The sequence below is a fragment of the Fibrobacter sp. UWB1 genome, assembly GCF_002210325.1.
Classification (GTDB): Bacteria; Fibrobacterota; Fibrobacteria; order Fibrobacterales; family Fibrobacteraceae; genus Fibrobacter.
In genome coordinates this window covers 1-56,027 of record NZ_MWQL01000019.1, presented here as the reverse complement: position 1 = coordinate 56,027, position 56,027 = coordinate 1, and the positions used below count along the sequence as shown (strand labels likewise).

General features: G+C 49.1%; 57 protein-coding genes (1 of these 57 running past the window's edge). 35 read left to right on the top strand and 22 right to left on the bottom strand.

Features of this window, described 5'->3' with window-relative positions; translation table 11 throughout:
- The 3 genes from B7988_RS12785 to B7988_RS12775 form a co-directional block, all read left to right on the top strand.
- Nucleotides 1-760, top strand: partial view of a hypothetical protein gene (locus B7988_RS12785; protein ID WP_088658221.1) — the 3' portion only. Its footprint begins 134 nt before the window's first position; the window shows 760 of its 894 coding nt (coding positions 135-894); its start codon lies off the left edge, out of view; its stop codon occupies nt 758-760.
- A gap of 123 nt (nt 761-883) precedes the next feature.
- Complete coding sequence (gene mdh, locus B7988_RS12780) at nt 884-1,825, top strand: malate dehydrogenase (RefSeq protein WP_088658220.1); 942 nt, start codon at nt 884-886, stop codon at nt 1,823-1,825.
- Nucleotides 1,826-2,062: 237 nt separating this feature from the next.
- Nucleotides 2,063-4,081, top strand: coding sequence for a family 43 glycosylhydrolase (locus tag B7988_RS12775; RefSeq protein ID WP_088658219.1), 2,019 nt, complete (start codon nt 2,063-2,065; stop codon nt 4,079-4,081).
- A gap of 189 nt (nt 4,082-4,270) precedes the next feature.
- Here B7988_RS12775 and B7988_RS12770 read toward each other — a convergent pair whose 3' ends face one another.
- Complete coding sequence (locus B7988_RS12770; protein ID WP_088658218.1) at nt 4,271-4,561, bottom strand: hypothetical protein; 291 nt, start codon at nt 4,559-4,561, stop codon at nt 4,271-4,273.
- A 133-nt stretch (nt 4,562-4,694) separates the two neighbouring features.
- A complete protein-coding gene (locus tag B7988_RS12765; RefSeq protein ID WP_072807698.1) occupies nt 4,695-4,922 on the bottom strand; it encodes a hypothetical protein in 228 nt (75 codons plus the stop codon).
- 280 nt (nt 4,923-5,202) lie between these two features.
- On the opposite strand from B7988_RS12765, the gene B7988_RS12760 reads away from it, so the two are divergent.
- The 4 genes from B7988_RS12760 to B7988_RS12745 are packed head-to-tail and all read left to right on the top strand — an operon-like array spanning nt 5,203 to nt 8,796.
- Nucleotides 5,203-7,107, top strand: a complete 1,905-nt coding sequence (locus B7988_RS12760) for a family 43 glycosylhydrolase (RefSeq protein WP_249268997.1) — start codon at nt 5,203-5,205, stop codon at nt 7,105-7,107.
- 17 nt (nt 7,108-7,124) lie between these two features.
- The gene (thiS, locus tag B7988_RS12755) at nt 7,125-7,319 is read left to right on the top strand and encodes a sulfur carrier protein ThiS (protein ID WP_088658217.1); all 195 of its coding nucleotides are present in this window, start codon (nt 7,125-7,127) and stop codon (nt 7,317-7,319) included.
- Nucleotides 7,319-7,981 (top strand): thiamine biosynthesis protein ThiF, encoded by a 663-nt coding sequence (thiF, locus tag B7988_RS12750; protein ID WP_249268996.1) that lies wholly within the window; start codon nt 7,319-7,321, stop codon nt 7,979-7,981. Before thiS ends, thiF begins: the two co-directional genes overlap by 1 nt.
- A 38-nt stretch (nt 7,982-8,019) precedes the next feature.
- Nucleotides 8,020-8,796 carry a thiazole synthase gene (locus B7988_RS12745; protein WP_088658216.1) on the top strand — a complete coding sequence of 259 codons (777 nt, stop codon included), beginning with the start codon at nt 8,020-8,022 and terminating at the stop codon, nt 8,794-8,796.
- Nucleotides 8,797-9,002: 206 nt separating this feature from the next.
- Here B7988_RS12745 and B7988_RS12740 read toward each other — a convergent pair whose 3' ends face one another.
- A complete protein-coding gene (locus B7988_RS12740) occupies nt 9,003-11,264 on the bottom strand; it encodes a DUF748 domain-containing protein (RefSeq protein WP_088658215.1) in 2,262 nt (753 codons plus the stop codon).
- Nucleotides 11,265-11,345: 81 nt separating this feature from the next.
- Between B7988_RS12740 and B7988_RS12735 the strand changes: the two genes are divergently transcribed.
- Genes B7988_RS12735 through B7988_RS12725 form a run of 3 tightly spaced genes read left to right on the top strand, consistent with a single transcriptional unit; the run spans nt 11,346 to nt 13,462 of the window.
- The gene (locus B7988_RS12735) at nt 11,346-12,251 is read left to right on the top strand and encodes a sugar phosphate nucleotidyltransferase (RefSeq protein WP_249268995.1); all 906 of its coding nucleotides are present in this window, start codon (nt 11,346-11,348) and stop codon (nt 12,249-12,251) included.
- A 38-nt stretch (nt 12,252-12,289) separates the two neighbouring features.
- Nucleotides 12,290-13,084: an RNA methyltransferase gene (locus B7988_RS12730; RefSeq protein ID WP_073317089.1), complete on the top strand. Its 795-nt coding sequence runs from the start codon at nt 12,290-12,292 to the stop codon at nt 13,082-13,084.
- Nucleotides 13,085-13,462, top strand: coding sequence for a hypothetical protein (locus B7988_RS12725; protein WP_088658214.1), 378 nt, complete (start codon nt 13,085-13,087; stop codon nt 13,460-13,462). It begins immediately after the preceding gene.
- Between the two features lie 5 nt (nt 13,463-13,467).
- Here the strand turns inward: B7988_RS12725 and B7988_RS12720 are convergent, their stop codons facing one another.
- The gene (locus B7988_RS12720) at nt 13,468-13,914 is read right to left on the bottom strand and encodes a zinc ribbon domain-containing protein (protein ID WP_088658213.1); all 447 of its coding nucleotides are present in this window, start codon (nt 13,912-13,914) and stop codon (nt 13,468-13,470) included.
- Between the two features lie 166 nt (nt 13,915-14,080).
- Between B7988_RS12720 and B7988_RS12715 the strand changes: the two genes are divergently transcribed.
- On the top strand, nt 14,081-14,515 hold the full coding sequence (locus tag B7988_RS12715; RefSeq protein ID WP_088658212.1) for a dUTP diphosphatase: 435 nt from the start codon (nt 14,081-14,083) through the stop codon (nt 14,513-14,515).
- Nucleotides 14,516-14,694: 179 nt separating this feature from the next.
- Here the strand turns inward: B7988_RS12715 and B7988_RS12710 are convergent, their stop codons facing one another.
- Nucleotides 14,695-15,015: a type II toxin-antitoxin system RelE/ParE family toxin gene (locus B7988_RS12710; RefSeq protein WP_073317077.1), complete on the bottom strand. Its 321-nt coding sequence runs from the start codon at nt 15,013-15,015 to the stop codon at nt 14,695-14,697.
- Nucleotides 15,015-15,251, bottom strand: coding sequence for a hypothetical protein (locus tag B7988_RS12705; protein WP_073318800.1), 237 nt, complete (start codon nt 15,249-15,251; stop codon nt 15,015-15,017). Before B7988_RS12705 ends, B7988_RS12710 begins: the two co-directional genes overlap by 1 nt.
- Nucleotides 15,252-15,480: 229 nt before the next feature.
- Between B7988_RS12705 and B7988_RS12700 the strand changes: the two genes are divergently transcribed.
- Together B7988_RS12700 and B7988_RS12695 are read left to right on the top strand one after the other, a co-directional pair.
- Complete coding sequence (locus tag B7988_RS12700) at nt 15,481-16,158, top strand: FISUMP domain-containing protein (RefSeq protein ID WP_083564316.1); 678 nt, start codon at nt 15,481-15,483, stop codon at nt 16,156-16,158.
- Between the two features lie 321 nt (nt 16,159-16,479).
- Complete coding sequence (locus B7988_RS12695; protein ID WP_088658211.1) at nt 16,480-17,463, top strand: diaminopimelate dehydrogenase; 984 nt, start codon at nt 16,480-16,482, stop codon at nt 17,461-17,463.
- Between the two features lie 189 nt (nt 17,464-17,652).
- Here B7988_RS12695 and B7988_RS12690 read toward each other — a convergent pair whose 3' ends face one another.
- The 5 genes from B7988_RS12690 to B7988_RS12670 all read right to left on the bottom strand — a co-directional run bounded on the left by B7988_RS12690 (nt 17,653) and on the right by B7988_RS12670 (nt 23,305).
- A complete protein-coding gene (locus tag B7988_RS12690; RefSeq protein ID WP_088658210.1) occupies nt 17,653-18,357 on the bottom strand; it encodes an N-formylglutamate amidohydrolase in 705 nt (234 codons plus the stop codon).
- Nucleotides 18,357-19,679 (bottom strand): tyrosine-protein phosphatase, encoded by a 1,323-nt coding sequence (locus tag B7988_RS12685; protein ID WP_088658209.1) that lies wholly within the window; start codon nt 19,677-19,679, stop codon nt 18,357-18,359. Before B7988_RS12685 ends, B7988_RS12690 begins: the two co-directional genes overlap by 1 nt.
- A 19-nt stretch (nt 19,680-19,698) precedes the next feature.
- Nucleotides 19,699-20,922, bottom strand: a complete 1,224-nt coding sequence (locus tag B7988_RS12680; protein ID WP_088658208.1) for a glutamate-cysteine ligase family protein — start codon at nt 20,920-20,922, stop codon at nt 19,699-19,701.
- A 166-nt stretch (nt 20,923-21,088) separates the two neighbouring features.
- Nucleotides 21,089-22,594 carry a RimK family protein gene (locus tag B7988_RS12675; protein ID WP_088658207.1) on the bottom strand — a complete coding sequence of 502 codons (1,506 nt, stop codon included), beginning with the start codon at nt 22,592-22,594 and terminating at the stop codon, nt 21,089-21,091.
- A gap of 12 nt (nt 22,595-22,606) precedes the next feature.
- Nucleotides 22,607-23,305: a peptidase-C39 like family protein gene (locus tag B7988_RS12670; protein ID WP_073317057.1), complete on the bottom strand. Its 699-nt coding sequence runs from the start codon at nt 23,303-23,305 to the stop codon at nt 22,607-22,609.
- Between the two features lie 220 nt (nt 23,306-23,525).
- On the opposite strand from B7988_RS12670, the gene B7988_RS12665 reads away from it, so the two are divergent.
- Nucleotides 23,526-25,469 (top strand): hypothetical protein, encoded by a 1,944-nt coding sequence (locus B7988_RS12665; RefSeq protein ID WP_088658206.1) that lies wholly within the window; start codon nt 23,526-23,528, stop codon nt 25,467-25,469.
- Nucleotides 25,470-25,557: 88 nt separating this feature from the next.
- Here the strand turns inward: B7988_RS12665 and dnaA are convergent, their stop codons facing one another.
- Nucleotides 25,558-26,883 carry a chromosomal replication initiator protein DnaA gene (gene dnaA, locus B7988_RS12660; protein ID WP_073317051.1) on the bottom strand — a complete coding sequence of 442 codons (1,326 nt, stop codon included), beginning with the start codon at nt 26,881-26,883 and terminating at the stop codon, nt 25,558-25,560.
- A gap of 540 nt (nt 26,884-27,423) precedes the next feature.
- Here dnaA and B7988_RS15095 point away from each other — a divergent pair.
- The 4 genes from B7988_RS15095 to B7988_RS12640 are packed head-to-tail and all read left to right on the top strand — an operon-like array spanning nt 27,424 to nt 30,813.
- A complete protein-coding gene (locus B7988_RS15095) occupies nt 27,424-27,753 on the top strand; it encodes a hypothetical protein (RefSeq protein ID WP_170930659.1) in 330 nt (109 codons plus the stop codon).
- Between the two features lie 39 nt (nt 27,754-27,792).
- Nucleotides 27,793-28,899, top strand: coding sequence for a squalene/phytoene synthase family protein (locus tag B7988_RS12650; protein ID WP_088658204.1), 1,107 nt, complete (start codon nt 27,793-27,795; stop codon nt 28,897-28,899).
- Nucleotides 28,900-28,905: 6 nt separating this feature from the next.
- Nucleotides 28,906-29,481, top strand: coding sequence for a signal peptidase II (lspA, locus tag B7988_RS12645; RefSeq protein WP_088658203.1), 576 nt, complete (start codon nt 28,906-28,908; stop codon nt 29,479-29,481).
- 48 nt (nt 29,482-29,529) lie between these two features.
- Nucleotides 29,530-30,813 (top strand): RluA family pseudouridine synthase, encoded by a 1,284-nt coding sequence (locus tag B7988_RS12640; RefSeq protein ID WP_088658202.1) that lies wholly within the window; start codon nt 29,530-29,532, stop codon nt 30,811-30,813.
- A gap of 96 nt (nt 30,814-30,909) precedes the next feature.
- On the opposite strand, the gene alr is transcribed toward B7988_RS12640, so the two are convergent.
- Complete coding sequence (alr, locus tag B7988_RS12635; RefSeq protein WP_073054102.1) at nt 30,910-32,133, bottom strand: alanine racemase; 1,224 nt, start codon at nt 32,131-32,133, stop codon at nt 30,910-30,912.
- Between the two features lie 519 nt (nt 32,134-32,652).
- Here alr and B7988_RS12630 point away from each other — a divergent pair.
- The 3 genes from B7988_RS12630 to B7988_RS12620 all read left to right on the top strand — a co-directional run bounded on the left by B7988_RS12630 (nt 32,653) and on the right by B7988_RS12620 (nt 37,165).
- Complete coding sequence (locus B7988_RS12630; RefSeq protein WP_088658201.1) at nt 32,653-33,591, top strand: AgmX/PglI C-terminal domain-containing protein; 939 nt, start codon at nt 32,653-32,655, stop codon at nt 33,589-33,591.
- Between the two features lie 102 nt (nt 33,592-33,693).
- Nucleotides 33,694-34,812: an aminopeptidase gene (locus B7988_RS12625; protein WP_088658200.1), complete on the top strand. Its 1,119-nt coding sequence runs from the start codon at nt 33,694-33,696 to the stop codon at nt 34,810-34,812.
- A 22-nt stretch (nt 34,813-34,834) separates the two neighbouring features.
- Entirely contained in the window at nt 34,835-37,165 is a 2,331-nt protein-coding gene (locus tag B7988_RS12620; RefSeq protein WP_088658199.1) for a GLUG motif-containing protein, read from the top strand.
- Between the two features lie 108 nt (nt 37,166-37,273).
- On the opposite strand, the gene B7988_RS12615 is transcribed toward B7988_RS12620, so the two are convergent.
- From B7988_RS12615 to ssb, 3 genes are read right to left on the bottom strand one after another with little or no spacing between them, the layout of a single operon-like run.
- Nucleotides 37,274-38,296 (bottom strand): aspartate-semialdehyde dehydrogenase, encoded by a 1,023-nt coding sequence (locus B7988_RS12615; RefSeq protein WP_073322656.1) that lies wholly within the window; start codon nt 38,294-38,296, stop codon nt 37,274-37,276.
- 9 nt (nt 38,297-38,305) lie between these two features.
- On the bottom strand, nt 38,306-39,262 hold the full coding sequence (locus B7988_RS12610) for a hypothetical protein (protein ID WP_088658198.1): 957 nt from the start codon (nt 39,260-39,262) through the stop codon (nt 38,306-38,308).
- 3 nt (nt 39,263-39,265) lie between these two features.
- On the bottom strand, nt 39,266-39,727 hold the full coding sequence (gene ssb / locus B7988_RS12605; RefSeq protein ID WP_073054116.1) for a single-stranded DNA-binding protein: 462 nt from the start codon (nt 39,725-39,727) through the stop codon (nt 39,266-39,268).
- 193 nt (nt 39,728-39,920) lie between these two features.
- Here ssb and B7988_RS12600 point away from each other — a divergent pair, with 193 nt between their 5' ends.
- Together B7988_RS12600 and B7988_RS12595 are read left to right on the top strand one after the other, a co-directional pair.
- A complete protein-coding gene (locus B7988_RS12600; protein ID WP_088658197.1) occupies nt 39,921-41,018 on the top strand; it encodes a DUF1343 domain-containing protein in 1,098 nt (365 codons plus the stop codon).
- A gap of 20 nt (nt 41,019-41,038) precedes the next feature.
- On the top strand, nt 41,039-41,638 hold the full coding sequence (locus tag B7988_RS12595) for a superoxide dismutase (RefSeq protein WP_088658196.1): 600 nt from the start codon (nt 41,039-41,041) through the stop codon (nt 41,636-41,638).
- A gap of 78 nt (nt 41,639-41,716) precedes the next feature.
- Here B7988_RS12595 and B7988_RS12590 read toward each other — a convergent pair whose 3' ends face one another.
- The gene (locus B7988_RS12590; RefSeq protein ID WP_088658195.1) at nt 41,717-42,559 is read right to left on the bottom strand and encodes a hypothetical protein; all 843 of its coding nucleotides are present in this window, start codon (nt 42,557-42,559) and stop codon (nt 41,717-41,719) included.
- A gap of 152 nt (nt 42,560-42,711) precedes the next feature.
- Between B7988_RS12590 and B7988_RS12585 the strand changes: the two genes are divergently transcribed.
- On the top strand, nt 42,712-43,344 hold the full coding sequence (locus B7988_RS12585; protein WP_088658194.1) for a PH domain-containing protein: 633 nt from the start codon (nt 42,712-42,714) through the stop codon (nt 43,342-43,344).
- A gap of 6 nt (nt 43,345-43,350) precedes the next feature.
- Here the strand turns inward: B7988_RS12585 and B7988_RS14955 are convergent, their stop codons facing one another.
- Nucleotides 43,351-43,893: a hypothetical protein gene (locus tag B7988_RS14955; protein ID WP_139261129.1), complete on the bottom strand. Its 543-nt coding sequence runs from the start codon at nt 43,891-43,893 to the stop codon at nt 43,351-43,353.
- Between B7988_RS14955 and B7988_RS14950 the strand changes: the two genes are divergently transcribed.
- Entirely contained in the window at nt 43,884-44,291 is a 408-nt protein-coding gene (locus tag B7988_RS14950) for a hypothetical protein (RefSeq protein ID WP_139261130.1), read from the top strand. The genes B7988_RS14955 and B7988_RS14950 overlap by 10 nt on opposite strands.
- 319 nt (nt 44,292-44,610) lie before the next feature.
- On the opposite strand, the gene B7988_RS12575 is transcribed toward B7988_RS14950, so the two are convergent.
- The gene (locus B7988_RS12575) at nt 44,611-45,240 is read right to left on the bottom strand and encodes a hypothetical protein (RefSeq protein WP_141225672.1); all 630 of its coding nucleotides are present in this window, start codon (nt 45,238-45,240) and stop codon (nt 44,611-44,613) included.
- 265 nt (nt 45,241-45,505) lie between these two features.
- Between B7988_RS12575 and dinD the strand changes: the two genes are divergently transcribed.
- Nucleotides 45,506-46,327, top strand: coding sequence for a DNA damage-inducible protein D (gene dinD, locus B7988_RS12570; RefSeq protein ID WP_088658192.1), 822 nt, complete (start codon nt 45,506-45,508; stop codon nt 46,325-46,327).
- Between the two features lie 208 nt (nt 46,328-46,535).
- Nucleotides 46,536-46,808 carry a hypothetical protein gene (locus B7988_RS15325; RefSeq protein WP_073322678.1) on the top strand — a complete coding sequence of 91 codons (273 nt, stop codon included), beginning with the start codon at nt 46,536-46,538 and terminating at the stop codon, nt 46,806-46,808.
- Nucleotides 46,809-46,817: 9 nt separating this feature from the next.
- On the opposite strand, the gene B7988_RS12560 is transcribed toward B7988_RS15325, so the two are convergent.
- Nucleotides 46,818-47,258, bottom strand: a complete 441-nt coding sequence (locus B7988_RS12560) for a L,D-transpeptidase family protein (protein WP_088658191.1) — start codon at nt 47,256-47,258, stop codon at nt 46,818-46,820.
- A 351-nt stretch (nt 47,259-47,609) separates the two neighbouring features.
- Here B7988_RS12560 and B7988_RS12555 point away from each other — a divergent pair, with 351 nt between their 5' ends.
- Genes B7988_RS12555 through B7988_RS12545 form a run of 3 tightly spaced genes read left to right on the top strand, consistent with a single transcriptional unit; the run spans nt 47,610 to nt 48,465 of the window.
- Complete coding sequence (locus B7988_RS12555) at nt 47,610-47,801, top strand: hypothetical protein (protein ID WP_088658190.1); 192 nt, start codon at nt 47,610-47,612, stop codon at nt 47,799-47,801.
- Nucleotides 47,802-47,840: 39 nt separating this feature from the next.
- Nucleotides 47,841-48,107: a hypothetical protein gene (locus tag B7988_RS12550; RefSeq protein WP_088658189.1), complete on the top strand. Its 267-nt coding sequence runs from the start codon at nt 47,841-47,843 to the stop codon at nt 48,105-48,107.
- On the top strand, nt 48,076-48,465 hold the full coding sequence (locus B7988_RS12545) for a helix-turn-helix transcriptional regulator (protein WP_249268994.1): 390 nt from the start codon (nt 48,076-48,078) through the stop codon (nt 48,463-48,465). Before B7988_RS12550 ends, B7988_RS12545 begins: the two co-directional genes overlap by 32 nt.
- A gap of 131 nt (nt 48,466-48,596) precedes the next feature.
- On the opposite strand, the gene B7988_RS12540 is transcribed toward B7988_RS12545, so the two are convergent.
- Nucleotides 48,597-48,968, bottom strand: coding sequence for a mobile mystery protein B (locus B7988_RS12540; protein ID WP_088658188.1), 372 nt, complete (start codon nt 48,966-48,968; stop codon nt 48,597-48,599).
- 82 nt (nt 48,969-49,050) lie between these two features.
- The gene (locus B7988_RS12535) at nt 49,051-49,494 is read right to left on the bottom strand and encodes a mobile mystery protein A (protein ID WP_088658187.1); all 444 of its coding nucleotides are present in this window, start codon (nt 49,492-49,494) and stop codon (nt 49,051-49,053) included.
- Nucleotides 49,495-49,978: 484 nt separating this feature from the next.
- On the opposite strand from B7988_RS12535, the gene B7988_RS12530 reads away from it, so the two are divergent.
- From B7988_RS12530 to B7988_RS12515, 5 genes are all read left to right on the top strand, one after another.
- On the top strand, nt 49,979-51,004 hold the full coding sequence (locus B7988_RS12530) for a DNA adenine methylase (RefSeq protein ID WP_088658186.1): 1,026 nt from the start codon (nt 49,979-49,981) through the stop codon (nt 51,002-51,004).
- 70 nt (nt 51,005-51,074) lie between these two features.
- Entirely contained in the window at nt 51,075-53,147 is a 2,073-nt protein-coding gene (locus B7988_RS12525) for an N-6 DNA methylase (protein ID WP_170930658.1), read from the top strand.
- A 4-nt stretch (nt 53,148-53,151) separates the two neighbouring features.
- Nucleotides 53,152-53,688 (top strand): hypothetical protein, encoded by a 537-nt coding sequence (locus B7988_RS14945; RefSeq protein WP_141225671.1) that lies wholly within the window; start codon nt 53,152-53,154, stop codon nt 53,686-53,688.
- A complete protein-coding gene (locus B7988_RS12520) occupies nt 53,678-54,769 on the top strand; it encodes an AAA family ATPase (RefSeq protein WP_170930657.1) in 1,092 nt (363 codons plus the stop codon). Before B7988_RS14945 ends, B7988_RS12520 begins: the two co-directional genes overlap by 11 nt.
- Nucleotides 54,766-55,995 (top strand): hypothetical protein, encoded by a 1,230-nt coding sequence (locus tag B7988_RS12515; protein WP_088658183.1) that lies wholly within the window; start codon nt 54,766-54,768, stop codon nt 55,993-55,995. Before B7988_RS12520 ends, B7988_RS12515 begins: the two co-directional genes overlap by 4 nt.
- The last annotated feature ends 32 nt before the right edge of the window (nt 55,996-56,027 follow it).

Here is a 56,027-nt window from a genome sequence, read left to right as displayed (position 1 = left end):
CGATTGCCTGTGGGGTGGTGGCCGCGTCGGATTTGGCGATGCAGACCCCGAGTCCGTTGCTGCGCTCACCAAGGAATATGGCATCTCGGCGCGCTTGACCTTCAGCAATTCCTTGCTCAAGGAAGAACATCTTGCCGACAAAAAATGCAACGCCTTGTGCGCCCTGTTCGAGAAAAATGGGGCAGCCCCGAGCGGCGTTATTGTTCATTCGGATTTGTTGCTCGATTACATCAAGGTGATGTATCCGGGATTCTATTTCGTGTCGTCCACGACAAAGGTGCTGACAGATTTCGCCCAATTCGAGGGTGAACTGAAGCGCGACGAATTTAGTTACGTGGTGCCGGATTTCAGGCTCAACAAACAATTCGCCAAGCTGAACGCCCTGTCAGCTGCGCAAAAGCAAAAAGTCGAATTCCTGTGCAATGAATGCTGCTGGTTCGGCTGCCCCGACCGGAAAAATTGCTACGAGAACGTGAGCCAAAAGAACCTCGGCGAAACACAAGAAGACCATGTTTGCACCTCGCCGAACGCAGGGCGCGCCTACCGCTTCTCTGACGCCATGAAAAATCCCGGCTTTATCGGAATCGACGACATCCAAAACGTGTACGCCCCGCAAGGGTTCCGCCACTTTAAAATCGAAGGCCGCAGCCTCGGCAGCGCCGTCATCCTGGAATTTCTGCTCTATTACATGACCAAAACCGAATACCAGCTCAAGGTCCGCGAAGAAATCTACCTCGACAGCTCGCTGGACTTGTTTTGAGACGGCCATAGCTTATTTTTTCCGTTTTTCGGCTTTTTGGGGCGCTTTTTCATTGTCTGAAACACGAAAAAGTGCTATATTTGATGCGTAAAAATCTAATTACCTTAAAAGGAAGGTTAAATCATGGCTAGAAAGAAGATTGCACTTGTTGGTGCTGGTCAAATCGGTGGTACAATGGCTCTCGTGCTCGCCCAGAAGAATCTTGGCGACGTGGTCCTTATCGATATTCCGCAGACTCAGGGCATGCCGAAGGGCAAGGCTCTCGATATCATGGAAGGCCGTTCCGTCATCAACTCCTCTGTGGATCTTCAGGGCTCTACCGACTACTCCGCCATCAAGGGCGCAGACGTCGTGATCGTGACCGCCGGTTTCCCGCGTATGCCGGGCATGAGCCGTGACGACCTCCTCGACAAGAACTGCGGCGTCATCAAGACGGTTGCCGAAGCCATCAAGGAAAACGCTCCGGATGCATTCGTCATCGTGATTACCAACCCGCTGGACGCTATGGTTTACAACATGCAGAAGCAGTCCGGTCTCCCGGCCAACAAGGTCATCGGTATGGCTGGTGTGCTTGATTCTGCCCGTCTCGCTTGCTTCGTTGCCGACGAACTGGGCGTGTCTGTCGAAGACGTGAAGGCCCTCGTGATGGGTGGCCACGGCGACACCATGGTTTCCATCATGGAATGCGTGTCCGTTGGCGGTATCCCGGTTTCTCAGCTCATGAGCAAGGAAAAGTTTGCTGAACTTGCAAAGCGTACCGCTGGTGCAGGTGGCGAAATCGTGAACCTCCTCGGTCGCGGTTCTGCTTTCTACAGCCCGGCTACCTCTGCTATCCACATGGCTGAAGCTTACCTCCTCGACAAGAAGAGCGTGTTCTCCTGCGCTGCCAAGCTGAACGGCGAATACGGCGTTAAGGGCCTCTACTGCGGTGTGCCGGTTGTCGTCGGTGCAAACGGTGTCGAAAAGATTCTTGAAGTCAAGATGAGCGCCGAAGAAAAGGCTGCCTTCGCAAAGTCTGTTGAGGCTTGCAAGAAGAACGCCGAATGGGTCGACGCTCACACGTAATCTTCAGTAGCGCTCGCGCCCAATTGTATTGGAATTGAAGAGCCTGCCCTGAAGTTGTTTCAGGGTGGGCTTTTTTGTAGTCGCGCGAAGTGTGGACTTTTTATTTTGAAATTTTGATAAAACCTACATAATTCTGTTTTTACTTGCTGAAAGTGTGGACTTTTTAATAAAAAATCTATTGACTTTTGAAGGATTTAAAGATATATTTAGATTAGACGTGTCGTCAGGGAGTTTATAATGGTTATGGGCCTGGGAAAATCTTTTGGTTTCGTGGCGCTATTGGGAGCGTCGCTTGGTGTTGCAACGTCCTCCGCTGCCGACTGGTATGCGAAGGATAATTTGCAACCCGGTCACGACCCGAGCATGGTACGGTTCGAGGACGGCTACGCCCTCATGAGCACCAACAACAATCTGCAACTGTGGACATCGGAAGATGCCTACACCTGGCGCGACCACAAGTCGACCGTGAGCGCCATTCCGCAGTGGGCCTATACCTATGCGCCCAAGACCGAAGGCATCTGGGCTCCGGACCTTTTTTACATGAATGGCGAATACCGCGTATACTATTGCGTGTCGGAATTCGGCGTGCGCAATTCGGCTATCGGTTACCAGTCGACGACTTCGATTATGCCGGGGAGCACGGGCTATGGCTGGAAGGACCATGGCCATGTTTTCCATACGAAGCAGGGGACAGATTCGTATAACGCCATCGACGCCGACGTGGTCAAGGATACCGAGGGCAATTACTGGATGGCTTTCGGCTCGTTCGGGCTCGGCATTCAGCTGATCAAGCTGGACGCGACTACGGGCTACCAGTCGAGCGACGACAAGACGGTCTACAACATTGCCCGCCGTACGAGCAAGGAAAGCGGCGGTGCTGAAGAAGGCCCGAGCCTCATCGAGCATAACGGGCAATACTTCTTGTTTACGGCTTGGGATAAGTGCTGCCAACAGGGCGCAAACATCGAACAGACCACCTACAAGACGGCTTACGGCCGTGCCGACAAGGTGACGGGCCCGTACAAGGACCGTGCCGGTTATACCATGGCGAACGGCGGCGGCACGATTCTTTTGGAACGCTACGGGCGCTATGTGGGCCCGGGCGGTGGCGAGGCTTTCCAGGACTTGAACCGTGTGCGCTTTGTGCATCACTACTATGATTTGAATGGCGACAAGTACAACCATATTCATATTCGTGATGTCGTGTTTACCGAGGATAACTGGGCTGAGATGGGACAGCCCTTCCTCGGGCGTTATTTGAGTGCCGAAGTTGAACATGGTGCGCTCACGCGTGCGGTGTCGGGCGACCTCGCGATTACGCGGAGCAATACGGCCTCGAATGGGGAATACCTTGCCTACGTAAATACCGCGGGCTCTAAGATTCGCCTGCCGATGAACATCATGCAGGCAGGTAACTACCTGCTGCGTTACCGCTACGCGAACGGTGGCGATGCGGCCGCGACGCACAAGGTGACGGTGAATGGCAAGTCGCAGACGGTGACGCTTCCGCCGACGGGTTCCTGGGGCACTTTCCCCGAAAATTCTGTGGTGATGGTGCCCGCGAAACTCAAGCGCGGTGGCAACTTCATCGAAATTGAGCCTTCGCCTAACGGTAATTTCGCGGAACTCGACCGCATCGACTTCTTGCGCGTTATCCGCGATACGATTCCGGCGAACGGCTTTGACAACGGCATCCGCGTGCGTCTCACGAAGGACGACGAGTTCGCCATCAAGGACGGCGGTTACGCGATTTTCGAGAACGTGGTGCTGGATTCGCTCAAGGATATCGGCAATGTTTTCCTTCAGGTGAAAAATGCTTCGTCGGGTAAGATCGTGATTCGCGACGGCAAGAAAGACGGGACTGCGGTCTTCACATGTGACCTGTCAAATAGATCTCTCATGGATGGCGGCTGGTCTGCGGCGAAATGCTCGGGCGATATGGGCCTGCGCGGCATCAAGGACCTGTACCTGACGGCATCGGGAATTTCCGGCGAGGCGATTCTCGGGAATCTCATCTTTGAGCCGATGCAGGTTGTCTGCAACCAAGCACCGTGTGGCGACCCGGTTTCCAGCTCCAGCGACCCTTCGACCAGCTCAGGAACCGCTGAACCGCAGTCTAGTTCCAGCAGCGGAACGACCGCGATTGTCCCGCGTGCTGTCCGCCACGACAATGCGATGGTGCCCGCCCGCAAGGCCTACCGCGACCTCAAGGGCCGTAGTTTTGACAAGCAGATTCGCTACAGAGTGATGTTCTAGGGGGTGATTTTAAAAAAAACGACTTATCGTTTTTCTTATGTTCGGGTGTTTCATAATTCACCCGAAACAATTTTCGGTTGAAGGCGGGGTAATGAAGATTCCATCTTATATGGCTTGGTACATTTAGTGCAATCTTGCTTTCGGAGGTTTTACCTCGGCTCATAAAGAGCCCCTATAAGATAACAAATCTCATTTCTTCTTGGAAATTAGTGAATCAAAGTCTTCCTCCTCTTTAGGCTTCTCTTTACCAGAAAGAATTTCATCAAATGTTTGTTCCCGTTTCTTTTTCTCTATTAAATTCATGGGAATTATCGTGATTTCAGGAGATATTGCAATAGCAGAACAAAACATCCAAAATAAAAAAGCCATTCCCCAGCGACAATGCGTAAATCTTTCTCCGTAAACGTAAGGAACCAACAACGCAAAAATAATCGCACACAACAAAGCTATCAAAAGTCTTATTATGATTTTTTTCTTCATTTATTTCCATTCCTCTATATCTTTCAAAATTTCATTTGCAAAAGCTTCGGCCACCTCACGAGAATCGAACGAGTTGTAAGTTTTACCTCGGCTCATAAAGAGCCCCTATAAGACTGTAAAAGCGATGTTTCTTTTAGCCACCCAGCAAATTTTTCCAATAAGGATTTTCCTTGTCAAACAAGGCTTTTTCCTCCTTGGTAAAATTCTTGGGATAGTCACCAAAAAGAAACAAGATTTTTTTCTTGTCAAAGGAAACTGCTTGAAGACCAGTGCAACCAATGTAGCGAACACGCCATATTTTATCACTTTCGTTGTTCTTATAGAACTCAATCTTTCTTGTTTCTTTGTCAACCGTGATCATGATTAACCTCGCTCTCTAATATACCATTTTACCCAAGGAATTGCAGTTTTACCTTCGCTCATAAAGAGCCCCTATAAGACCTACTTTCTGAATATACCTTTATTTATGCGGGTTCGCAAGCGGTTTGACGCTGAAAAAATCAGAAAAATTGGATAGATTCTTGACTTTTGGGCCATTTTTTTATTGTGAAAAAATCAATGGTATTGGATTGTTGGGTGGTTGACGAATGGCTTAAGGGTGTATAAATTTAGGGTATGGTGTGTGGGTAAAGCGAGGAAAAATGAAATTCGGGATTGGCGAGGTTGCTGTCGTAACGACTGCGGCAATACTTACTTTGGCTTATTCGGCTTTTGCGGCCGATTGGTACGCGAAGGAGACGCGCTGGGCGGGGCATGACCCGGACATTATCCGTTACGAGGACGGCTATGCACTTGCCACGACGGACAACCACATGCTCATGCAGTTTTCCGAGGATGCGCTGAACTGGAAGAATGGCGAGCCCGCCATGCCGGAATTTTCGAAGTGGCTTTACAAGTATGCGCCGAACATGATTGACATTTGGGCGCCGGACATTCATTACATTGGCGGGGAATACCGCATGTACTATTGCGGCTCCGAGATGGGCATCCGCTCGTCGGGCATGGGGTTCATGTCGAGCAAGGAAATTGACCCGACAAAACCCGGCTACGGCTGGACGGACATGGGCGAGGTGATTCACACGGTCAAGAGCGATGCCTACAACGCGATTGACGCGGCGGTGCTCAAGGACAACGATGGCAAGGTCTGGATGGCGTTCGGTTCGTGGGGCACGGGCATCCACATTCTTGAACTGAACGAGACGACGGGCAAGGTGAAATCTGGCGCGAAGATGATCAACATCGCGAACCGCGGCGGCTCGGGAATCGAGGGCGCAAGTCTCATCGAGCACGATGGTTACTACTACCTGTTTACGGCGTGGGACAACTGCTGCAAGAAGGGTGCCGACCTCGAAAACAATTCCTACAAGACGACGGTCGGGCGTTCCAACCGCATCGACGGCGGGTACGTGGACCGCAGCGGCAAGGCTCTCCTGAATGGCGGCGGCACGATTCTTTTGAGCCGTTACGGGCGCTACTACGGGCCTGCGGGCGGCGAGGCGTTCCAGGATGTGAACCGCCAGCGTTTCGTGAACCATTACTACGACAAGAACGACGGCGGAAATTCTTACATACAAGTTCGCGATATCGTCTATACGGACGACGGCTGGCCGGAACTGGGGCAACCGTTCCTCGGGCGTTACTTGAGCGCCGAGGCGGAACATGGCGCCTTGACGCATGTGGATATTTCGAGTAGCTCCGACGCATCGAACGGGGAATTTTGCGCCTACATCAACTACGAAGACAGCAAGATTCGCCTGCCGATGATTATCCCGCAGGCGGGCGACTACCTGATTCGCTACCGCTACGACAACAACTGGACCGAAGACGGCGCGAACGGCAGTTCACACTTCGTGAGCATCAACGGCAAGAACCAGGAAGTGCAACTGCCGCTGACGGGCGCGTGGAGCGCATTCCCCGAGAAGTCGGTGGTGTACATTCCCACGAAACTCAAGCGCGGTTCGAACTTCATCGAGATTACGAAGGGCAAGCACTATGCGGAATTGGACAGGCTCGACTTCTTGCGCATTATCCGCGATTCGATTCCTGCGAACGGCTTTGACAACGGCATCCGCGTGCGCCTTACGGACAAGGACGAGTTTGCCATCAAGGACGGCGGCTACGCGATTTTCGAGAACGTGATTACGGATTCCATCGTGGGGCCGGGCGTGCTTGTGCAGGTAAAGAACGGAGCCGGCGGTACACTGAATATCCGCAAGGATAGCAAGAAGGGCGACGTGATTTCGAAATGCGAACTACCCTCGGCGGGTGATGCCACCAAGTGGATTGACGTGCGCTGCAGCAACCTGCCGGAACTCAAGGGAGTGCAGGACTTCTACCTGACGGCGGAAGGCCTCGGCGGCGAAACTCTCCTCGGCAACATCAAGTTTGACGAAGGCGTGAAGGATTCGACGGATGCAATCCGCCGGATCGATGGTCGCGACGGTCGGGCCCTCCGCGCGGGTGACGTGCGCAACCACAATAAAAAATACCGCGACCTTAAGGGCCGGCGGTATGAAAAGCAAATCCCGTACAGGGTGATGTTCTAATTTCCTATATTTATACTATGCTTACGATTAATGGACAGAGTGTCGATGCTGCGGGCAAGACCGTTGCCGAATATCTTGCGGAAGCGGGGTACAATACCGTGCGCATCGCGGTCGAACGGAACGAAGAAATTGTGCCTAAGGCGAAGTATGGCGAGACCGTACTTGCCGACGGCGACGTCGTCGAGGTCGTGAATTTTGTAGGCGGCGGGTGATGCAAGCCGATTTTTCGCAGATGCGCGATTCCCGCGAGCCGACTCGCGAAGAAATGCTTGCCGCGCTTGAAAAGCGGCAGGGTGCAGAGGCTGTGCGAAAGTTGCAGGCGGCAACGGTTGCTGTTTGCGGTTTGGGCGGCCTCGGTTCGAATATCGCGATTTCCTTGGCGCGGGCCGGAGTCGGCAAGCTGATTCTGGTTGATTTCGATTGCGTCGATGTGACGAACTTGCATCGTCAGCAGTACAAGGCGAACCAGGTGGGTATGCCGAAGCCCGAGGCGTTGCTTGCTAACTTGAAAGAGATTGCGCCGTATACGGAATATGAAACGCATTTCGAAAAGGTGACTGCCGAAAATGCGGAGGCGTTGCTTGGCAAGGCCGATGTGGTTTGCGAGGCGTTCGACAATGCTGAGGCGAAGGCGATGCTCGTGAACACGGTGCTTGAAAACATGCCTGAAAAGTTCTTGGTCGCGGGTTCCGGCATGGCGGGCTTTGATAGCGGTAATGCGATTACGACACGTAAGGTGACTAAGCGCTTTTATGTTTGCGGTGACGGCAAAAGTGACGTGAATGACGGAATCGGCCTGGTTGCCCCGCGTGTAATGCTTTGCGCCGCCCACCAGGCCCTGACTGTGATTCGCTTGATTCTTGGGCTGGAATAATTCTATATTTACCCCCGAAAAAACATAAAGAAGGCTTTATGGCAGACAAGAAAGATACTCTCGTTATCGGTGGTCACGAATTCAATTCCCGCTTTATTCTAGGTTCCGGAAAGTATTCCCTCAAGCTGATTGAGGCTGCTGTGCGCGATGCAGGCGCAGAGATTGTCACTCTCGCCGTGCGCCGTGCAAACACCAAGGATCACGAAAATATTCTGGATTACATTCCGAAGGGTGTAACGTTGTTGCCGAATACGTCCGGCGCACGCAACGCCCAAGAGGCGGTGCGCATCGCGCGACTTTCCCGCGAACTCGGCTGCGGTGATTTCGTCAAGATCGAAATCATGCGCGACACGAAGTACCTTTTGCCCGACAACTACGAAACCATCAAGGCGACGGAGACCTTGGCGAAAGAAGGTTTCGTCGTGATGCCGTATATGTACCCGGATTTGAACGTGGCGCGCGACCTCGCTAACGCGGGTGCCGCAGCCGTGATGCCGCTCGCCGCTCCGATTGGGTCTAACAAGGGACTTTCGACTCGCGAATTCATCCAGATTCTCATCGATGAAATCGATTTGCCGATTATCGTAGATGCAGGTATCGGTAAGCCCTCTGAAGCGTGCGCTGCCATGGAAATGGGCGCTGCCGCGATTATGGCGAATACCGCACTTGCAACCGCTGGCGATTTGCCGCTCATGGCGCAGAGCTTTAAGCAGGCAATTGAAGCGGGCCGCAAGGCGTACCTCGCTGGCCTTGGCCGCGTGCTGACCCGCGGCGCTTCTGCCTCTGATCCGCTTACCGGATTTCTCCGCGACTAAATTTGGGTTTTAGGGGCCTCGCCCCTAGGCGAAGGGGTAACGAAAAAAAAGACGAGCTTTTCGCTCGTCCTTTTTTGCAGTGAGGGGAAGACCTGCCCCTTTTACAGTTCTAAAGTAATCAGCTCAGGATGACTAATGTGAAATGTGTAATGACTGATGTGGGATAATTCATTTCACATTCCACATCTCACATCTCTAATTAGATTCTACTGAACGTCTATTTGCACCTTATACATGGCCTTCTTCTGCGTGAGTGCGCCGCGCGGGGCCGTAGTCACGGTGACGTTTTTCTTGGTCACGCCGGGTTGCTGCTGCAAGGTCTTGAGAAGTTCCTGGTTGCGGGCTTCGGCCATGGCGAGGATTTCTTTTTCCATGGTCTTGCGGTCCAGTTCCTTGGCATGTTCTGCGGCATAGGCGGCGTAGGCGCTGTCCTTGTCTTCGATGGCGACAATGGCCTTTTCGTCGAGTTCGTTGAGCGTCGTCTTGTTCTGTGTGGCCTTGTAGAAGTCGGTCTTGAGCTTGTGCGTCTTGTAGGCTTCGACGGTCTTTTTCATGTTGAAGTTCTGCACGAAGTTCATCTTGAGTTTCTTGTCCTTGGCGAGTGCTTCGACCATCTTCTGGGCCTTGGCGAACTGTTCGCTGGTGAACGAGCTTGCAAGCGGATCGATGTAGATTTCGTCGTTCTTGCCGAGGTCAATGCCCACAACGCCTGCGCCCGCGGCGGCCACGTTACCCACCACCTTGAGCGGGGAGAGAGCCACCTTGATAAGCAAGTTCATCACGGTCTGCCACACGATTTTCAGGTAAGAGAATTCCGGATCCTTCACGTTGCCCTTTACGGGAACGTCGAACTGGATCTTGTCATCTTTATCCTTGAGAATATAGAGACCGACCTTCATGGGAACGGTGTATTCCGGGTCGGTGGTTCCGTCCTTGTCGGCGACGTCGATGTTGTAGATGTCGATGGTGTTCTTACTTTCGATGTTCCAGCCGCTCATCTTGTTTTCGCTGGCGAACGCCATGGTGCCCGAACTGATGGGGTAGCCGGTGTAGTGGTGGCTATACGGCGAGAAGTGCTTGAGGGCGAGGTTTTTGACGCTTATGTAAGCATCCATGGTGCTGATGTCGGAAAGTGCGCCTTTGTATTTGACCGTGAGCGCACCGCCTTCGGGGAAGGCTGCAGAAACGTTGATGGTGCAGGGGGTGTTGAAGTTGATGTTCGAACCGTTGACAGTGATGTTGCTGACTTTATAGTTGAAGGTCTGCTTGGGCGTGTGGTCCGATGCAGAAACGTTGGTGTTGACCACTTGCAGCTTGTTGATCACGGCCTTGAGTGGCTTGGACTTTTCGGCGGTCTTGGGAGCATCCTTTGCCGTCGTGTCGACCGGGGCTGCCTTTGCGGGCTTGTTCAGCGGTTCAAGCAAAATGTCGATGTTGGTCTTGCCGTTCTTTAAGAGGTCGAGGTGTGCATAAGCTCCGTCTACAATCACGGAATCCACGCGGAAATCCATTTCGTTTACGTTTGCCTTGGCAATGCCTACGCCGACGTGTGCAACGCCAATGGCCTTGCCGCTTGTTTCGGTGAGCTTGATGTCGTCGACAGAGACGGTTCCGCTCACGTTCGAAGACAAGACGTCATTCACGTTACCCGCAACGTTCAGGTCCACGCCGAGCGTGCCTTCGAAATCCTTGTAATTGATGAAGTCCTTGAGGTAGGGCTTTGCGACGGCAAGTGCAAGCTTGTTGAGTGTGACGTTCACGCCGAAGTCCTGCGTCTTCATGTTGAACTGGACTTTGATTCCCAGGTCGCCGCCGTTTGCGAACTTGAGGTTCACGCCGATGTCGGTGTTCTTGTTGCTGAAGTAGACGGCGGGAATGGCAACAGAGAAGTCCTGGATGTGAATCTTGGAGCCCACCTTGAGGTCTTCGTAAATGATGTTGCCTTTTTCAAGAGTGATGTTTTCGATGGCGACGCTGAATCCGCCCAAGGCTTCGGTCGGGTCGAGGTTCATTGCCTGAGCGGAGTCCGCTGCGGTGGTGTCAACCTTGGGTTTTTCCTTTGCGGCGGTGGTGTCGGCTGTCGAGTCGGCGGCAAACTTGTTGAGGATGTCGCTGAAGTTGAACAGGTCGCCTCTCTGCGCTACGCGGGTGTAGAGGCCTTTCAGGTAGATTTCGCTCACGCTGATTTCTTTTGCGATGAGTCGCGTGGGGTTCACGTTGATGCGGAACTTTTCGAATGCCACGAAGGGAGTGGTGCCGTCGGGCTCAAAGATGGCGAAGTCGTCGACGGTGACGGTAAACGTAAACGGGCTGAATTCCACGTTTTCGATTTTCATCTTTCGGCCGATGAGTTCTTCGGAGTGTTCGACTACGTAGTTCTTGGCTACGCCGGTGGCGATTTTGAGGGCGGCGATGACAATGACGATCAGAGCCGCGAGAACGATAAGGGCAATGTAACGTTTCTTCATGGTGCCCTAAAAATAGAATTCTTGTTTTGCAGATGTGTGTTAAATTTTTTTAGATAGCCTTTTTCTATCTTTGTACATATAATGGAAAATTCCCTTGTGAATAACGATTCCCTGAATGTTTTGATTCTGGCGGCAGGCCTTGGAACCCGCTTGCGTCCGCTCACGAACGACGTGCCGAAGCCCCTTGTTCCCGTGGTTGATGCCTCGATTCTCGACTTGCAGGCCCGTAAGGCGCGTGCTATCGGAAACGTTCGTTTGCACGCAAATGCCCATTACCTGGCCGAACAGGTCGTTTCGGCGGGTGGAACTTTAGGTTTCGAAAAAGTCTGGGTGGAGCTGCCTGACATTTTGGGGACGGCGGGGCCGCTCAAGCGTATTTATAATGAGGGCTATCGCGGGGGCCTCCTGATTATGAATGGCGACGCCTATTGCGATTTTGATTTGAAGGCTTTTGTTGAAAATGCGCAGGCGTTGGCCGCTCAGCCGAATGGGCCGCAGGTGGCATTGCTCGCGGTGGATTTTCCGAAGGTGAATACCTTCCGCGTCGGTGCAGACGGACGCTTGGCCGGCGTGGTCGGCCGTTTCGGCGCTACAGAAGGTGCGCCCGCGACGTTCTCTGGCGTTTCTTGGTATAGCGACGAGGCTCTTTCTCGAATTCGCGATGGTGAATTCGATATCCGCGAATTCTGGAAGCAAGAAATTGCGGCGGGGCGCGCTCCGTTTATTGATATGTCGCAGTTGCATGCGACTTGGATTGACATGGGCTCGCCCGAAGGCCTCATGGCTGCGGTGGAGGCTCGCCTCAAGGAGCTTGGCCGCGACGTGAACGAAGCTGTCGTTGAACCGGGCGTCGAACTGCCCGCAGGTGTGAAAATCCGTCATTCCGTCATTTATGTCGGCGCGGAAATCGCCGAAGGCGAAACAATCGAAAACGAAATCCGCGGTAAGGGTTTCAAGTGGAATGTCCCTCCAACCCCTGTTTACTAACTACTAACCACTGTCTACTGTCTACTTCCTACTATCCTATGCGTAAATTCAGAGTTGTACTTGTTGAACCGGAACATCCGCACAATGTGGGCTTCGTGGCCCGCGCCATGCACTGCTACGCCCTCGACGAACTGTATATCGTCTACCCGAAGCGCGACAAGGTGATTGAAAATTCCTACCACACGGCGCCCAATAGCCACGAGGTTTTGGACAAGGCGACCATCGTGCATAAGTTCGAAGATGCTATCGGTGATTGCGCCTGTGCCGTTGCGTTTAGCCGCCGCATTTACGGTTCTGCCATCAAGCACACGATGATGCCTGGACTTTCGGAACTCCTGCCCGAAAATGGAACGATTGCGTTGGTGTTCGGCCGCGAATCTTGCGGACTCGAAACCGAAGAAGTGAACGCTTGCACCTACCAGTGCGAAATCCCGGTGCCGGGACTTATGAGTTTGAACTTGGCGCAGGCCGTTACGGTGGGACTCTATGAACTTTGCCGCAGCGGAGCGCTTGCGAACGGCGAAGGTCGTGCAAAGCGCGGAAGCAAGGGTGCCTGCGAAACGGCGCCGGCGACCATCGACCAAATTGATAGCTTCAAGAAGTTCTTGGACCGCTATCTGACAGGCCAGTATCACGACCAGTCCTGGCGTGACAACTTCCTCAATACGCTCTTGCAGCGCCTGCACCCGACGCGCAATGAACTTTCCGCTTTGTTTGGCCTCATCCGCAATCTTGCGAAAAAGCCTGCCCGTCTGGAACAGGCCGCCGACAAGGCCGCGGCACAGAAAGCCGCTAAGGCTGCCGAAACGGCCGAGTCTACTGAATCGAAATAAATGGAAGTCGAATACAACATCGCTGGGCGAATTATGGCCAAGGACGGCACGCGAGTCATTTCGCTTGCGGAAATCCTTGCGTCGCCTGTGGCGATAAATGAAGCCGCGGGCGCTGCGACGAATGCCGCCGACCTCACGGAAGAAACTCTTACCGAAGACATTCTTGCCGCTTACTGCAAGTCTGTTTCCGCGCAGAAAGCCTGCAAAGTCTATCTGTGGAAAGACCGTGAAGAATACGGCAACGCCAACGTGTTCAACGGCGGCTCCGATTACGAGGTCGTGAACGAAATCTGCTTCCTGTGCATCTTCGATTGTGGAAACGAAGTGGCCCGTGAAACCACGGACCACTGGAACGAAAAAATTGACGCCGTTATTTGAGGCGTTTAGCCTGCCCAATGCTTTAATTGCGAGAGGTGCGAATCGAAAAACTTGCGCCTTTCCGCATCTGGCGTATTTTCCGGATTAGGCATGTGCGAAAGCAAAAAGTCCAGCAGCGTATTCTTGCTTGTGTAGGTGAACTTGCCGTCGGCATAGCACCACTTGCAGTAATCCTCGTTGAAGTTGCCGTCGAGTTCGCGGCTAATCATCGCATCGTCACCGAGGGGCATGCCGCAGCACTGGCAAAAAAGTTGTCGCGGGGCACCGAGCAGCGTATTGATGGAAACGTTGAATTCGCGAGAAAGCACCTTGAGCATTTCGGTGTTCGGCTGTGTTTCGCCAGTTTCCCAGCGGCTTACGGCCTGCCTGGTCACGTGAATGCGTTCGGCCATCTGGTCTTGCGTGAGATTGTGCTTTTCGCGGATGTTCTTCAAAATTTCTTGGGTCGTCATGGAATCTCCTTTGTTCGATTACGGAGTCAAATATACCTATGGTATCGTGCAAAAACAAGAAACAGGCTGTTGCTTTGTGTAAAAACTACTTTAGACAATCCTGTTTGTTTCGCCTGGTGGCTTATGCTTGAAATAGACTGTTTTGAAAACTATTTATATTTGGCTTATGGCATCACAGACGATTAAAATTCAATATCTCGACGATTCTATCACGCGCCTCACGTATGTGGGCGGCAAGTCCGACTGGATTGACCTCGCGGCGGCGGAGACCGTGACGCTCAAGGCGGGGGAGTTCCGCTTGATTCACCTGGGGGTCGCGATGAAGTTGCCCGAGGGTTACGAGGCGCATATCGCCCCGCGCAGTTCCACGTTCAAGAATTTCGGTATTCTGCAGGCGAATTCGGTGGGCGTGGTCGATTCCAGCTACTGCGGTGCAAACGACTGGTGGAAAATGCCGGTGTACGCCACTCGCGACGTGACCATCGAGAAGGGGAGCCGCATCGCGCAGTTCCGCATCATGGAGCAGCAACCGACGCTTACCTTCGAGGAAGGCCCGCTCGACGGCACCGACCGCGGCGGCTTTGGCAGCACGGGAGTATAAAAGGATTGCGTCTAAACCTTGTATTTCTTTCGGACATCGGCAGACATTGTCCAGCCATTCTGTCAAAAATACAATAAAGATATACAACTTTTTGTCAAAAATACAATATAATTATGCCTAATTTTGTCAAAAAATAAGGGTCTTGATGAATTCGGGGGCGAGATCCTGCCCTACGCCCCTTAGCGGTTTGACAGAACCTGTGGCAGATTTCGTTTGCCGTAGATTACATGCACGACAGAAACGCACAAATTGTTTTCATCTACAGTATAAAAGATTGAATAGTTGCGAATTGTAAAATACCGCACCCCTTCTGAAAGCCAAGGTTCGTTTGGAAACTGATGATAACGGCTAGGCATAAGCGATAAGCCCTTCATAGCCTGATGAAGTGCGTCTATCACATTTTCAGCGGATTTTTTCGATTTCAGTTCAACCGAAATATAGGAGTATATTTCGGCTAAATCGGATTTTGCCTGTTCTGTGAGAAAAACGGAGTATTCCATTATGCGAAGCGCTGCTTGAGTTCTGCGAAAGCGTCGTCTATGGGCGTGAGGCGACCGTTTCGCACGTCATCTAGTCCCTTTTGCATCTTAGCATTGAATACCTCGTCCGACTCTTCGAGTGCGGACATGCGTTCCTGCTCATATTGGTAAAGCAGAAACTGGATATACTTCGAAACATCCTCGAGATAGGATTCCGGCAACTGGCGAATTTCTTTTTCTAGGACGTCGTATGACATAATAACTCCATTGACAAATATACACTTTTCTTTGCAGAAAAGCAAGCAATGGGTTTTGCAGTGTAGGACATAGCCGGGGCTTTGGGCCACGGAATGGTTGTTTTGGGGCGGGGTTTAGGTTATATTTAGGGGTGTGGTTGTGTCCACAAATATTCGCTGCATAAAGGATTAGGATTGACCTTGCGGTGGCGGAGACCGCGGCTTGTCCGGCTTAACGGGAATTTGATAAATGAAAATAAATAATTTCATACCTTTGTTACTTGCAGGCTTGGGATTAATGACCGCTTGCACAGACTCATCCTCCAGTTTCGATGCATCTGAAGTATGTCCAGAAAGCGGGCGTGGAACATTCCAAGATGTTCGAGATGGTCAAGTGTATAAATACATCACCATTGGCGGTAGAGTGTGGATGGACCAAAACCTGAATTACCCAGCGGAAACTAGCACTTGCTATGATGAACTGCAAAGCAATTGTGATATTTATGGAAGGTTGTATTCCGTACAATACATGAACACCAAACAAAAAAACTATGGGACGTTTAATCCAGATATCATTGATTCCATTTGCCCCAATGGATGGCGCGTTCCCACCTTGGCTGAATGGAATGAAATCGTGGACAGGGTGGATGGAATAAGCCATTTCAAGAACAATGAATGTATGGACGTATCACTTTATAGTGGGTATGCAACTTTTTACAACAACCTATCTACAGGCGATCCAGACCCACTTTTTTATGAGGATTTGGGAGAAGGCTTTCGAATGTGGGTGACAAGCACATACACTGAACATGGAAGGATGAAAATTTTTTCACCAGATTTTGAGGATAGAGTTAACGGCCTTTTAGTAGACAAGCCCAAAGGTTATTATTCTCTTCGTTGTATAAAAAAAGAAGATTGGGAGTTGTAACGCTGGGGGTTTTAGGGGGCGGAGCCCCACCTTGGTGGCCATGCGCACTAAGCAACAAGTTGCTAAGTGCTGTCCGCCCTTAGGCGAGGGGGTAGGTGGCAACGCAGTGCCGCCGAGGGGGACAACTGAAAAAGGCGAGTGTCGTAGTCTTGCTTGCAAGACTATGATTGAGCCGAACAGTTGGGACTTGAACGAAGTGAAAGTCCAACCTTCCCCCCTTTACTCCCTATAAATTTTACATGAAATTCACTGCCTACTGCCTACTGCCTATGCCTACTTTCCTATATTTTCTACGCAAAAATTTTTAACAAGGATATTGTTATGGCAAAGATTGCTATTCTCGGTTACGGTAACCTAGGTCGCGGTGTGGAATGCGCCGTGAAGCAGGCTCCGGATATGGAACTCGTCGCCGTTTTCACGCGTCGTGACCCCGCTACGGTCAAGATCCAGACGGCGGGCGTTCCGGTGCTGAACGTCTCTGAAATGGAAGCCTGGAAGGGCAAGGTGGACCTGCTCATCATCTGTGGCGGCTCCGCTACCGACCTGCCGGTGCTCACCCCGAAGTACGCCGCCATGTTCAACGTGATCGATTCCTTTGACACCCACGCCAAGATTCCGCAGCACTTCGCCGCCGTTGACGCTGCCGCGAAGGCCGCCGGCAACATCGCGATGATTTCTGTGGGTTGGGACCCGGGCATGTTCAGCTTGAACCGTGTTTATGCCCAGTCCATTCTTCCGGAAGGCAAGGACTACACGTTCTGGGGCAAGGGCGTTTCCCAGGGCCACAGCGACGCTGTCCGCCGCATCAAGGGCGTGAAGAACGCGAAGCAGTACACCTGCCCGGTGGAAGCGGCTCTCGAAGCCGTGCGTAGTGGTTCCATGCCGGAACTCACCACGCGCCAGAAGCACACGCGCCTGGTGTACGTGGTTGCCGAAGAAGGTGCCGACAAGGCCTACATCGAAAACGCCATCAAGACGATGCCGAACTACTTCGACGAATACGACACGACCGTCAACTTCATCAGCGAAGAAGAATTCAACAAGAACCACAGCGGCCTCGCTCACGGCGGTTTCGTGATTCGTACTGGCAAGACCGGCATGAACTTGGAACACACCCACGTGATTGAATACAGCCTCAAGCTCGATTCCAACCCGGAATTCACGACGAGCGTTCTCGTGGCATACGCCCGCGCGGCTCTCCGCATGAAGGCTAACGGAGTGACCGGTTGCAAGACCGTTCTCGACGTGCCGCCTGCATACCTCAGCACTCTCAGCGACGAAGATTTGCGCGCTCATTGCTTGTAGTAGGTATGAGCACGGCTCCCCGAAGGGAGCCTTTGAGGTGTGAGCACGTCTGCCTTTGGCAGACTTTGAGTGAAAGAGTTCTAGGATTAATCCTAGAGCTCTTTTGTTTGGAGAACTCAAAGTGAAACGAGCTCAAAGGCGCTTTGCGCCGACCTCATAGCTCGTGCCTCGAACCTCGCGTCTCGAGCCTTACCGCTGAAAAAATCTCTGATTTATCTCAATCTCGATTCCCACGTACTGCGGGCCGAATTTCTTGCGGAGCGTGGTGGTGAGCCCGTCGGAAGAGCCTTTGTACGGGTAATTGAAGCGAACTTTCATGGCGGGGTAGAGCCGCTTGATTTCGGCCTTGATGACGTTCGCGTAGGCGCGTTCCTGCGGGCGTGCGGGATCGTAGAGAATTCCGATGTCTGTGTTGCGGACTTTACCGTTTAGCACGGGCGTAAAGCTGTGGATGCCGAGGTGGATGATTTCTGGCTCGGATTTTGCTGCGCGCGTTTTAGAGGCGGTTCGCTTCGGCGAACTCACTTCGACGTTGCTCAGTGCTGGCAGCGAACTTGCCACGAACTTTTCAATAGCTGCGCGGTATTCCTGCCAGTAGGCGGTGGCTTGGGCTTTTGCTTTCTCGGCGGCGGACTTGTCGCTAGCTTCGAACGCTTCGTAGTATTCGCTAAAAGCGCTCTTGTTGGTGATGGTGCGGTTCAGGTCCACGAACAGTCGCGAGAACTTTCCTTCGCAAAAGAATTCCGGCTTCGCAAATTTCACGAGCTTGCGGAATACGGCGAGTGCCCCGATGTCATAGGCGCGGTGGGTCTTTAGAACCTCGGCAGGAACGGCCTTCTTGAAGACGGCGGGTAATTTGTTGCTCGCGTGCTCGCATGTAAGCATGAGTTTCATTATTTCAATCGTTCCTTCAACGCGGAAATTTCCTCTGGGGTCATTCCGAGTTTTTCCAGGTATTTTTCTGTGGCCGAAGCCCAGTCTATCGGCTCGGTATCGGGGACGTCTATTCCCTCGGCGTGGTACACGGCCTTCAGATTCCTGAGGACGACCGCCTTGAAAAAATCAATCTGTTGTTCGTTCAAGGCAACCTGTTTGCCATTGACCACGGTGAAGTAGTTGCTGAAAGTTTTGGCGTAATCATCTTGGATTTCTTCGGTGGTAGCGCCCATTAAGGCTTCCAAGACGGCAATCATAAAACCGGTGCGGTCCATGCCATAGGTGCAGTGCACCAGATACGGGCCTTCGTGCTCAATCATGTAACGGAACCCTATTACGAGACCTACTTTGAAAATCTCTGAAAAGAATTCCGGGGGAACTCCTAAAAAGATGATGTTTTGTGTCGAATAATAGGTGGTTTCGTAACCCTTGTTGGAGTAAGCACTGCTCTCTGAATCGGCTAGGTTGATGAAGGTGGTTACGCCTGCGGCTTGAGCTAGAGAATCGACGTAGTAATTGCGGCCGAGGTAAAGGTAGATGGGACTAGAAGAACGGTAAAGTTTATGTTCCCCCATGCCTGTGGTGTGAACTTCTCTAAAGTTTGCGAATTCTTCGACTGAAAGGTCTGGGTAGCTTTCGGTGTAGGTGTCCATGTATTGGGTGTTGCGCATGATGTCGAGACCCAATAGGTAGCCGTCTTTTTCTTTCATAGATACAGAAACTTCTATGGGGGCGTTTTCAACGGTTATTCCGAGGACACTTGCCAACTTGGCGTTATGAGCTGTCAAGACAAGTTGGTCGGAACCCTTGATTGCGGCGACAAGGAATCCTGCGATGGGCACGTCGCTGGAGCTTTCCGCTACCGGCATTTCAAGAGTGTCGTAGCCGTTGATTGCGACTGTTACAATGTCGCCAATTTCAAACCGAGTCAAGAAAGAATCCGCCGGGTAGTTTAGATACATTTTGCCGGATGTGATTCCGTCTTCTTCAAGTATAAAATGAAGTTCGTTGGAATCTTCTAAGGCTGCATCGTGAGTGGTTGTATCGGTATTTACCGTGTCTACAGTGACCGTCGTGTCAGACGCTGTGTCGGAAATGGCGATTTCTTGGACGCTTGTGTCTGGCTCAGTGGGTTCTTCCAGAACTGTTGCGATTTCTTCTGTTGTGGTTTGAGGCTTTTCAGTCTCATTTGCAACAAAAGTTGAAACGGAATTGCTACAGGCTAGAAAAGCCTGCGTGCAAACCAGGAGTCCTACAAGAATCGGCCAATTTTTTCTCATTAGGAATAAATATATTCTTTTAAATTCCGTAGAGTCTATTTTCGGCCAAGCATTTTGCCAATTTCCCGTATTCGTATACAAAGTCGTCGCGGTCGGGGTCTGCGCCGACGGCTTTCACGAGGGCGCTTGCGAGCGTGCCGCGCTTGAACATTTCGGCAAGCAGAGTCTGCGAATGCGAACTGATTTTAGATTTTACGCTGTCTGTGATTTTTTGAATAAGCTCATCGGCAGTGATTTCACTTGCGTCAATCTTCCAAATATTCAAGAAATCGCGGTCGGCAATCACAGTCTTTTCGGCGGATTTTGTCGTTGCGAGTAGAATCTTGGCGAGTGCATTGGTATCGAGGGCGCGAATTTCGGCTTCGCTTGCGAATGCGCCTTCCGCAAGGCCCTTGAGTACGGCGACTTCCCATTCAGCAATGGCGATGTCGGCATCGGGGCATTCCTGAATGTCAACGAGTCGAATCTCGATAGCTCCACGGTCAAAGCGGGCGATGGCCCCGCGGCTATTCAAGAAGAAGTGGTTCAGCAAGTGTTCCGGATCGTAAGGCGCAATGTCTGCCTTCACGCGGTTGAAAATCTGTTCCTCGTAATCCTTGTAAGTAAACACCGCTTCGGGAATCACCTTGCCCGTGATGCTCGGGATTTTTTCCTGGTTGTGGCGATATGTTTCGATTCGTCCATCCAGGAATCCGCAGTACTTGCTGTCCAAAAACGGGCTAGAGGCAGCGATGGCGGGAATCAGCGGCAACAGCGCACGAATGGCTGCGTGCAACTTCCCGAATTCTTCGTCGCCATTGAAGGAGAGGTTGATATGGGTGGATTGCAGGTTCGCCCAGCCGTGCCCCTTGCAGTTAAAGATACGGTCGTAAGTTTCGTAAATGTCCAGGCAGTCGTAGGGCCAGAGTTTCATCTCGGCAGGGTCCATAAAGGGGTGGGCCGCCGTGGGCAAGAGCATCGCGTTAATGCTTTTGAGCGATTCGTTCGCTTTCAGAATTTCGTGATGAAAGGTCTTGCCCAAGTGCTTCAGGCTATCGACAGGCTGTGCGCACTTGAATTCCAGCACATGGCTCACCAGCTCGTTAGAAAGCCCAATCGGCCCGTGTTCCACGTCAGAGAGCTGTTCGCCGTTCTTGTCTTTTCCAAGCGGAACATCGGCGCGGGGGAGAACATTCAAGGAATCACGATCCACGATCATGTATTCCATCTCGATGCCGTAGCGTTGCCAGAGTTTGTAATTCATAAAAAACCTCTAAGTAATGAGCTATGAGCTCGCTCGTAAACTCGCTCTGAGGTCGTGCGTTGCACTTTGTGCTTTTAATTTGGCGCCAATGGCGCGATTATTGAGATTCAAAGCACCGCAGGTGCGTACTCATACCTCAAAGGCACGAAGTGTCGACCTCATACCTCTAGAACCATTCCCTCTCATGTTGCTGCAGTTTATGTTGCGCGGCGTTCATGCGTTCCTCGATGCGGTGACGCAGTGACCTCATGATGGCGAGGTAAACTCTGCTCTTGCCCACGCCATCTTCGATGCCCGCGTCGATACTTGGGTTGTCGTTCACTTCGATTACAATCGGGTGGCCATGCCATTCCTTCAAATCCACACCGTAAAGCCCGTTGCCGATCAGGCTGCAAATCTTGAGTGCGGTTTTCACGATTCCATGCGGAACCATTTCGATAGGGATGCTTTCGCACTTACCCGAAAATTCTTCGCTTTGCTTGTCGTTGCTTTCCCAGTTGTAAATCTGCCAGTGGCCCTTGGCCATGTGGTATTTGCAGGCGTAAAGCGGTTTGCCGTCGAGCACGCCCACGCGCCAGTCGAATTCCGTCGGTGTAAATTCCTGGGCAATAAGCAGGTCGCTATGCTGGAACATCTCGTCAAGAATCTGTTCGAGTTCTTCTTTGTTGGTCGCCTTCTTGACACCCATCGAGAAACTCGAATCCGGCGACTTGATCACCATGGGGAACCCGATTTCCTTGGCGAGCGTGTGGCGGTTTTCTGCATGGGCGATAATCGTTTTGGGCGAATGAATCTTGGCCGCCTGCATCAGTTCTTGCAGGTACACCTTGTTGGAGCAGCGCAGAATGCTGTCGGGGTCGTCAATGACGGCGATGCCTTGCGACTGGGCTCGGCGGGCGAAACTGTAAGTGTAATGGTTCACGTTCGTGGTTTCGCGGATGAATATGGCGTCGAATTCGCCTACGCGCGGGTAATCCTTCTTGGTAATCATTTCCACGCGGAATCCCGTTTCTTCGGCAGCCTTGATAAAGTTCTGGATAGCCTGCGCGTTGCTCGGCGGCTCGACTTCATCGGGGTTCGTGAGAATGCCTAAGTCGTACAGGTAATCTTCTTCTTTACTGGTGGCGTAGCGAGTCTTTTCAAAATATTCCTGCGCAAATTTATCGACGAATTCCATGTGCGATTCAGGAATTTCATCCACGCAAATTGGGCGAATACTCTGGATGAACCACTTCTGCTTGAATACGAATTTTGCACGCAGTAGCGGTGCTTGGAACAAACGGTAAAGTTCCTGCGAAAGCTCCAGGTATTGCGGGCTCACGTTCTGACCGAAGTAAATCGAAAGTACGAATTCCGTGCCGGTCAGTTTGTGCAAGCTTTTTTGAATAAGGTTGTCGATTTCGTCGGAAATGTGCTTGATGACCGCCGGGGCCTTGAAGTCGCGCATGTTCTTGACGCCCGGAATTACCTTGTGCCCGCGGGCCTCGGCCAGCAGCGACACGTAGTAGCCTTTGCTCTGGTAGTTGTAATCGCGGCAAAGGTTGAATACGCGCAGGTTGCGTTCGTTGGTGTATTTGCTCGAAATCAGGTAGTCCTGTGCTGAAATGATATCGATGCCAGGAACGTGCAATTTCCAGTGCTTGGGATTGTTCACCACAATCAGTTTTTTCATGATTCTATGCCGTTATTTCTTATTCTCTATAACAAGCACGTTGCCGTCGTACGTCATGACGCCGAGCAAGATGCTGTGGAGTAGTCGGAACTTGTCCACCTTGTAGTAAGGGGTCTTGTGGAGGGGGTTGGTGCCGTCGGGGTCGGCCACCATGAATTGATTCTTGTCGTCTATACCGTACACCACGACGAAGTGACCCATGGGTTCGCCGTGGATGTCGTCAAAGACGGACTTGTCATCAGCTCCGGTGAATTCGCGCATGCTGCGGTACAAGTAGGTGGCCGAAAGTCCGCAAAGAACAGGCACGCCCTTCTTGAAATATTTTTCGAACATGGCTGCACGCAGGTCGGAAAATGCCACAGTTCCGCCCAAGTCGATAAAGCGGATGTAGGCCTCAATAGCCTTGCGGAGCTTGGGGGCGTGCTTCGCCTTGTGCAAAAGTTCAAGCTTAGCCTTCAGTTCCGGCATGGAAAGCTCGCTCCAGGTGGGGTCCAAAAGCGTCAGGTTATACGAATGAATAGTCACCTTGAATCCACGTTTGAGCGCGTCGATTCCGAGGAAAACGCCCAGCGTCCCGCCGTCTTCCAAGAACTCAATTTCAGAAATCAGTTGCTTTAGAGAAATCTTGTAGCCAAGGTGGTTATAGACCGCCTGTAGGCTAGTCGGCCCGCAGGTAACGTCGTCGGGCTGCTGTAGAATCTTGATGTCCATCGTTTTGCCTATTTTTGCCTTGTAGGTCGGGACGGTTCGCGGATTTAATCCGTTTGGCCGTACCCGTTCTCGTCTGGCGGCTGTCGGAAGGTTTTTTCGGGTCGTCGAAGGCGTGTTGTAAAGATACCAAAATCTGTAAATTAGGGCAAGGGGGACAAAAACACCTATGTAAACTTAATTTACAAGACAAATTCACTTTATATATATAGATTTGCCTTGTATGAAATCGATTTCTTGGAAGATTGCCTCGGTAATTGCCTTGACGGTATGTTTTGCTTTTGCCGATGATTTTGAAGATGCTCTTGCCTCGGTGGATTCTACGGAAGCGGCGAATATGCCGGGCATGTACGATATCAACCATTTTGAATACATGGACTGCTGGATCGAGTCGGCGGCAAACATTGTCCCGCGCGAACGTAACCGTATCGGAGCCATTCGTGACGAGGCTACGGTGTGCGGTTGCTACACGGTCCGTGAAAAGGGTGGTTTCGGTTGGCGTGCAAACGACGAGGGTAAGAAGATCGTGAAGGTCTGGGACATTCCCAAGCCGCGTCTGCTGACCTGCCCCAAGGGTATGACTTGCTCTCAGGAACTCTACATCTCGCAGTGCGTAGACCATATCAAGGAATCGACTCCGATGCTTTCGGACTTTGCCAAGGGCAAACCGCTGGAAGGCGCAATCGCACTCAACTTCGAGGACAAGTCCAAGACTCCGTTCGGCGAATACCTGGAAGCCCGCAAGGCCCGAGCCGATTCGATCAACTGCTTTATCAACGTACATAACAGGCCGGACGCCGGTCTCGAAAGCGACTTGCGTAACCCGTTCCTATTTCACCTTTCGGGCATGCCCCGCAAGCTCATTCCGAGTGCCGTGGGTCGCTTTACCGATTATAGCGATGTGCGCTGCCTCGACAAGGGTGATCTGACCGGCTTTGCCGCTAACGGTTATATCGAAAACCTCCGCCACGTAGACGCCAACGGTCTTATTTACGGCGAAGAAATCGGTTACATGAACGACCCGACTTATCCCAAGAAGCAAGGTCCCGAATGGGGTGGAATCCTCTGGAAGTCCCATTACAAGATGGGCATGCGTGAAGGTATTTCGACCTTCTACCGCTCCAGTGTCATGGACCAGAAGATTCACGGTACGGTCGACAGCTCTTACTACTTCAAGTTCTTGGAAGTGCCTTATACCCAGGGCTACGTGAACGGAACGGCCAAGATGTATTCCTATAAAGGTTTCCTGATGGCCGAAATCCCGTACAAGCGCAATGCCTTGCATGGCCGTATGACAGTGTTCAACCCGTTCAAGAAAAAGCCAGTGGCCTTGACGTTCAACGCGAACAGCCTCGAAGGCTTCGTTGACTTCGGTGAATTCGGTGGCGTGTTCCACAAGGGGCTTCCGAACGGCATGGTGACCTTCTGGACCGTCAAGGACACTTGCTATCGATGGATGCCCGACGAAGAAGTTTGCTACTCTGAACGCATTACCAAGAAACAGTGGGGCGCTTACAAGATGGGCCAGTTCCAGGGCACCATGGAATGCGCCGACGGTACAAAGGGCGGCAAGGACCTGATTTGCCCCGAACTCGACTCCGCTGCAGTCAAGAAACTCGCTATCAATGCAGACATTGCTCTCAAGGAAAAGGAGCGCGCAAAGGCCGAAGCCTTGATGAAGGATGCCGAAGAAGATCTTGCCAAGCAGAAAGAAGCTGACTCTTTGAAGGCTGCTGCCGCTGCGGCTCCTGCTGCAGAACAGCCGGCTCCGGAACAACAGACTGCCGCCCCTGCTGCAGCTCCTGCACCGGCCCCTGCCGCCGCTCCTGTAAAACCGGAACAGTCCGAAGAAGAAATGGCTGCCGCAATCCAAAAGGGCAAGAAGGCTATCGCTGCAAAGAAGTCTGCCAAGGCTGAACCCGAGCCGGCTGCCGCCGCTCCGGAAGAACCGCACGAACCGACTGCACTCGAAAAGGCGGAAAAGGCTAAACTCGAAGCCCAGAAGGCATTGCAAGAAGCCGAGAAGGCTCTTGCCGAAGCAAAGAAAGCTGAACGCGAAGCAATCCTTGCTGAACAGAAGGCCCTTAAGGCAGAACGCCAGGCCAAGAAGGCTCGCAAGGCAAAAGAAAATTCCAAATCGAAAAAGTCGGGCAAGAAAAAGAAGTAACTTCTAGTTCATGGCCGCTGGCCATTGAAATCGAAAAAGGCGCAGACAACTGCGCCTTTTCTTTAACCGACGGTGGGCCGGCAACCGGCTAGTCGTGAATCGAGTTCTTCAAGCTTTCGATGAGTCGTGCAAAGCTCGGGTCGGTTTCCATTTCTTTCTTGATGCTCTTGATGGCGTGAACCACGGTGGAGTGGTCCTTGCCGCCAAAGCGCGAACCGATGGACTGCAAACTGATGGGCGAGCATTCGCGCATCAGGTACATGGCGACCTGGCGGGCCTTCGAAATTTCCTTGGTGCCACGACCCGATTCGGTGAGCTTGGCTTCGGGCACTTCGTAGTGCTTCGAAACGGTGTGGAGAACGGCGTCGAGGCTTACGCGGCGGCGAAGCGTCGGAGCGATTTCGGCGACCACCTTCTGGGCGATGCTCATGTCGATGTCGTGGTGCATCAGGCTCGACTGCAAGGTGAGCTTGATGATAGCGCTTTCGAGGCAGCGCACGTTGCTTGCGATGTTTTCGGCAAGGTAGTGCAGAACGTCGTCGCTGATTTCCAGGTGGCGTTCTTCGGCCTTCTTGTGTAAAATGGCTTCGCGGGTTTCTACGTCAGGCGGCTGGATGTCGACCGTGAGGCCCCAAGCGAAACGGCTGACCAAGCGGTCAGACAAGTTCTTGACTTCGGCTGCCGGTGCATCAGAGGTCAGCACAATCTGCTTGCCGGCCTGGTGCAAAGCGTTAAAGATCAAGAAGAATTCGTTCTGGGTTTCGTACTTGCCGGTCCAGTTCTGAATATCGTCAATCAGCAAGATATCGACTTCGTTTCTGTAGAAGTCGGACATTTCGGTAATGCGCTGTTCGCGCAGGCACTTCATGTACTGCTGCGAAAAATCTTCGGAGGTCAGGTAGCACACGCGCTTAGTCGGGTCATCTTCGAGAATGTAATTACCGATAGCTTGCAAAAGGTGAGTCTTGCCAAGGCCCGAAGAACCGTAAATAAAGAGCGGGTTGTACTGCGTACCGTCGGGGTTCCTGGCAACGGCGAGTGCTGCGTTGAACGCAAGCTGAGCTTTGTCGCCCGGCACAAAATTTTCGAAGCGGAAAGAACCCGAAAGCGGAATGCTCGGCTTCAAGAAATCGCGGAAGCTGTTGTTGCCTGCAGGTGCAGCCTGGGCTACAGCTTCTTGTTGCTGGAATTCAAATTCAATTGCAGATTCGTCGTGCGTGACTTCGCGCCAGGCGAGGCGGATGAGTTCCTTGTAAGCAGAATAGACGGCGGTATCCAGTCCGGGCGGAACGGTAACGACTGCATGACCGGTGGTAAGGCTTGAGAGCTTGGTCTGCGCAAAATATGTCTTATAAACCGTGTCCGAAAGCATCCCACGGAGGTAGTTCAAACATCTTTCCCATTCGGCTTGCATTTCTTCCTCTTCCACTAAAGTGCGAACAAAAATCTATCAACAGGTAGGCCATATAATCTAGAAAATTGCGCCGGAGTGTTGATAAGTTTAGCTTCTCATTAAGGCGAAAATTCGTTTTTTGAGCTTGGACCGCAACCCTAAGTCGTTGATTGTTAACAAGATAGAAGAAATAATTTACATTAAGCATGTTGTTTGTGTACAAATTAACTAGATGCTGTGATGGTCCCACTTTGGGGCTTCTATTTCCTGAATTTGCCTCTATTTTTCTACATTTACGCCCGTATGCAAACGTTTGATATTGATTCCTTGATGACTCTATTGCTCAATACTTTGGATTACTGGTTTTGGGCTCCGCTCGTATTTTGGTTTTGGCTCTATAGATGGTTTTTCCGTGTGTCATACCCGATTTATTTCAAGAAATTGGCGAATAAAAGAGTAAAATGGGCGTATGTTCCTAAGTGGAAGTTTTATTGGAAACCCCTGGATACCTTCTTTACGCTGATTTTTTCGATCGCTTCCGCTTTGCCCGCTATTTGGGCTGTGATAAAGTGGCTTCCGATCTATCCCTGGTTTTATGGTTTTGCCATCTCGCCCTTGTTTATCCTGTTTGGCCTGCTGCTTCGCCGTGTTGCACGCGGCAAGGCTGCCAAACTTTACCAAGCCGCCTATTTCCTGGAATACCGCAAGGCTTGTTACGAGTGCGATGTCAAGGGAGCTCTCAGGAATGAGTCCGATATTCAGAATCGCACTTTCTGGAGTTTTACCAAGAAGCTTAAGAATGCCGAAGCTCACGGACGTCTGTGGAAGTATGTGAATGCCATGGCTAAGAGCAAGAAGATTCCGCGCGACATTTACGCGGAGATCAACTAGTTTCTTCGATTAAGTCAAAGGATGTGTTGAGGGTTTTGAATGTCGAATATTCTTGATTCAATCGGAGTCGGTGAAAACGTCTTGGATGGTCGCGCCGCATGGAAGTATGCCGAAGAAATCCTTCTGCAGGTTTCTAGGACTTTTGCGCTCAATATCAATGTGCTCAAGGGTAAGCTCCACAAGAGCATTCTGCTTGCTTACCTGTACTTGCGCATTGCGGACACGGTCGAAGACGACCCCGATATGAAGGCTTCTGAAAAAGAAGTCATTCTGGGCAAGTTTGCCGAAATCTTCAAGACGGCGGAACTCTCCGACGAACTGGTTGCCGACTTTGAAAAAACGCTTCCGGAAAGTTGGCGCAAGTCTGAACACCCGTACATGAACCTTTGCCTGCATACCCATGTGGTGGTGCCCCTGTTGCGCGAAATGCCCGAAACGTATGCGGCACCCGTGCGTGCGGTAACGATCGAAATGTGCCATGGCATGGCCAAGTTTGCGCTCCGGCAAGAGGCTGCGCTCAGTTCCGGCTGGTTTACGCTCGAAAGCGTGGCCGACCTCGACGAATACTGCTACTACGTGGCCGGCATTGTCGGCAAGCTCTTGACGAATCTCTTTGCTGCCGATACCTGCCTCATCGGCGAATCCCGCAAGGCCGAAATGCAGAAACTCGACGTGAGCTTTGGGCTTGCGCTCCAGGTGGCGAACATCGTGAAGGACTGTGTCGAAGATTCTACCCGCAGGGTCTGTTTTGTTCCCGAAGAAATTTGCCGCAGGCATGGCTTTGCCCATTCCTACGAAATGTTCGAGGCCCCGGCAGATGCAAGTGCCCGTGCAGACTTTGACAAGCGTCGCGCCGCGGTGATGGGCGAGCTCGTGCAAAAGGCCTGGGGCCACTTGGACGATGCCATTGCCTACACCAAGCTCATTCCGAACGTCAAGATGCGTACAAGGCTGTTCTGCCTGTGGCCGCTCTTTATGGCTGCCGAAAACATGAAGCTGATTGGCGACGGTTCTAGCCTTTTTGCCTCCGAAAAGAAGGTGAAGATTACCCGCGACACCGTCAAGCGAATCATTAAGCAGACGACGTTGCATTTCTATTCGGATAAGTGGATCGAGAAGTCTTACGCTAAATTGAGAAACAAATAAGAGTATATGAAGAAATTTGATTTTATAAATAAATGGCCGTTTCATGTGGGTGTGATTCTTTTTAGCATTGTGGCTGACCAGTTGACAAAGCTGTGGGCGCTCGTTCGCTTTACTAACGAAACGGGTGCGCCGAACCACGATACGATCAACGTCATCGGTGAATTGGTGCGTTTTCAGTTGGTGTTCAACAAGGGGGCCGCTTTCAGTAGCCGCCCGCAAGACTTGATGCCCTTTTTGCCGCCTTGGCTGTTCTTTTTGCTGATTTCGATTGTTGCAACCATTGTGCTTGTGTGGTTCTACAAGTCCATTGACAAGCGTGATTGGATGAGCCGTTTGGGCGTGGTGATGATTCTCGGTGGTGCCGTCGGTAACTTTATTGACCGTATGCGTTTGCAGATGGTGGTGGATTTTATCGATTGCGATTTCCCGGACTTTATCATGACTCGCTTCCCGACATTCAATGTCGCGGATTCCTTTGTAACCGTGGGCGTCGCGATTGTAATCCTTTCGCCGATGATCCTGAAGAAAATCCATCAAGAAATTAAGAACGAAAAAAATAAACAAGTGGACGTTAGTCCGTAGGAAGTAAACAGTAACTTCCTACTTCCAACTTCCTACTTCCAACTGCTTATGAACTATATCGTTGACGAAAAGCATTCTGGAGAACGCATCGACAAGTTCCTTGTGGGTGTCATGGAAAACGTGTCCCGCACGGACGTGCAGAAGTTGATCGCCGCCGGCGAAGTCAAGGTGGGCGGCATTGCCTCTCCCAAGAATTTCCGTGTCGAAGCGGGCATGGTCGTGGTGGTGGACAAGATTCCCGAAAAAGAGGCGAGTACGCTGGAACCCGAAAATATCCCACTCGACATCGTTTACGAAGACGACGATATCGTGGTCTTGAACAAACCGCGTAACCTGGTGGTGCATCCGGGTAACGGTGTGCAGAACGGGACGCTTGCCGCAGGCCTTCTGTATCATTTTAAAGAAAATTTGTCTGCAGTGAACGGCCCGTTACGCCCGGGCATTGTCCATCGACTGGACAAGGATACACCAGGGCTTATGGTGGTGGCGAAGAACGACGCTGCCCACAGGCATTTGGCTCACCAGCTGGAAACCCGCACGCTGCACCGCACCTATAATGCCCTGGTGTGGGGGCATCCTCGCGACTTGGAAGGTACCATCGATGCCCCCATCGGGCGTAACCCCAAGAATCGCCTCAAGATGGCTGTCGTGAGCGATGGCAAGCCGAGCCGCACGCATTTTGTGGCAAAGAAATTTTTCGCCTTCGCAACATTGCTTGAATTGCAGCTTGAATCGGGCCGTACGCACCAGATTCGCGTACATAGCCGCTACATGGGGCACCCGGTCGTGGGCGATCCGTTGTACGATGGCCGCGACGGCTGCCTGAACCGCGTGTCTCCCTTGATGAAGGATGTCGCCGCGAAGGTTCTCGAAATTGCTCCTGCCCAGCTTTTGCAGGCCGTGAAAATTGAACTGATTCACCCGACCACGGGCAAAAAGATGAAGTTCAAGGTTCCGCTCGAAAAACCTTTCGAACAAGTTCTTAAACTCCTCAAAAAGGAATGCCCGGCTGAAGCTCCTGTCTTTGATGACGAAGATGAAGGCTTTCGCGATTTCGATCCTGAAATGCGCTTTAGCGAAGGCTACGAATCGGATGAAGCTGAATCTGAAAATCTGGATGTGTTTGACGAAGGCGTTTTCCCAGAATTGAAGGAGCGCAAGACGCGCGCCCAGCGCTTCGCCGAACGTGCCGCCCGTGCAGCTAACCGCAAGGCTAAGGCTGCTGAACGTAAGCGTATCAAGCAAGAAAAGGCCGCCCGCAAGCGCGGCATTGCTCCCGAAGATTTTGTTCAGCCCGGTTACGAACCGACCATCGACCCTAATTTGTTGTAGTTCGGATTTCGGAATTGTGAATTCGGAACAGGTTAGTTTGTTTTAATTCTGAATTCCGAACTCCGAATTCTGAATTTCATTAATGCCGTAGGCACATTACCTTAGAGGGTATTCCTTGAAGTCCTTGACGCCGAATTCCTTGCGCAGGTAATCCCAACGTACCAGGCGGTTCTTCCAGTAATACTTACGATACAGGCGGCGTGCGACGCGGCTTGTTAATTCGTACGGAATCGTGTGGTGGTCATCGGCCACGCTTTCCATCGAAATGCGAAAATCCAGTTCACCGTTCACGACATCGACTGTTTCGCCGACTTGCACATCGGGAATGTGGCTCACGTCAACCATGGTGGCGTCCATGCACACGCGGCCAAGAATCGGGCAGAGCTGTCCGCGAATGAACACAAATCCCTTGTTGTATTCGCCGCGCAGGTAGCCGTCGCCGTAACCGATAGCGATTGTGGCGATGCGGGTCGGCTGCTGGGCCATCCAGTAACCGCCGTAGCTCACGGTTTCGCCGGGCTTTACATCGTGGATGTGACGAATGGTAGACTTGATTCGCATCACCGGCTTGATCGGCCAGGGGGACGGCGCTGCACCCATGCAGTTGTAGCCGTAAAGGGCAAGGCCCGGGCGCACCATGTCAAAATGACTTTCGGGGTGGGTGAGGGTTCCTGCCGAGCTAGAGCAGTGGCAAATCTCGGGGCGGAGTCCTTCGGCTTCAAGCACATCGACCAGGCGGGTAAAGCGCTGGATCTGAATTTCGGTCTTCGGGTTCCCCGGCATGTCGGCGGTGGCCAGGTGAGTGAACATGCCTTCGAAGTGCAGGTTCTTGAGGCTTAAGGCTGCGCGGATGTTGTTAAAGTCTTCGGCGTCAAAACCGTAGCGGTTCATGCCGGTATCGATGGCCAAGTGAGCCTTGCAGGTGGTTCCCGTATCGCGCAGGAACTGATCAAACGCCATGGCGGTACGAATGTCTGTAATGGCTGCGGTCAGCTGGAATTCTACGAAGTAGGCGAAATCAGCCGGAGTGCAGGGGCCAAGTACCAGAATCGGCAAGTCCATGCCGTACTGGCGAAGCAACATGCCTTCGCTAATGTGGGCAACGCCCAGGTAGTCGGCACCGCCGAATTTGGCGGCAAAAGAGCAGGCGAGGCTTCCGTGACCGTAAGAGTCCGCCTTGACGGGCAAAAGAATCTTCGTGTTGGCCGGAATCTGGCTTCTGATAAATTGAATGTTGTTGCAGAGTGCGTCTAAGTTGATTTCAATCCAGTTCGGGCGCGCTATCTTATTTAAATCGGGAGGAGTCGCTAAAAGTTTCATGATGTGTGAAATATAGGTAAGTCCTTTTGCTTTGGTTACATGTTTGTAAGAAAATTGTCCTTTTTTGGGGTGTTCTTATTCCATAGTGGAATAAATCAAGTTGAAAGGTTTTTTGTAAATCAGGCTGGCAGCAGCCTAAGCTTCGATTCGCGCTCAATCTCAGTAATGGCGCGGAGTCTGTTATTTTGTATGAGTTTACAATTTTGCAGATGAAAATTTGTTTACCGTATGCGGTGAAACCTTTTGATTTTTTGTTTGTAGTTTTCATTTTGAAGAAAGAAATATCTTGTTCTAATTCCGAATAAAGGAACGGATATAGAATGAAATACAGATAAACTAATTCCTTTGTTCTGTCGTTTTGTTTCCCTGACATATTTGACTTTGTGTAATGGGCTTGCCTTTTAAAGTCCCGTTCCGGAGTCTGTTCCAAAGGCAAGAATAATGCCCTGTCAAAAGGGTAGTGTCCCTGCCTATACCCTAAAACATCCATCAAAACCCTGTTAAAGGGAGGATAAAATCATGACAGCAGTAGTCCAAACACCGGATTCGTTCATCGCGTCCCTGTTGCCGGATTCCGACAAAAAGATGGTGCGCATTGCAGGCGTATCGCTTCTTGTCGCGATTCTTCTGTGCTTCTGGGCAACGACGTACGAGGTGCTGATTGACGATTCCATTTTTGTGGATTCGCCAACCACCGAAATCACAGCAACCATGAACATCATCGACAAAAAGGAGGAAAAAAAGCCCGACAAGAAACCAGAACGAAAACCGAAAGATATCCAAAGTAAAAGGCCTGGCACTGGCGGGAAACCCGTAGGGCGTGGTAATCCTCGAGCCCCGCTCAATCGTGGCGTGATTCATGCGCTAGAGGCTCAAACTGCAAATGCTTCGGCTGCCGCTTACGACTTGATCAGGCAAAGTTTTGCCAAGGATATCGACAAGGTTCTCAAGAATACGAATGGCTTGCAAGTGACCGGCAAGACAAAGATTGGTGAAGTCCGTGGAAAAATTTCAGACGGATTTAACCAAGGCATGTTTGCCGGTGGCAGCGGCGGTATCGGCGACGATATCTCGAACCTGGTCAGTGGCTCTGCTGGAGCTATATCGACCAAGGCTATGGGAAATATAAAGGCTCCCAAGGAAACGGATATTGAGTGGGGCTCCGGCCCGTCATCCCGTTCCGCTGCAGATATCATGAAGGTTGTCCGTCAGCGTACTCCTGGACTACGGCATGTCTACAATAAATACCTCAAAAAGAAGCCGGGGTTCCAGGGAAAGGTAACGCTCAAGTTCACGATTGCTCCGGGTGGCGAAATCATCAGTATGTCGCTGGTGTCGTCCACGACGGATTACAGCGAATTCGACAATGAAATCAAGAAATCAGTCGGTCGCTGGACATTCAGCAAGGTGAAATCGGGCAATACCACGGTGACCATACCCTTCACGTTCTCGGAATAAATTATTTCGCTGCGGAAGCTACGTGTTCTCGTCATCGCGAGGTGCGTAGCGCCGTGGCGATCTCCTTTTGCTATATTGTAGTCTGCAAATAGGAGTATAGAAATGACAGATCCTCGCGTTACAAAGCTAGCTGAAAATTTGATTAACAACGCCATTGCTCTTAAGCAGGGCGAAAACATTCTTATCGAAACGACCGACACTCCTGACGAAGTCACGACAGAACTTGTGAAGGCTGTCGCCAAGGTGGGCGGTAACGCATTCGTGCATAATTACCGCGGTCGTGTCCGTCGTGAAATGATCAAGTCGGCAACCATCGAACAGATGCAGCTTCAGGCAGACCTCGCTATGGCCGAAATGCAGAAGATGCAGGCCTACATCGCCATTCGCGGTGCCGATAACGCCCTCGAAAATTGCGATATCAACGGCCGCCAGATGCTCAACTACCGCAAGATTAACGAAGACGTGCTTAACTACCGCGTGAATAAGACGCGTTGGTGCGTGCTCCGCTGGCCGAACCCCTCCATGGCGCAGGGTGCCAAGATGAGTTCCGAGGCGTTTGAAGACTTCTACTTCGAAGCCTGCCTTGCCGACTATCCGAAGATGGCCAAGGCCGCCCAGAACCTCGTAGACCTCATGAACCGTACCGACAAGGTCCGCCTTGTGGCAAACGGTACCGATTTGACGTTCAGCATCAAGGACATTCCTGCGATTCCGTGTTGCGGCAACATGAACATCCCCGATGGCGAAGTCTATACCGCACCGGTGCGCAACAGCGTGAATGGCGTGATTCACTACAATACGCCGACCCTTTACGACGGCAAGTATTTCAGCAATATCCGCCTGGAATTCAAGGACGGCAAGATTGTGAACGCCACCTGCGAATCCGGCGACAACGTGGCCCTGAACGCGCTCTTCGATACCGACGAAGGCGGCCGCTATGTGGGCGAGTTCGCTATCGGCTTCAACCCGTTTGTGAATGCTCCCATGTGTGATATCCTCTTCGACGAAAAGATTGCTGGCTCCATCCACTTTACGCCGGGCCGCTGCTACGAAGAAGCCCCGAACGGCAACATCAGCGCTATCCACTGGGATCTGGTGCTCATTATGCGCCCGGAATACGGTGGCGGCGAAATCTGGTTCGATGACAAGCTCATCCGCAAGGACGGCCTGTTCGTGGTTGACGAACTCAAGTGCCTGAACCCGGACCAGCTGGGAAAATAGATTTTCATAAGAAGGAGGAAATATGGTGAAAAAACTCTCCATTTTTTTGGGGGCCTTGCTGGCTGTACCATGCTTGGCTACAAATGGTAAAATGGCTGGTGCGGGAACCGCCGAAAGTCCATGGCAGGTCGCCGATTACGAGGACCTCAAGGCTGTGGGTTTAGGCGACTATGGCATGAATGGGCATTATGTCCTGGTGGCCGATATCGATGCATCTGCTTCCCGGAACGAAAAGAATGCCTCCGATTCCACCGCCGGTTTCCAGCCGATAGGCATAGCGTACTATGGAACAGAGCAGTCTTATTTTGGCGGCGTATTTGACGGCGCGGACCATACCATATCGAATCTTTATTCGATGTCGACGGATACTCGTTCAACGGCCATGTTTATGGCTGTAGGCCCTAATGGTGTTGTCAAGAATCTGAAAATGTCCGATTGCTTTATTTCGGTAAAGTTTGTCTGGGCAGCTGGCACTGTGGCCGTAATGAATTTTGGCTTGATTGAAAATGTTGAGCTCAAGCGTGATACGGTGCGCGCCCCGGTTAGTACGGGTGGTGTTGTGGGTATTAATGAAAACGGCATCATTCAAGATGTAGACTTTATTGGCGTCGTTTATGGCATTAATGATCGTGTAAGTGTCGGCGGTATTGTCGGTAGCAATTCCGGAACAAAATCGGTTATTCGTAACGTGAAAGTCGATGCCGACATGCGGTCTACTTATTACGGACAAAAACTTGGTTTAGTTGCCGGTGACAATGAAGGCCTAATTGTTTCTGCTGAAATCAATGGAATTCTTGAACATGGAAACCGTTATCTGGGCGGTGTGACCGGATATAATACGGGAACGATTGATTCGTGTGTTTCTCATGGTTCAATTTATTCGATGAATGAAAATTCGGCTGGCCTGGTTGGGTATAATAGCGGAACCATCAAGAATTCCAGTGTCGATGCCGATACGGTTTTTGGTGAATACCGTGGTGCGGCTGGTTTTGTTGGAACGAACGATACGACTGGGGTCATCGAAAACGGCTTTGCCAAGACGAATGTCCATTCCGATAGTTCTGGCGGTTTCGTCGTTCACAATGCTGGTATCATCAAGAATTCCCGTATGGAAGGCACGGTTTCTGCCGATTCATTCCCTGGGAGACTTGTGTCTGGTTTCGCTTTGAACAACGCCGGCACTATATTGAATTCGTATTCGAAAGCAAATGTTGATGCGTTCAACAATTTGGCAGGATTTGTATTCCGCAATAGCGGCAAAATCGATAGTTGCTATGCGACGGGCCATGTGAATAACGGTAATAAGGGATCCGGTGATACTTATGGTGGCTTTGTCGGTCAAAACGACTCTACCGGTATTATTTCGAATAGTTTCGCAAGCGGGGAAGTCGTTGGTGGCATGCATGCTGGCGGCTTTGTGGGAGTAAATAAAGGAAAAATTCTCAATTGCTATGCGACGGGTGATGTGCATTCGTATTCTGTTTTTGGCGGCTTTGTCGGCGTGAACAAGGGCAATATCTACTATTGCTATGCGACTGGATCTCTTGAAAAAATCACAGGTTATGATGTGTCGTATACGGCGGGCGGCTTTGTCGGTTCCAATGAAGGTCAAATCAATAATGCCTACGCTACGGGAAATGTCACCAGTGAATACACAGGCGCTGGTTTCGTTTCGAGTAACAGTGGAACCATTTTGAATGCCTATGCTACGGGAAAGGTTTCTGGTAAGGTTGAACCTGCTGGATTTGTCGGTACGAATAGAAAGAATATTGAAAACGTATTCTTTGCTGGAAAGACTGTTGCAAGCGGCGCTGAACTTTATGGTGCCGGCTGCTTTGTGGCAGGAAACGACGGATCTGTAAAAAATGCCCTTTACAATAAGGATGGCTGCGGGTTTGGAACGGATTCAACGGTAGACGGCGTTGCGTTTACTGAAATGAAGAATGCGTCTCTATACAAGAACTGGACTGATTTCGACAAGTATTGGACTTTGAACGATACGCTCTCCTTCCCGCACCTTGTGTTTACGACAGGAGTGCTTCCCGAAATTATCGAAGATGGTCCTCCGATTGAAATTGCGAAGCCGAACGTGGTAGCCGTGAAGGGCGCTAATGGCCTTAAACTATATGGAAACCGCCGAAACCTGCAAGCTATGGTAACGCTTTCCCGTTCGGGAATGACGAACGTCAAGGTGTATAATTTGAAGGGGGTGTTGCAGAAGGTTGTTTCGCTTGGCAAAATGAGCGAAGGCGTGCATCAAGTGAATTTGAGTGGTGCCGTAGATGCTCGAGGCGTTGCTTTGATTGTTCTGGAACAGAACGGCAAGGCTCTGTCGAGGACGCTTCTTCGCTAGTTTGAACTTGCTAAAAATTGCTGAATACAAAAAAGCCGTCCTTTGCAGGACGGCTTTTTAAATGTTTTTCGCTAAAGCGAAAGTTGCGCAGTCGCGCAATCTTTCGAATTACACACCCTTAGCGAGAATCTCCCCAATCTGCACGGCGTTGAGGGCTGCGCCCTTGCGGATCTGGTCACCGGTGAGCCACAGCGTGTTGCTGTTCTCGTCGGCGAGGTCCTTGCGGATACGGCCTACGAACACGTTGTCCTTGCCGGCGCTTTCGAGCGGCATCGGGTACACGTAGTTCTGCGGATCGTCCTTGAGGGTCACGCCCGGAGCGTTCTTCAAGGCATTGCGGATTTCTTCCACGGAAACCGGACGTTCGGTTTCGAACCACACGGATTCGGAGTGAGAACGCAGCGAACTCACGCGCACGCAGGTGGCGCTCGTGCGAACGTCAGAGTGCATGATCTTGCGGGTTTCGTTGTACATCTTCATTTCTTCCTTCGTGTAGTCGTTTTCCGTCATCTTGTCGATCTGCGGAATCACGTTGTAGGCGAGCTGGAAGGGGAACTTGTTGATGTGCGTCGTCGTACCGGTTTCGAGGATGTCCTTGTACTGCTGCTTGAGTTCTTCCATGGCGATGGCGCCTGCGCCACTTGCACTCTGGTAAGAAGAAATGTGGATCTTCTTGATGTGAGAAATCTTTTCGATCGGGTTGAGCACCACAACCATCATGATGGTCGTGCAGTTCGGGTTAGCGATAATGCCCTTGCCGCCGAGTTCAGGCTTGTAGAGCTTGATGTCTTCGGGGTTCACTTCTGGGACAACCAGCGGCACTGCCGGATCCATGCGGAAGAAGCTGGTGTTGTCCACGACCACGGCTCCGTTTTCGACGGCGATCGGAGCAAATTCCTGGGAAATTGCGGCACCAGCGGAGCTGAGCACCAGGTCGACACCCTTGAAAGAATCCTTGTTCAGAACTTCGCACTTGAGGGTTTCGCCCTTGAACTTGAATTCCTTACCGGCGCTGCGTTCAGAAGCGAGGAGCTTCAGGCTCTGCAGCGGGAAGTTGCGTTCTTCGAGGATGGAGAGGATTTCCTGGCCCACGGCGCCCGTGGCGCCCATGATGGCAACGTTGCGAATCATAATTAACCTTTATTGTTCGGTTTGTTGTTGATTGTTTGATTGTAAAGCTTCTGTGGCGTTCCAGAAACGCTTCAGGTAGATTTTCATCTGGCCAATCTGGTCTCTGGACTGCCTGTATTGGATCAGTTGCTGCTCCGGGTTTTCCTGGAGCGTGTAGCTGTAGAGCGCGTAGGCGGCGAGTCGCACGCATTCGCTTGCCTGAATCAGTTCCTTGTGCGCATCGCTGGATTTATGCGGGTGGAAAAGCCCGAGAACCTTTTTGTTAAGCGCGATGGCATTGTTGTTGATGGCAAGCGCCTGGCTGCTGCGCATTTCACGCTCTGATTCCGAAATGCTGGACGGCAGGGTGCCGAAGGCATCCATGGAGTTGATGATGTCTTGCATGCGCTTGATGACTGTTTCTGCATCGACCAGATAACTGTCGAGCCTGCTCAAGTCCTTGTCGTCGCTGCCGGCTTTGCCTGCCTGATCGCCGGTGCGAATCCTATGGCGAACCATGTGGTCGGAACCGGGCAGAATCTGTCCGCCTTCACCATTCTGGAACGAGGCGATGTAGTCCTGGTACTTCATGTTCATCGCGGCGATTTCTTCGGCGGTGTAGTCCGATGTCGGAATGAACGTCGGGCGGTCCCAGTAGGCAATTCCCATGAAGGCCGACAGCATAAAGAAGGCGAGAAAGATGTTTCCGACCTTCGCTGCGCGGTCGTCAAAGCGGATAAAGCCTATGATAGCGAAGAAAAACAGGCTCGCGAATGACAGCAGGAGTCCGCCGTCGCAGTTGTAGGCAATGAACGAGTTCTTCGCGAAGAAGAATATGCAATCCATTGCCACAATCAGGAATGACAAAAACACGCCCATCATGATTTTGGTGCGTGTTTCTGCAGAAACGGACATGAGAATTGCTGTAAAGGTGATGCCCAGGGGGAGCACCATCATCAAAGCGATATCTGCAATTTGCTGGTTCATTTTTTAGAAAGGCAGATCGTCGTCGACGCCTTCCGGTGCTGGAGCATCGTAAGAGGGGGCGCTTGCCTGGCTAAAGTTGTTGGACTGGCTGTAGGAGTTGCCTCCCTGGAAGTTGCCGCCGTTCTGGCCGCGCGGCGTCAAAAGTTGGAATGTGTCCAGGTTGACTTCGGTGCTGTAACGCTTCTGGCCGGTTGTCTGGTCGGTCCAGCTGCGGTTGGTGAGCGAACCTTCTACATAGAGGGTCATGCCCTTGTGCACGCCGAGAGTTTCCATCGTGTCGGCGATTTTGCCCCAACCCACGATGTTGTGCCAGTCAGTCTGTTCCTTCTGTTCACCATTGTTATCACGATAGCGACGGCTGGTGGCCAAGGAGAACGATACGCGCTTGCGACCTGCTGCGCTTGCGCTAATGACGGGGTCCTTGCCGATATTGCCGATAAGCATCACTTTATTCAAATAAGCCATAATTAATCCTAGTTGTTTTTTGTTCTAGGGTAAAAATAAAAAAATCCGTCTGTCACTTTGTGCCATTTTTGAATTTTTTTTCGTTTCCAGGCCCCGCCAGGCGCCTTTTATTTATATTTTCTTGAAAAAAGTTGTCTAACCCCTAACCTTTAATCACTGCTGACTAAGTTCTGCCAACTGCCAACGAATCACTATGGTAACCCTCGCTCTTTCACAATTTGAAAAAGTTTTCCCCGCAAATCTCAAGGGTAAGCGCCTCGGCGCGGTTTTGCACCCGGCATCGGTTCTCCCGGATTTGCACTATACCCTCGATTTACTCAAGGAATACGACGGCAAACTCTTTAAACTGTCGGCCCTTTTTGGCCCCCAGCACGGTATCAAGGGACACACCCAGGACAACATGATCGAATGGGAAGGTTACACCGACCCCGAACTGGGCATTCCCGTTTATAGCCTTTACGGCGAACACCGCGAACCCACTGCCGAAATGCTCAGTCACGTAGACATGATGCTTGTGGACTTGCAGGATGTGGGCGCCCGCTACTACACGTTTATCTGGACGCTGTTCCTTTGTATGAAAGCCTGCGAAAAGGCCGGAATCCCCGTGATTGTGGTGGATCGCCCGAACCCCATTAACTGCGTAGACGAAGAAGGCCCGGTGCTGGATTTGGACTACACGAGTTTTGTGGGCCTGCACAGTATCCGTACGCGCCATGCTAAGACGATTGGTGAATTGGCGGTGCAGTTCAAGGAAGAACGCTTCCCCAAGTGCGAACTCTACGTGCTCGGCATGGAAGGTTACGACAAAAAGATGTGGTATGATCAGACGGGTCTTCCGTGGATTTTGCCGAGCCCCAATATGCCGACCCTCGATACCGCTATCGTTTACCCCGGCATGTGCCTGTTCGAGGCGACCAACGTGAGCGAAGGCCGCGGCACCACGCGTCCGTTCGAAATTTTCGGTGCCCCGTTTATCGATGCCGTCAAGCTTTGCAAGTACATGAATGACCTCAAGCTCCCGGGCGTCTACTTCCGCGAAAATTACTTCCAGCCCACGTTCCACAAGGGTGCGGGCCAGATTTGCGGGGGAGCGCAGATTCACGTGCTCGACCGCGACAAGTTCCGCAGTTTTGATATGGCGGTAAAGCTGTTGCAGTACATTTTCAACGAATATCCCAAGGATTTCGCCTGGAAACAGCCCCCTTACGAATACGAATTCAAGAAGTTGCCCATTGACATTTTGCTCGGTAACGGCACGTTCCGCAAGGAATTTATTGAAAGTAGCATTTAACCATCAAAGAAGAGGAAAGTATGATTCAACAATCTAACGGAAAATTTGAAATGCCGGCACTCCCGTATGCCGCAGGCGACCTGGCTCCAGTTCTCAGCCAGGAAACTATTGAATTCCACTACGGTAAGCATCTGCAGACTTACCTCAATAATTTGAACGCAGCCCTTCCGGGTAGCGCTTTCGAAGGCAAGACTGTCGAAGATATCGTCAAAGTAGCCGAAGGCGGTGTATTCAATAATGCAGGCCAGTTCCTGAATCACTACATGTATTTCATGCAGTTCAAGGCTCCGTCTGCAGGCAACGTTCCGACGGGTAAAATTGCCGACGCCATCGCCCGCGATTTCGGTTCCTTCGAAAAGTTCCAGGAAGTATTCCAGACAAAGGGTGCAGGCCTCTTCGGTTCCGGCTGGGTATGGCTCTCTGCCGATGCACAGGGCAAGCTTGTGATTACGCAAGAAGGTAACGCCCAGAACCCGCTCACCAAGGGCTTAAAGCCGCTCCTTACGTTCGATGTGTGGGAACATGCCTACTACATTGACTACCGCAACCGCCGCCCCGATTACCTCAAGGGACTCTGGCAGATTGTGGACTGGAACGTCATCAACAACCGTCTCGGCTAATTTCAGAACAGATGTAAAAAGAAACCGCTGGTCATTGGACCGGCGGTTTTTCTTATAAGTAATTTGATTTATGGCCGATTATTCATCCGGATTTTCTCGTTCTATAAGTCCGTTCTCGTCTCGGAGCATCTCTTCCCATTCGTAATTGTTGCCGTCTTTACATCTAAAATGGTATCCTTCGGAGTAGGTGTCGCACAAACTCGAAGAAGTCGATTTCGCAATTTTGGTCTTGTACATGGTTTTGCAATGGACGGTGGTGTCGCTGGCGAGCATGTACGGGTAAGAGGTGCTGGCCTCGGCTTGAGCGCTGTCTTGTGCGATTTTTTTCTGGATGGGAATATACTTCTTGTCAATACTGGAATATTCCTGCTGGAAGATTGTGTCTCCTTGCAGCAGATTGAATGCTCCTGGTTGATACTTGCATCCGTTATCGCATGTGTAGACATGTTCAGTTCTGTCGTAGTCTTGGCAGACGGGTTGAACAATGCCGTATAAAGGCATATCTGCTTCCATATCTGCAATGGATTGTTTTAAAGAGGGCTTACTTGAAGGACACCATGATTTATGGAAATAGCTTGAATCCTTGCAGTGGACATTCGGGAATGTGCTTAGCGTGTAGGGGTAATCGCTGTTCACGCTAGACGACGATTCAGTTTCGCCAGACGGTTCCGCCTCGCTAGATGATTCGGGAAGTCCTTCGGAGCTACTGGAAAGTATTTCAGAAGATTCGCTCGAATGAGTCGTTTCCATTTCGGAAGAACTGCTGGGAGCGGTTTCTTCGGAACTGTTGGGGAGTGGAGTAATCTCGCCAGGATTCTCTGGAATGGCTTCGGTAGCGCTGCTGGAATCGCTGTCGCACCCTGCCCAAAACAATGCGGCAACGCATAAAGCGAGTTTACGCTTGTATTTCTTGATAGACATCTCGTTCTCCTTTTCCCATAATATACCTTTAAAGCGCAAGATTTGCAAACGAATTAATCCAAAACTTTGGACAAATTGTAAATAAAAAGGAGTAAATTACGCTTTTTTGTTTATATTAATAGGGAAATGTTTATCCGTTTTGAGGTGTGGCTATGGAAAACGAACTGACGCTTTTGATAGGGAAGGGGGAAAAGATCCTTTATGCCGGCAAGCCGGACAAAAGGTGCTTTATCTTTGAATGCATCTTCAATCCGCTGCTCCCGTTTGCGCTCGTTTGGGGCCTTTTTGACATGTTCTTTATCGGGGCGGCCTTTTCTTCGGACAAGTCGAACGAGGCAGCCTTCTTTATTGTCCCCTTCATGGCACTTCACCTGATGCCCGTATGGATTTACCTGGGCGGGGCTATGCTCTCGTTCAGGCGGTATCGCAATACGGCCTATATCGTCACGGACAAGGGAATCTATGCTTCCGGCGGAATCTTTGCGAGGACCTATAAGTCAAAGCCTTTCGCGGAACTTTCGCACGTAGATTTGCACCGCGGCATTTTTGATCAGTGGTTTGGCGTGGGCGATATCATCACCACCTCTGCGCAGGCCAATCCCGCGACGCTGAACGGGCGAAGAATGTCGACTAACGCGGGTATTTCCATCGACAGCATCGCCAATTACGCTGAAGTGTACAAGCTCGTGAAAAAACTGCAGGAGGACATCTACACCGATGTGATGTACCCGAACGACCTGCGGCCCAAGGAAAATCACGGGTACAAATCCAAGTATATGGGGTAGGGCTGTTTACGAAAAGAGTCCCAAGCCAAGCCCGACAAATGCCCTGATGGCGATGACATCTGCGGCATACATGTTTACGTCGAAGCCGAAATGGATTGTCGCGAAAACGGCGTCATGTAGGAGACCTTTATGATAGTCCTCCTTGTCGGCGGGGGCGTTGATAGTATACTCGTAACGGATTCCCAGGGAATAGAAAAACTGCTTGTGCGTATCGTCCTCTGCTGGGATAGATTCATCCCCGGAACTGCCGCTGTAGTAGCATAATTTGACTGTAGGGACAATCTTGTGGTCCGTATTGTCTAAAACCGGATAGCCGTAAAAGAGATACGGGGTCACGCCGCCCGCGGTTTCCCCGCCCTTGTGGTAGATGTCTTCGTAGTGGATGTCGTCCCCTTCATTTTTCCCATAGCCGACACTAAATCCTAAACCGAAGTCCCCTTTGGACGTTGTTGCCTTTACGGAAATATCCCCGCCATAGAACCTGATATTGTTGAAAGACTCGTCTATGGTCGGCATTGCCATGAAGAAAGAAAGGTCAAATGCGAACATTCGACGTGATGCATAACGCCCTAGCTGAGATCTCCCGTATGTTCCCAGATGGTAATCCGTTGCAACGGAGTCGGTTTGCCGGTCTATCAGTTGTACTAGTTCCTTACGTTCTTTTTTGGATAAAGATGCTCGCTGCATTCGGTATGTTATTTGCGAGAGTGCTCTTTGTACCTTATGGCGGATATTTGGTTTTTGTTGTGCTACCGTTGAATCGATATGTTGCTTTTGCTCAAGGTATATCCAGTAATACGATGAATCTGGAAGGAATGAGAATATTTGGTCAATCCCTTCTTCGTCGTTATCTTCGAAAACTTGAAATTGCCCTCGCGATATGTAAAAACCGCTCCCTAGGGGTGTTCGGGAATAACAATTTAGCGGGTACCGGCACGACCAATTAAGTAAAACCTCTTGCCGTAGTGAATCCAGCGGTTCTTCAGGATGTTCTGTATAAAAAAGAATAAGGCTGTCCCGAATGGGGTTGAAAATCTCTCTAAATGAAAACGCATCTGTTGCAGCGTGTATTAGGGATGAATCTGACAACGAAAAGAGCTTTGTGACGGAATCCGCTATGATTGGGATTGAGTCTACGCTTGCTTCGTATGCCTCTGGATCAACACGGTCATAAGCTATGCGGTGGGAGCCCGCAAGAACTTGCGCAACTAGAACAAATATGATTAGGAAGGTCGCCTTCATACGGCTTGAGCTCTGCTTGGTGAATTAGTTACAGCCTGCTTTTTTCTTGAGGTTGTCTCTATCATCTTTGCATGAACTTGCCATGATTTGGCAAACTTCTTCGTTCTTTTTTTCGCGGAAAAGCTGGTAGGCATAAATGCAGGCGGCTTTTTCGTTGCCCGCTTCGATTTCACTCTTGAACAGGTTGTCCGCTTCGGCTAGTTTTTCGCTGTTGTTTTCTTTTTTGGCTGATTCACGGAGCACGATGGCGTATTCCGGATTTAGAATTTTCGTGTCGCCGTTATGGCTGAGCGCTTTTTCGTAATAGTGCTTAGATGTTTCTAGATTGTTTAGACGGCCTTCGGCGGCAGCGAACCCCCAGTAAGACTCGTAGCGGGTAGAATCGATGAGCCATGCCTGGTTGAAACGCTTGATGGCAGTACCTATATCGCCTCGTTGAAAAAAGGACCATCCGACATTCATCATGTGGTCAAAGGATTCTTTTTCCTTGCCTTTGACTGTGTTTAGAAATTCTTGGTCGGCCTGCAATAGTTCGGGACTCTTGGGCTGGTTGCCGTATTCCGGCATTTCGTTGATGCTGCGTTGACGGGGGCCACCCGCACAGCCAATGAGTGCGATAATGCTCAGTGCGGAGATAATGGTCGAAATTTTCATAAAAAATTCTCCTTCATCGAATATTCTTTTCTGGTTGTAAACATACAAAATAAAAATACGTCTAGTCTTTTAAATTTGACGTCTCTGTAAAATTTTTGTGGCCCCCTTGCCAGTTTTTTGAATTATAGGTACATTAAAGCCCGAACGCATCTCGTCTAAGGAAAGGCGAGGTGCGTTCTTTGTTATTTGGGCTTTCCTGCCCGTTGCGAAAGAACGCCTCTGAAAAACAACCGGTCGCAAATGCGGCCATAACAACGGAGGCTATATGAAGTCTAATGAAATCAAGGAACTGTTCAACAAGTTTGAACAAATTGCATGCGAATACGAAGGCATTGAATGCTGGAGTGCTCGCGAACTTGCTGTTCTGCTTGGGTATAGCAAGTGGGAAAAATTTTTGAATGTGATTGACAAGGCAAAAGAAGCCTGTGATAATGCGGGAGAACTTTCTGAGGATCATTTTCCCCGCGTGGGGAAAATGATCGATCTTGCTAAGGGTGCAAGGCGTGAAGTAGATGATTACATGCTTTCTCGCTATGCTTGTTATTTGATTGCGCAGAACGGTGATTCCCGCAAGCCAGAAATTTCCTTTGCACAGAATTATTTTGCTGTTCAGACCCGTGTTGCTGAAATTGTAGAAACTCGTATTCATGAACTTGAGCGTGTTCAGGCTCGTGCAAAACTTGCACAGACAGAGAAGATTCTTTCTGGAGTCTTGTTTGAACGCGGCGTAGATAGCAAGGGGTTCGCTATTATTCGTTCGAAGGGTGATCAAGCTTTGTTCAATATTGATACGAATTTACTTAAGCGCAAGTATAATGTTCCTGCAAGTCGTCCGTTGGCAGATTTTTTGCCGACAGTCAGTATCAAGGCCAAGGACCTTGCTGCTGAAATGACGTCTGTCAAAACGCAAACCAAAAATCTTTTTGGACAGAAGAAAATTGAAAAGGAACATGTGGACAACAACCGTGCTGTCCGCAAGATGTTGCTTGATCGCGGCATCGTTCCTGAAAAGTTGCCGGCAGGCGAGGATGTCAAAAAGGTTGAAAGACGATTGAAAAAAGGCGTTGAAGTGAATGGGGGCCGATAATGAGTCGCAGTTACAAGAAACCGTTTGTGAAAATGGCAAAGGAGGCGCATGCCGGAAAAGAACCGCAAAGAGGGGGATTGTTGGGGGTGGCCGTCCGAAGGTGTCAAACTGCCTATTTCCGACCCGAAGGGCATTAGAAAATAGCGAAAATCGCTCGAAAAAGTCAAATGATTTACATTTGTTATGTCGCATAAAAAAGGAAAGTATAATGTTGTCTTTTAAAGAACATGCGAAAAAGTTCAATCTCGACGAAGAGGAGCAAGAAATCCTTGCCGATTTCGAGGCGAATCATGCAGGCAAGCCACAGATTACCGAAGAACGCAGGAAAGAACTCGCTTCGTTGGCAAATGCATCCTCGATGGAAGGAATAATGCTAAATACCATGCAGCGGCTTTCTGCCGATGCGGCTCGTGCCGGCGCTTCTGAAATGTCTTTGGACGAAATCAATGCCGAAATTGACGCTGCAAGGAATGGTCGATGAAGCGATATTCTAAGGCTTGATGGTTATTGGAGTGCCGTCCTTGACGGCGGCGTAGATTTCTTCGATTTCGTCGTTCGTGACGGCGATGCAGCCGGCGGTCCAGTCTTTCCACTTGTGCCAGAATTTAAAGAGGAACGCAGGAACCTTGTTCGGGTAGCCGTGGATCATGATGTCTCCGCCTGGCTCGTAGTTACCTTCTTTCGCGGCCTTAATCTGTTCCGCATTCGGGTACGAAATCCGGAGCGATAAATGAAAGACGCTTTTGGGATTGTGAAGTTCGATGGTGTAGTTACCCTCGGGCGTCTTGTTGTCGCCGGACTTGACCTTCGCACCCACGGGATTCTTGCCAAGCGAAATCCTGTACGTCTTGACGATGTTCTCGCCGCTTCGCAAGTGCATCTGGCGTTTCGCCTTTTCTACGAGAATGTTGTCAATGGGTGAGGAGAGCATGACTTGAAATGTAGTTTTTTAGAACTCGCTGTTGAACTTGATTATTTGTGGTCTGCGACAGATAACACAATGTAAAATTTTCGTGCCCCTCTTGCCAAAAAATTAAAACTTAGGTACAATTTCTGCATCCCCGAACGCATCTCGTCTAAGGAAAGGCGAGGTGCGTTCTTTTTCGCTTGTAGCGCTAACGCATTGGCCTCGGCAATGGAAATAAGTGAACTTATTTCCGCTGCTCTCGGCTTAGTGCGTTTTTATTTGGGTTTGCTGCCCAATGCGAAAGAACGCCTCTAAAAAAATCAACCGGTCGCAGTTTGCGACGGCGCAAAGAGCGGCTACATCAATGGAGGCTATATGAAGTCTAAAGAAATTTTCTCGACAGTTTTTGCCAAGGCTAAAGATTTGGCAAATGAAATGACGCTGCATAATACGCGGGTGAAAAGGCTGGTCAAGCAAAAGAAAATTGAAAAGGAATATGTAGACAACAACCGTGCTGTCCGCAAAATGCTGCATGAACGTGGGATTGATGGCTCAAACAGAAAGTAAAGAAAAAATCTTGACAGAAGTAAAGAAATAATATATATTATGAGAAGAGTCGTTTTAAAGAAGAAAATTGTGAAGGCTGTCGCAATTATGCCAAAGAGAGAAAGGATTCTTTTTGACAAACTTGTGGAGGACTTGAAAGAAAAAGGACCGGTTCTGCCAAATTGGCTGAACTACAAAAAACTCACCGATATGAATACGTATCATTGCCATCTTTCTTACCATTGGGTGGCGTGTTGGTTTGAAACAATAGAAGGAATTGAATTGGAGGTCACTTATGTTGGAAGCCGTGAAAATGCGCCTTACTAGTAAGGATGTGAGTGGAACGATGTTTACGTTTGAGGGAACGAATATTCCTGAACACCTTCTGCTTTATATCAGGTCTGCATTCCCGAATGTGGAAGATGTCGTGAATGGAGACGAAGAGTATGTTGAGTGGGGTGAGACGGACCTTTCAAAACAAATCAAGGCGGAAACTACGCCTGCCGAAAGCTTGAAGTTGCTTCGCACGACTTTTGGCTACACTCAGCAGCAACTTGCGGATAAGGTAGGCATTACCAAGCAGCAGGTTTCTGCGATGGAGCGGGGTAGAGAACCGATTGGGCGTAAGATGGCCCATAGGCTCGCGAACGCTCTTGGAACGAGTTATAAGAATTTGTTTTGGTAGAAACTAGCCGCAAATCTCAAGGCTGAGATGGTGTAGGGTTGGGTTGCGTGCTAAAGTTCATTGCTCGTAAAGAGCGACTATAAGACCTATTTTTGAATATTTCTTTAGTTATGCGGGCTCGCAAACAACTTTTATGTTGTCACGAACTTAATCAGTTCTGTATAATCCCCGGAATCGGCGGGATGAAGCGCGTCAATATACTTCTTTCGTAAATCCGTAATGTCGTTCAAGCTGGCATCACCCCAGTAGAGCCGCGGCTCGCCAAGTTGCTGCATAAGCAGGTCCGCCATCAGTCGCGAAATTCTACCATTGCCGTTAGGGAACGGGTGGATTAAAACAAGCCTGTGGTGAAGCCGGACGGCTATTTCCAAGTTGGGGAATGTATGGTTCTCCATCCAAAATTTCACATCATCGAACAACGTCTTCAATTTGACGGGAATTTGGTATGGCGCGACCCCAATGTTTCTTTCCGTCGTTCGGTATTCACCGGCCCATTTCCACACTTGACCGAACTATATCGGCCATACCCAAAATATAAATTATGGGCATGTCATAAAATGACAAAATGACGAATGGGGAAAATTTTTACTTATCCCAAATGCGCCTTATGTTCTTGGCTATCATCTCATCGGCCATGTCCGTCAGGATATGCGGATCGTCGACAAGTTGGTCTTCCAATGCCATGTTCGTGTTGACGCTCGACAGGATTGTTTCGGCTTTTTTACGGGCCTGTCGTTTAATCGTCTCCTGCAGGCTGCTTTTGGGGACAAAACCATAAACGAAATCGCAGTCAAGGCCTTCCGCGATTTTTTTCATGGTCGAAATCTTGAGGTTGTTTTCGTTGAGTTCCATTTTGGCGATACGTGGCTGAGAAAGCCCGACGCGTTCCGCAAGTTGCTTTGCGGTCATTCCGAGAGCTCGACGAACGGCGGAAATCCACCCCTGCTTGGGCGGTTGGGCGTCGCGAAGCTGGGCGAGGTTTCCCGTCTTATGGGCAAGAGCCCTGAGCAAAATCAGTCTTTGGTTCATAAAATAACCTATTTGTTTTAATATTCTTCTGTAATATAATAAATATATTATAGAATTTCAATAAAATATAACTTTTTTGTTGTAAAGTGAAAAATGGCTGCGAAAATTCCAAAAAATACTATTTCCCGCAAAAAAAAACGCCCAGGCTTTGAACCTGGACGCATTGAAAAGGGGAGGGGAAAGCTTTCCCCTCGCTGCAGCCTTGGCTCGCCAAGTCTTCCGCTACCTCTTCTGCGGGGACACCCCGCAACGCCCTGTATAATAATGCGAGGTCCGCGGTCGCAGTTCGAGTTGTTTTCTCAAACTTTTTATCCAGGATGTTTGAAAATAATCTATACAGAAAAATGTAATGATTTGTATAAAAAATGCGAAAGCCATTTAAAGAGGGGGGGGGCTTGATTCAGATTGTGGAGGTACTTCCGAAAAGTCTTTGGATGTAGTTGATATTTAAATTGAATCTGTAGGATATTGCTATAATTATGCTATGGGCTATAGATACATAGGTTCAAAATTAAGAATAGTTGACGAAATCATTCGAATTGTTGGGGCGCCTCCCCAAAGGGGTTTTTTTATAGATGGATTTTCTGGCACAGGTTGTGTCGCGCAACAGGCTGCTGCTAATGGTTGGAATGTCAAAATAAACGATATTTTGCTTTGCGCTGTGGTTATGACTACAGCGGGACTTTTAAGCACCAAAGAAGTTTCATTTAAGTGCTTTGGTGGATACAACAAAGCTATTGCTGAGCTAAATCATATTAGGGCGAACAGGGGTTATTTCTGGCGAGAATATTCACCAGCTTCAAAACAATTTGGGAAACCTGAGAGAAAATATTTTACGGAAGCAAACGCAAAAAAAATCGATGGTATAGCAAATGCAATTCACAAATGGTATCACGAAAAAGATATTACCAAAAATGAATTTTTTCTGCTACTCGCAGATTTAATTTCATCCACAAATGAAATTGCAAACATTGCGGGTACATACGGCTGTTTTTTATCTAAATGGACGGAACAGGCTGAACGAGACATTATCTTAACCCCTCGGGAATTGCGTAAACGTAAAATTTCTTTCGAAATATCAAATAAAGATGTTTTTGATTTAGACTCTTCAATCAACGATACGATTTACTTTGATCCGCCCTACACAAAGAGGCAGTATGCGTCATACTATCACATTCTGGAATCGATCGTTCAAGGAGACAGACCGGAGGTAACTGGCGTTGCTGGTTTAAGGCCGTGGAAAGATAAAGCGTCAGTCTTTTGCTATAAGACAAAAGCACTCAATGCTCTTGTAGAACTTATATCAAAACAGAAAGCAGGAAGAGTCATTTTATCATATAGTGACGAAGGACACGTAAACCTGGATTGCTTATCCGAAAACCTTCATGCCTTTGGAAACGTTGACATTATCGAGTTAAAACAAATAAGTCGTTATACACCTAATAAAACAGCCCTTTCAAACAATTCTATTGTAAAAGAGTATCTTTTAGATTTCAAAAGGACTATATAATAGCATGGGCCACCAGAACACATTTGAAAATAAAATACTGGAAAAGGCTGAAAAGTTTCTATGCGACAACGTGGAAACTTTTGAAGAACGTATTTGCTTTTTGGAAAAAAGCGCTGCAACCAAAAGCGGAGCAAACATAGACTACTATTGGAAACGGCAACATATTCCAGGAATAAAGGTTTCAGACGAGAAAATCCGCCAATTCAATCTAATAGTTGAAAATAGTGAAATACCCTTTTCTGTCGCAATATCCTCACTCGCAAGAAAGCCATTAACTGTAGAGCAGCAAAAAAAAGACGGAGTCTTTTACACTGATTTTAGATTGGCTGATCTCATTGCAGATTCATGTGCTATAGGCATAAAACAGAACGCATCAATTGTCGATTTTGCTGCTGGCACATGCATTCTGCTTATAGGAATAGCGTTAAAATACAAAGAATTTTTTTCAGAACAATATGATGAATGGCTGAAAAAAAATGTATTTGCTTTCGACCTATCCGAAGACGCCTTGAGAGGCGGTGCGGCGGCCTTCCTTTCTACGACAAATAATGCAGAAGCAATTGTTTCCATGATTAGGAAATGGAAAGTATGCGACAGTCTGCTTGATGCAGATGTTTCGAAAATGAAATTTGATATTGTTGTTGGCAACCCTCCCTGGGGACGAATAAAACTAACTCGTCATAATTTTGCAACAAGATCTGGCTACGAATGTATTTACGGGGCTGATTATCCAGCATTTAATAACGAGCAATTCCTCGAAGAAAAAGATCTCGTAACAAATTATAGCAGGGTAATAAAGGAGAATTTTAATTTTTCGAATGACTCAGAGCCTGATTTTTATATGGCGTTTCTTCAAAAGGCCATTCAATCGACAAAAAAAACACGTGGAAAAATCGCCTTTCTGGTTCCTGCCGGTTTAATTCGTTCGCAAGGTACTTATGATCTTCGAAAACAAATTCTTAATTCTTTCAGCAAAATAGAGTTTGATCTGCTTGAAAACAAAGGAAATTTCTTTTCTATCGATTCAAGATTTAAATTTCTGCTGCTTTTGATTGAAATAGATAAAAAGAGAAAGACGGATCATTTTCTCTTTAACATTCTTTGTTCAAAGAACAATTCTATTCAGCGAGGAAACGATATTGTTTTCTATACCAAGGAATTAGAAAAATATAGGCCTGACTTGACAATTCCCGAAGTTCGCAGCAAGGAAGAACTAAAGTTGTTCTACAAAATCTGTAACAACGGGAAAAAATGGGGGGATGTCAATAATGAATGGAAGGCTGACATTTCGAGAGAAGTTGACATGACCTCTGATAAAGATTACTTTATTTCTAAACAGACAAAGAATGCATTCCCTGTCATTGAAGGACGGATGGTGCAACAATATAGATTTGGTGCAAAAACATACTTATCCGGCCAAGGTAGGAGTGCAGTATGGAAACCTTGCTGTGAGAAAAGTCAGCCTCAATTTTTTATAGAACAAAGTTCATTAAGTAAAGCCTTGAAAGAACGGGTAAAAAAATATAGAGTAGGCTTTTGTGATATTGCAGGGCAAACAAATGAACGTTCCATGATGAGCGCGGTAATCCCCCCAAATGTTGTATGCGGGAACAAAGTTCCAACATTATTGTTTCCAAAAAGTGCGACCAACGACATTCTGTATTTATGGCAAGGCATTACAAATAGTTTTGTATTTGACTGGATGATTCGTAGAGTTGTATCAACCACAATTAACTATTTTTTACTTTTCAGTATACCTTTTCCAAATATAAATGAAACATCGTCGCTTTCAAAAAAAATCATTTCAAAGTCACGTCAGCTATCAGTGATGGGAAAAGATTTTTACTGTGGCACAAAAATGTCTAGGCTGAGAGCCGAAATTGACGTTCTTGTAGCCCAAGCCTATGGCCTAGATTTTGATGAATTAAAACTTATTCTAAGCGATTTTCCCCTACTTGACAAAAAACAGAGGCCTTTAGCGAATGAAAAAAAATCTAGTATTACAAAGGATTTACTTCTTTCTAAGGCTGCTAAAGAATGGAAACTCGATTGCAATATTTTTGACAAAAGATTAAAACAACAAAAGAATTCTAATGCTTATATACCTTCAGAAATGATTGTGCTATGTCAAAAGGAGACCTAAAAACATGCCTTATAATGGTGGAATCAGAATAGTTCTATACAAAAAAATCGTAGCTGGTGACATACGGAAATTTCGTGCAGAATCTAATGACGCCAGTACGGGTGGTGGTGCTAGAGATCTTCGATTTAGTCCGGCTAATAAGTTTTTTCCAATACTAAAAAGAATGTTCCCTAACGAAGGTGTTGCTGGACATGTGTATACTGGAGAATTGCATTGGAGGCTTACTCCAACAACACATGTCACTATTCATGCTCCCACAGAATCGAGACCTAATGAAGTTAGAATAGCGAAAGTTCATGAATGTTTTCCTAGAGATGTCGTACCTAATGATGCTACGGATTGTATTCTAATACTTTTATTGGACGAAAATTTTGAAGTATGGGCATATTTCACATCAGAACATTCTCTTAGAACGCAGGGATGGCATCAAAGTATAAAAAGTGGAGTGCTACGTGGTTTGGGTGCTCGAAGAAGTTCCTCGGTAACTCCTGCAGGTTATCTTGATTTTGAAAATGGAGATGAATACACAAATGAATCTTGAAAAACATATATTAGATCTACTTGACAGAAAAAAGAACGTTCTGTTGATGGGGGCTCCTGGGACAGGTAAATCTCGATTGCTGAATGTTATTGCGTCGATGTTTGAAGGTGCCGCTCGCTCAATTACAAATCCTCAACATGATCTTAATGCAGATGTGCCTATTCCAGAAGGTGGAATTGAAAGAGATATTCCTTTTTTGTCGGGAAAGACTTGTCGTGTATTTCGGACAGTCCTTCATCAAAACTCGAAATACCGAGATTTCTTCACTGGTTATGTGCCTCGGCCAGGAACAGAGAATGGTTTTGAGATAAGTAAAGGGATTCTATACGAAGCAAATGAATTCGCTAAAAGAACTGATTGTGCTTCTTTGCTGATAATTGATGAGATTAACAGAGGCCCCGCTGTAGAAGTTTTTGGTGGCAGCATTGTTGCGATAGAATGTGACAAAAGGCTATCAGCAGATAGCACGAAAAATAAACAGACTCAGTTTTTCGATATTCTCGATCCAAATACAGCAACATTATCCGAATACGCCTTTTCGCCGCGTTTGTATATACTTGCGGCAATGAATCAAGCAGACGTCTCGGTCGCTCCTTTAGACGTGGCCTTTTTAAGGCGCTGGGTGTCAGTAAAATTACAACCTGATTACAAAATTCTTGCTGAATACTTCGGTTTCAACCCGAATGAACAACTTTCAGAGCGGCCAGAACGAGTAGAGGATGTTTATTACGTGGTAACGAAGGCTCTTGAAGAAATCAACCGACTGATTACCATAGGAAAAGGTGCAGATTATCAACTAGGCCACGGCATATTGCTAACGGAAGATAAGGCGACTGATGTAAATAGTGCGCTAAAACACGCAATTGAAATTTGGCAAACAATATACACTCACATTGAGGAACTTTTCTTTGGTGATGCATCGGCGCTTTCTTTTATTCTTAATGCAAATAGTGAAAAATCTCCTTACATAAAGAAAGAAGAAACTTTTGCCGGCGAAAACAAAATCGTATTAGAATGTTCCGATATAACGGAAACTAATATTTTCGATTTGTATTTGTCAATACTCCACCACGGGCAATGAGATACCAACTTACTGAATATGGTCAAGGAATTAAAGTTGATGATGTGATTTCAAACGGAATCACGGTTTCAGAGTTGTATAAGGATTTAGACAACGCTAATAAACGAATCCGAAATGCTCTTGGGACTAAAACCAATGTTTTTTTTATTTCCAATCAATATATTGTCGCTCGCGGAATAACAGGCGTTATAAAATTAAATTCCTTCATAGAACTTGAAGTAATTCCAAAATTTTATTCAAACAACGACGAAAGTTGGAAGAAAACAGTTTATCTTCTTGCCACGCTTTCTAAGCATGGTAAAATTTTATCAAAAAACAAAATCAATTCAAGTCTATCATCAAAAGATACATTACTTGACATAGCGAGCAGAATTATTGCAGAGGAATTTCTTTCAAACAAACGTAAGCCCATTAGAAATTACCGTATCAAATCGTTCTGCGATTTTGGTATTGAAGGTGAATTGAATTTTGAAACTTTTTTTGAACGTAATCCTAACGGTTTTTCTCAAACGATTGTAACCTTTGACAAAAGAAATCCATACAACGCAATCATAAAGAAGGCTGTTGAAATTGTACTTCCCTATGCCAAAGACCATCGTACAGAAAACATTCTTCAATCAGCTTTGAATTACCTAGGGTCGCAAAATCCTATTCCAAACATTTTCCCAACTCTTCCTGTTCGCAACAAAGAATGGGCTCTAGCATATGAATTATCTCAAGACATAATTCACGGTTTAAGCCTAGCATTTAACAACGGCTCTTTTTTTGCTCCAGGATTTATAGCAAGTACATGGCAAATGTGGGAATGGCTTATAACAACTGGGCTTATTTTGGGAACAAAAGGTCGAAAAATCAAATCCCAATTACCTGTAAAAGCAGGCCAAAAATACTATACTTCACAAGTTGCGACCGTAAATGTTTTTCCAGACATAACAATTTTCAATAACGACGATTTGGATAAGCCAATTTATTTGGTCGATGCTAAATACAAATTGTTAGAAAACGAAATTACAGGTGAAATCTCTAAAGCTGATTTATATGAGGCTTACACTTTTTGTCAGAGTCTGAAAACCAATACCATTTTTTTAGTGTACCCTTCACAAGCAGAAAACAATGAAGTTTCTGGCACGGTTTCACAAAAAGCCTTTTATTCTTTCTTAGGAGTATCTATTTACGTTGTGAAAATAGTTTTGGGAAATATAAATGATTATTCCGGCGTACTTTGAGCCACCAGTCCGGTGCTAGAGAGCCACCCTTC

What these genes read in the sequence shown, in the direction of transcription:
- B7988_RS12675 (WP_088658207.1), bottom strand. Translation starts at nt 22,594, where the DNA reads ATGAAAAAACTGATTGTGGTGAACAATCCCAAGCACTGGAAATTGCAC.
- thiS (WP_088658217.1), top strand. Translation starts at nt 7,125, where the DNA reads ATGCTTACGATTAATGGACAGAGTGTCGATGCTGCGGGCAAGACCGTT.
- B7988_RS12770 (WP_088658218.1), bottom strand. Translation starts at nt 4,561, where the DNA reads ATGAAGAAAAAAATCATAATAAGACTTTTGATAGCTTTGTTGTGTGCG.
- B7988_RS12610 (WP_088658198.1), bottom strand. Translation starts at nt 39,262, where the DNA reads ATGAACCAGCAAATTGCAGATATCGCTTTGATGATGGTGCTCCCCCTG.
- B7988_RS12520 (WP_170930657.1), top strand. Translation starts at nt 53,678, where the DNA reads ATGAATCTTGAAAAACATATATTAGATCTACTTGACAGAAAAAAGAAC.
- B7988_RS12585 (WP_088658194.1), top strand. Translation starts at nt 42,712, where the DNA reads ATGGAAAACGAACTGACGCTTTTGATAGGGAAGGGGGAAAAGATCCTT.
- thiF (WP_249268996.1), top strand. Translation starts at nt 7,319, where the DNA reads ATGCAAGCCGATTTTTCGCAGATGCGCGATTCCCGCGAGCCGACTCGC.
- dnaA (WP_073317051.1), bottom strand. Translation starts at nt 26,883, where the DNA reads ATGCAAGCCGAATGGGAAAGATGTTTGAACTACCTCCGTGGGATGCTT.
- B7988_RS12545 (WP_249268994.1), top strand. Translation starts at nt 48,076, where the DNA reads ATGTTGGAAGCCGTGAAAATGCGCCTTACTAGTAAGGATGTGAGTGGA.
- mdh (WP_088658220.1), top strand. Translation starts at nt 884, where the DNA reads ATGGCTAGAAAGAAGATTGCACTTGTTGGTGCTGGTCAAATCGGTGGT.
- B7988_RS12705 (WP_073318800.1), bottom strand. Translation starts at nt 15,251, where the DNA reads ATGTCATACGACGTCCTAGAAAAAGAAATTCGCCAGTTGCCGGAATCC.
- B7988_RS12725 (WP_088658214.1), top strand. Translation starts at nt 13,085, where the DNA reads ATGGAAGTCGAATACAACATCGCTGGGCGAATTATGGCCAAGGACGGC.
- B7988_RS15325 (WP_073322678.1), top strand. Translation starts at nt 46,536, where the DNA reads ATGTTGTCTTTTAAAGAACATGCGAAAAAGTTCAATCTCGACGAAGAG.
- B7988_RS12665 (WP_088658206.1), top strand. Translation starts at nt 23,526, where the DNA reads ATGAAATCGATTTCTTGGAAGATTGCCTCGGTAATTGCCTTGACGGTA.
- B7988_RS12600 (WP_088658197.1), top strand. Translation starts at nt 39,921, where the DNA reads ATGGTAACCCTCGCTCTTTCACAATTTGAAAAAGTTTTCCCCGCAAAT.
- B7988_RS12640 (WP_088658202.1), top strand. Translation starts at nt 29,530, where the DNA reads ATGAACTATATCGTTGACGAAAAGCATTCTGGAGAACGCATCGACAAG.
- B7988_RS12630 (WP_088658201.1), top strand. Translation starts at nt 32,653, where the DNA reads ATGACAGCAGTAGTCCAAACACCGGATTCGTTCATCGCGTCCCTGTTG.
- B7988_RS12575 (WP_141225672.1), bottom strand. Translation starts at nt 45,240, where the DNA reads ATGAAAATTTCGACCATTATCTCCGCACTGAGCATTATCGCACTCATT.
- B7988_RS14955 (WP_139261129.1), bottom strand. Translation starts at nt 43,893, where the DNA reads ATGTTCGCATTTGACCTTTCTTTCTTCATGGCAATGCCGACCATAGAC.
- B7988_RS12715 (WP_088658212.1), top strand. Translation starts at nt 14,081, where the DNA reads ATGGCATCACAGACGATTAAAATTCAATATCTCGACGATTCTATCACG.
- B7988_RS12595 (WP_088658196.1), top strand. Translation starts at nt 41,039, where the DNA reads ATGATTCAACAATCTAACGGAAAATTTGAAATGCCGGCACTCCCGTAT.
- B7988_RS12550 (WP_088658189.1), top strand. Translation starts at nt 47,841, where the DNA reads ATGAGAAGAGTCGTTTTAAAGAAGAAAATTGTGAAGGCTGTCGCAATT.
- B7988_RS12760 (WP_249268997.1), top strand. Translation starts at nt 5,203, where the DNA reads ATGAAATTCGGGATTGGCGAGGTTGCTGTCGTAACGACTGCGGCAATA.
- B7988_RS12560 (WP_088658191.1), bottom strand. Translation starts at nt 47,258, where the DNA reads ATGCTCTCCTCACCCATTGACAACATTCTCGTAGAAAAGGCGAAACGC.
- B7988_RS12535 (WP_088658187.1), bottom strand. Translation starts at nt 49,494, where the DNA reads ATGAACCAAAGACTGATTTTGCTCAGGGCTCTTGCCCATAAGACGGGA.
- B7988_RS12670 (WP_073317057.1), bottom strand. Translation starts at nt 23,305, where the DNA reads ATGGACATCAAGATTCTACAGCAGCCCGACGACGTTACCTGCGGGCCG.
- B7988_RS12615 (WP_073322656.1), bottom strand. Translation starts at nt 38,296, where the DNA reads ATGATTCGCAACGTTGCCATCATGGGCGCCACGGGCGCCGTGGGCCAG.
- B7988_RS12710 (WP_073317077.1), bottom strand. Translation starts at nt 15,015, where the DNA reads ATGGAATACTCCGTTTTTCTCACAGAACAGGCAAAATCCGATTTAGCC.
- B7988_RS12695 (WP_088658211.1), top strand. Translation starts at nt 16,480, where the DNA reads ATGGCAAAGATTGCTATTCTCGGTTACGGTAACCTAGGTCGCGGTGTG.
- B7988_RS12765 (WP_072807698.1), bottom strand. Translation starts at nt 4,922, where the DNA reads ATGATCACGGTTGACAAAGAAACAAGAAAGATTGAGTTCTATAAGAAC.
- B7988_RS12775 (WP_088658219.1), top strand. Translation starts at nt 2,063, where the DNA reads ATGGTTATGGGCCTGGGAAAATCTTTTGGTTTCGTGGCGCTATTGGGA.
- B7988_RS12700 (WP_083564316.1), top strand. Translation starts at nt 15,481, where the DNA reads ATGAAAATAAATAATTTCATACCTTTGTTACTTGCAGGCTTGGGATTA.
- B7988_RS12735 (WP_249268995.1), top strand. Translation starts at nt 11,346, where the DNA reads ATGGAAAATTCCCTTGTGAATAACGATTCCCTGAATGTTTTGATTCTG.
- B7988_RS12625 (WP_088658200.1), top strand. Translation starts at nt 33,694, where the DNA reads ATGACAGATCCTCGCGTTACAAAGCTAGCTGAAAATTTGATTAACAAC.
- B7988_RS14950 (WP_139261130.1), top strand. Translation starts at nt 43,884, where the DNA reads ATGCGAACATTCGACGTGATGCATAACGCCCTAGCTGAGATCTCCCGT.
- B7988_RS12690 (WP_088658210.1), bottom strand. Translation starts at nt 18,357, where the DNA reads ATGAAACTCATGCTTACATGCGAGCACGCGAGCAACAAATTACCCGCC.
- B7988_RS12720 (WP_088658213.1), bottom strand. Translation starts at nt 13,914, where the DNA reads ATGACGACCCAAGAAATTTTGAAGAACATCCGCGAAAAGCACAATCTC.
- B7988_RS12680 (WP_088658208.1), bottom strand. Translation starts at nt 20,922, where the DNA reads ATGAATTACAAACTCTGGCAACGCTACGGCATCGAGATGGAATACATG.
- dinD (WP_088658192.1), top strand. Translation starts at nt 45,506, where the DNA reads ATGAAGTCTAATGAAATCAAGGAACTGTTCAACAAGTTTGAACAAATT.
- B7988_RS12530 (WP_088658186.1), top strand. Translation starts at nt 49,979, where the DNA reads ATGGGCTATAGATACATAGGTTCAAAATTAAGAATAGTTGACGAAATC.
- alr (WP_073054102.1), bottom strand. Translation starts at nt 32,133, where the DNA reads ATGAAACTTTTAGCGACTCCTCCCGATTTAAATAAGATAGCGCGCCCG.
- ssb (WP_073054116.1), bottom strand. Translation starts at nt 39,727, where the DNA reads ATGGCTTATTTGAATAAAGTGATGCTTATCGGCAATATCGGCAAGGAC.
- B7988_RS12555 (WP_088658190.1), top strand. Translation starts at nt 47,610, where the DNA reads ATGAAGTCTAAAGAAATTTTCTCGACAGTTTTTGCCAAGGCTAAAGAT.
- B7988_RS12650 (WP_088658204.1), top strand. Translation starts at nt 27,793, where the DNA reads ATGTCGAATATTCTTGATTCAATCGGAGTCGGTGAAAACGTCTTGGAT.
- lspA (WP_088658203.1), top strand. Translation starts at nt 28,906, where the DNA reads ATGAAGAAATTTGATTTTATAAATAAATGGCCGTTTCATGTGGGTGTG.
- B7988_RS14945 (WP_141225671.1), top strand. Translation starts at nt 53,152, where the DNA reads ATGCCTTATAATGGTGGAATCAGAATAGTTCTATACAAAAAAATCGTA.
- B7988_RS12590 (WP_088658195.1), bottom strand. Translation starts at nt 42,559, where the DNA reads ATGTCTATCAAGAAATACAAGCGTAAACTCGCTTTATGCGTTGCCGCA.
- B7988_RS12730 (WP_073317089.1), top strand. Translation starts at nt 12,290, where the DNA reads ATGCGTAAATTCAGAGTTGTACTTGTTGAACCGGAACATCCGCACAAT.
- B7988_RS12515 (WP_088658183.1), top strand. Translation starts at nt 54,766, where the DNA reads ATGAGATACCAACTTACTGAATATGGTCAAGGAATTAAAGTTGATGAT.
- B7988_RS12740 (WP_088658215.1), bottom strand. Translation starts at nt 11,264, where the DNA reads ATGAAGAAACGTTACATTGCCCTTATCGTTCTCGCGGCTCTGATCGTC.
- B7988_RS12685 (WP_088658209.1), bottom strand. Translation starts at nt 19,679, where the DNA reads ATGAGAAAAAATTGGCCGATTCTTGTAGGACTCCTGGTTTGCACGCAG.
- B7988_RS12620 (WP_088658199.1), top strand. Translation starts at nt 34,835, where the DNA reads ATGGTGAAAAAACTCTCCATTTTTTTGGGGGCCTTGCTGGCTGTACCA.
- B7988_RS12745 (WP_088658216.1), top strand. Translation starts at nt 8,020, where the DNA reads ATGGCAGACAAGAAAGATACTCTCGTTATCGGTGGTCACGAATTCAAT.